Source organism: uncultured Methanobrevibacter sp. (genome assembly GCF_902769175.1).
In the GTDB taxonomy this organism is placed as follows: domain Archaea; phylum Methanobacteriota; class Methanobacteria; order Methanobacteriales; family Methanobacteriaceae; genus Methanobrevibacter.
In genome coordinates this window covers 57,672-102,302 of the sequence record NZ_CACXNW010000013.1, presented here as the reverse complement: position 1 = coordinate 102,302, position 44,631 = coordinate 57,672, and the positions used below count along the sequence as shown (strand labels likewise).

Genomic DNA, 44,631 nt, shown 5'->3' with positions numbered 1-44,631 from the left:
TTAAATTTGTGACACCCTCTCAAAAAAAAATATTTTAAAATAAAATAATTATTCTATTTAAAAAATCTATTTAAATATAAAATCTGTTTAATATAAAAAAGTATTCTATAAAAAAATCTATTTTAAAATAAAAAATAGAATTGAAAAAATAAAAAAATCTAATCAAATTTCTTTAATGTATCAACAATGGAATCCAAATTATCATTATTAAGACAGGAAATGTCCAAGTTTTTTATTTCCAAAGCAACTGCTTTTGTTTTTAATCTATTGTAATTTGGACATTTGGTTACCATTCCATGACTATCCAATATAAATTCATGACGCAATTTATAAGACAATCCCTTATGATCATCTGTTTTTAGAATTACATTAATTCCCCTTTTATCTGGATGGAAGACTTCAAAATTGGTTTCAGACTCTATTTTTTTCTTTAGATACAATGTAGCTTCAATTGTCCTATTTAATGTATCGTTTGCAAAATCCAATTCCGTATTTATTCCACAGGCAGTTATATTGCTTGCCTTAACTGTTTTTAAAATAACTGAAGAATTTTTGAAAAATGAATTGTCATTGGCTGTAATAAATCCGCCATTTTCTACATTCACTATCTTTGGAGAGCCAGTTGATCCAATAATGATATCTGAGTAATTTCCATTTGCTAATTTTCCTTCTGAATCAGTGATAGAGCCAGAAGCATCTTCAACTAAAAGAATATTATGCTCATGAAGATAACTGCTTATTTCCTTGATATTCTGTTCAGCAGTGTATCCCGCAAAACTTGTTAAGAATAGTGCAGATTTACTGCTTTCATCATTTAAATTTAAAGAAGGCCTTTCAAAAGGTGAGTGAATTATTTCATCCACATGTTCCAAATCAATCAAACCATGATTTGTTTTTACAAGCTTTAAATCCTTATTTAAAAAATGAGCAAACTGCTTGAATCCACTCCATCCACCTTCATCAGGAATGAGAATTAAACCATCTATTGCATTCATAATTGCTAAAATAGCTGCATTTCCACTATTGACCAATTTGGCATAATCATGATTTGTAATGCTTGACAGCTTATCTTCTGCCAAACTGTGATAATCTTCATTATCTTCACCAATTGCCACTTTTGACATAGCCATTTGTGTTTCCTTAGATGGTTTTTTAAATTTAAGATTCATATTTTTAACCTAATTAAATATTTTTTATAAAACTGATAAATATCAATAATTATTTAAAATTAATTAAAAATTAATTAAAAGTAATTAAAAAGTAATTATAATTTAATTCCTATTTCAAAAAGAAATAATCTTAAGAGATTAGTGTAAATCAGAATATTCTTCAGAAATAATCTTAAGAGATTAGTGTAAATCAGAATATTCTTCAGAAATAATCTTGACATTATTGCAAATCTGGAGATTTCTTAAAGAAATTATCCAAAGTAGTCTGTTTGGAATGTAACAATTCCTTTAATAAATTGCTTTGCCTTACATATTTGCTGATTGGAATCTGCAATTTTGTTCCACAGTAAGCAAGAGAATCCTTTAATGATTCAAACTCCTTATAATCACCATCCATAGCAAATTTAATGTTTTCTCGTACATTAAACACTCCCAATGGAATATAGCCAGAATAAGCTTCTCTAAGAATAATTACACCTGACTGAAGCTTAAGCTTAGCCAACTTATCAAGAACAGCCATTTTAGCTGAATAATAGCATCCTCCAACACAGGAATATTCTGTTTTGTTGGTGTTAGTTTCATAGTCTGAAAACATCATTTCCTCTCCACCTAAGACCTTAATGAATGCCTCAAACCATTCATACTGCCATTCTGTAGGTGTTAAGATGATTGCATAATAATTGTTCAGGCTTGAAAACTCATAAACCCTGTGTGTATCCATAATAGGATAATGTCTCACTTCCTTAAGCAGGCTATCTGCAATTGTGCTGTCACATGCTGTAATGGACCATCTTGTTGGAACCAATTTTCGATTCTTCTTAAGACCAAATGCACCTACAGAGAAAGCCTTTTGCATTGCTGTGAAAGGAACATCCTTATTGTGAAGATTCATCACTGCTTCCCTTGCCTTTAGGTCAGTGTCATAAAAGCTCTTTTCAAGCTGCTTATCCCATCTCACTGCATCAATATCGAACTTTTCAATAATTGCACTTGGACCATGAGGTGTGATTTCCTCGTTGAAGCTTGCACCAACAGGCTTGGATCCAAAAGTTGCTTCACTGTCAATTGACTTTGATGCAAGGGAAATGTCCTGAAGCTTTTCAACAAAGGGATTCTCAACATCCTTAATGTCTATCAATTGCTTTCCTCGAACAAGATTCATACGATATGTGATGATATCCTCTTGGGTCTTGTCATTAGCTATCCACTGCTCTGGAGAGTCCATAATATAAGTGTCTCCAAGCTGAGGAACCATCATAGGTCCAGCATATACCTTAGGATAACTCCAGAGACCTATAAAAACTGAAGGAGGTGTACTCCCATCTAAGTCCTTTCCTACTTCGACTGAATTCATCTTTACCTTTTCAGTCAGCTTTTCCAAATAAGCGTTTTTAGTAGCCTTAGATGTTCTCATAATAATACCTTAAAATAATTAGCCTTAAATGTCTTCATAATAATACTAAAACAATTAGTCTAAAGTTTTCATAATTTTACTAAAACAAATGTCCACAATGTTTTCATAAAAATGCTAAAATAATTAGACACAATGTTTTCATGATAATGCTAAAACATTAGCCTATAAGTTCTCATGTAATCTAAATAATAAAACAATTTAATGATGATGGTTTAATATAGTGTTTAAAAATGAAAATAGTTAAAATTAGTTTAAATAAACTAATTTAACCTTAATTAACAGAATTCAATGGTACTAGGTGGTTTATCACTAATGGATAAAGCAACATGAGTAACTTCAGAAACTTCAGAAGTGATTCTGCGGGAAATGGTTCTTATTACATCCCATGGCATTTCAGGAACAGTTGCAGTCATAGCATCAATGGAACTGATCAATCTGATTACAACCAAATAGCCAAAGTCTCTTTCATCACCTTTGACACCAGTAACCTTAGTGTCAGTAAGTACAGCGAAATATTGCCATAAATCCTTATCTAAACCAGCTTTTTCTACTTCTTCCCTTACAATAGCATCTGCAGCTCTACAAACAGCTAAGTTTTCTCTTGTTAAAGCTCCAACAACTCTTACACCAAGACCTGGACCTGGGAAAGGTTGTCTTTGGACAATGCTATCTGGAAGACCTAATTCAGTACCGACTTCTCTTACTTCATCCTTATATAAGTCTCTAACTGGTTCAACTACCTTTAAAACCATACCGCTTGGCAATGCCATATTGTGGTGAGTCTTGATTTCACCTTCGGTTTCAATCCAATCAGGAGCAATAGTACCTTGAACCAAGTATTTAGCATCAACTGCTTGTGCTTCTCTTTCAAAGACTTCAATGAACACTCTTCCAATGATTTTCCTTTTTTCTTCAGGATCATCAACACCTTCAAGTTCAGACAAGAACTCATCGGAAGCATCAACATATTTAAAGTTTAATCTTTCTTCAAAGACTGCACAGACTTGTTCTGCTTCTCCTTCCCTTAATAAACCATGGTTAACAAATATTGCAGTTAAGTTATCTTCAATAGCTTCTTGAGTGAGAACAGAACATACAGAACTATCAACTCCACCAGATAAAGCTATGATTGTTTTTTCATCACCAATTTCATCTTTGATTTTGCGTGTAGCATCTTCAATAAATTCTTTTGGGCTTAACATAAAAATACCTTTAATAATTATTTAAAAAATAATCAAAATCATTCATAGAATTGTCTAAATTGTCTTTTAAGAATAATTCATCATCAAGATGGTTAAAAATTATCTAAAAAATATTTTAGAACTTGATAGATCAATCCATTGAATCTAAAAATACAATTTTAGACTCTACAAACAGCCAATCTATTCTAAATCTAAAAAATACAAGTTTAGACAATCCACTAACAGTCAATCTATTCGAAATCTTCGATGAATTCCATAATGATAGCTTCTAAGCCTTCGTCTTTGCCGTCCATTACAGCATCCATCATATCTTCATATTTTACGTATTTTTCAATTTTAATAGCTTTTTCACCAATACCAGTGATTCTGAAATCTTGTTCGCCGTCACCGATAGGAATGCTAATGGTTTTGAATTTTAAGTTAGCTTTGTTGTCTACTGCTTTCTTTTTGAAGTCATCCACATTATCAAACATATTTAATCAACCCTTTTTTGAAGTTAAAATTAAAAAATAAATATTATTTCTTAAATTCTTTTTAATTCATTCTTTTAAATTTATTCACAATAATTCTGACCACTTAGTTAATTGAAAAATTATTCCTCATTGAACTTTTGACAAATCTCATAAAAATTCTTAAAGATAAATTCACCTTTTGGAGTATGATGAACCTCTGGATGGAACTGAATTCCATAAATCTCCTTTTCCTTATGCTTCATTGCTTCAATGTCACATAGAGAGGATGTTGCAATTATGTCAAATCCTTCTGGAAGAGTATGAACTTCATCCTTATGGGAGCTCCAAACATCAAGAGGAGATTCAAGCCCCTTAAAAAGGTTTTCAGTATCTAAAAGATCTATTTTTACTTGAGCGTAACTTTCAGTATCTGAAGTTGAAACCTCTCCACCAAATGTCTTAGCTATTAATTGATGACCTAAACAAATTCCAAGAATAGGAATATCAAAGTGCTTAATATACTCTGCAGCATTACCTACACCATCAATTGAAGGACCACCTCCTAAAATTAAACCGATAGGTTCTTTTGCTTCAATTTCTTCAATAGTCAGTTCATTGCTAACCAACTGAGAAGGAATTTTAAGATATTGTAAGCTTCTTTGAATTCGGTGATTGTATTGGCCTTTGTTGTTAATAACTAAAATTGTCATATAATCGCTCAAAATTATTTATTGAATAAACATACCCTATAATATTTATATTATAAAACTAAATATTTGTTTTTATATAATTATTATAATAATTTATATTATATTTAATATTATATATAAGTTTATTAGATTTGAAAGTGAAAAATGAGAAAATGAAAAAAAATTCAATATATTGATTTTCAATACAAAAAAAATTGCAAAACTCGATAAGAATGAAATCTTAAAATTAAAAAAAACCACCAAATAAACAAAATTTTAAATAGTATTAAATGAAAAATAAATAATATGGAAACCGATGAATTAATTACATACTTAATAATAATTATTGTATTGGCAGTGCTAATCAAATTATTCGCATGGCTATTACCGGTTCTTGTTGTTTTAGCAATAGCTTATGTCTTTTATCTTTACATAACTGAAAAACAATAGAATCATAACTATTTTATTTTTTAGCTATTTCATATAGCCATTATATTTTTATTTAATTTTTAAGCTTTTTTTAAACTTTCTATTTTTTAAATTACTAATTATTTTTTAAACAATTTTTAAGAATTTTTATTATTCTAAACAGCACTTTTTTTAAACAGTTTATAAAAAAAATATAATCCTTTATAAAGCCATACCCCCACTTAAAAATATTATAAAAAAATCATAACCATTTATAAACCCATACCCTATCTTAAACATTAAAAAAAAAAAAATCATAACCATTTATAAACCCATACCCTATCTTANCATTAAAAAAAAAAAAAATCATAACCATTTATAAACCCATACCCTATCTTAAACATTTAAAAAAAAAAAATCATAACCATTTATAAACCCATACCCTATCTTAAACATTTAAAAAAAAAATCATAACCATTTATAAACCCATACCCTATCTTAAACATTTTATAAAAATTTTCTATTTTTATTATACTTTTTTTAAAAAATATTTATTTTTATATGATTTTGTAAAACACTCTCAAAATCTAAATCAATAAATTTATATTAAATAGATTAAAAAAATATAGTATAAGTATTGTTTTAAAAAAAAACTCCAAAAAGGAGGGATGATAATGGATAAAAGAATATTCAGAATTTTTTATGTTTTACTAATCTTTTTAGTAATCATAAATATCAACATGATATCTGCTGGAGAAATAGAACAGACAACAGATTCATTTTCTCAAGATGTTTTAAGTGACAGCACAGAAATTGATCAATTGAATTCAACTGATGATGCTGCCATAAGCGATTTAAAAACTAATGATGAAGACTCAAATTTAAAAGCTGATGCAAATGCTCAAGAGGTATCTGAAACAATTGAGGCTGGAGACAGTTCTCAAATCAATGAAGATACTGTTTTAGACACTCCGAAACCTGCATTGAAGAAAGCATACTTAACTGCTAAAGTTTTTGTAATCAAAGGAGATTATTTGGAAGTTAATCTAAAAGACAGTTCAAATAAAGGCATTGCAAATGAAAAGGTAGCTCTTAGACTCAATGGAAAAACTCATTCTGCTATTACAAACAGCAAGGGAATTGCTAAATTTAAAATTAATGAAGCTGGAAAAACCTATAAGACCATCATGAAATTTTATGGCAATTCCATATACAAAACAACAAATAAAACCTTTAATCTAAGAGTGATTGGCAAGCCAATCTACGCTAAAATAACTCTTGCTTCACATGGAGTCATAGTGAATAAAACCTTAAAGATCTATTTGAAAACCAAAGCAGGAAAAGCAATATCCAAACATAGCATTTTAGTTAGCTTTGATGGAAGAACATATAACAAAACCACAAATAAGAATGGTTTGGCAACATTAAAAATAAACAGAAAATCAAAGTTATATGATTTGGTAGTTAAATATTATGGAAAAGGCAATTATGTTCCAACTGGAATAACAACCAAAATAAATGTCTTTAATAGCAAGCTCATTGGAAAAAACAGCAATGGAAAAGTATATTTCCAAGGAATAATAGGAAACCGCAGCTCTAAAATAAAAATAGCATATGTTGTAGGTCTCCATCCTCCAGAGCATAAGGCACATGAATATGTTTACAAGGTCTTGACAAACAAGATCAATATGAGATATAAGTATTACATATATAAGATTGATGTTACTAAAAAGTCAGGAGAATACTCCACTGACAGAATGAGAGGACAAATCCTTGCTAAAAACTACATTGTTCCTCATGCAAAGAAACAAAACTTCAAATTGGTTATCGACATTCACTCAACAAGTGGAAAAACCTATGCTAAGACATACTTTATTCATGTTCCTAAAAATAAGCATGCTCCTTCTATGAAATTAGCTAAAAAGACTATTGCAACCATTAAAAAAATAGAACCGAATTCCAAGATGCTATATTGGTCACCTCCAACTCAAACAAGTCCTCCATATATACACTTGCCTCTTATTAAAGCAGGTGTTCCAACATTTGTATTTGAAACCTGGACTTATGAGAAAAAATCAGTGACCAATAAAAGGGCAAAAATCTTAACAATAGCTGTTGACAAGATATTTGGTTAAATAGCCGAATATCTTAATTTTTCTTTTTTTTTTTTGGAATCATAAAATAGTTCGTATTTATACAAATAAATAAGATAGACAAAAAATCAAATGAAATAATAAATTTGATTAAAAAATATAGAAAAAAAACATACTAAATAATAAATTTAATATAAAAAATAGAAAATAAAAAAATCAAACAAAATAATAGTTTGATTATAAATTTAAATCTTCATAAGCAGATATGGCAGCTACCGCACCTTCACCACATGCTACAATCCACTGTTTTACTCCACCTGTAATATCACCTGCAGAATAAACTCCTTTAACATTGGTAGCCTGTTTTTTATCAGTTATGATATATCCTCCTTCATCAAGGGCAACACCTAAATCCTTTGCCAAATCATTGGAAGGATCATCACCGATTGCAACAAATACTGCATCTGTTTTATAGTCCTCTTCAACTCCATCCCTTAAAAGAGTAACTGAATTAACCATCATTTCTCCCTTAATCTCTTCAATAGTGGAATTCCAAAGAACTTCAATTCCATTTTCCTCTAATGCCTTTTGAAGGTGGTGTTCACATCTAAGCTCATCACGTCTGTGAACCAATTTGACATTGCATCCAAGGTTTTTAAGGTATAATGACTCTGCAGCAGCACTATTGCCGCCGCCACCCATAAGAACATCCTTTCCTATGAAAAACATTCCATCACATGTTGCACAGTATGCCACTCCACGACCTAAAAACTCTTCCTCTCCAGGTATGTTCAAATGTCTGTGAGATGCTCCAGTAGCTAAGATAATGGATTTGGCAATGAATTCCTTAGCTCCATCATCATCTTCAGTCATTAATAAAGGAGAATATTTAGTTTTCAAATGAAATCCATCTTCTGTTTTTTCAATTGAATCAATTACTGTGTTTTCCAATATTTCACAATAATTTTCGCTTTGAGCCTTCATCTTTTGAATCAATTCCATTCCGGAAATAGATTCAAAACCAGGATAATTCTGCATCATAGGCACTTCCAATCCTAATCCACCAGCACTTGACTTATCAATAACTAAAGTCTTAGAGTTTTGTCTGCCGGCATATATTCCTGCAGTCAATCCAGCAGGACCTGCTCCAATAATTATAATATCGTACTCTTCCATAATAACACCAAATTAGAATTTGACTAAAAAATACTTAAATCATTTAATAATTAATAATATTCAATAATTTATAAATTAAAAGAAAATTATAAAATTGTTTTCTTAATTAACTAATTATTCTTACTTATTTATATATTTTAATATAAAAATAATTAAATAAGACTATTTCGAAACGGATATTAAAAAATCAAAAAGAGTTCAAATATTTTAAAATAATATTATAAGACTTCAAATATTCTAAAATAACATTTTAAGAATTCAAATATTTTAAAATAATATTATTAAACTCCAAATATTTTAAAATAATATTATAAGAGTTCAAATATTTTAAAATTATATTAAAAATAAATGAAAAACCTTAATCGAGCTAAAAAAATGAAAGTGGCAGTTATACCTGATGCAGCAATGATTATCATACCTCTAATTGAAAAAAATGGACACGAATATATCTCCCCTACAAATTTTTCAAAATACAACAATAATGAAAATGAGGATCCAGAGGATAAACTAGACAGAAGCAGGGCTCCATTCACATTATATGGTGATAGGATATTAATTGGAAATAAGTATACAACCAATGAAGTCCCATCAGGAGTCAGAGGAAGATTATCACTAATGGATGTAATTATACAGAATGCTGATGCTGCAATTATCTTAGGACATAGGCCAAAGGATTATAAGCCTATGTATGACGTGTTGAATGAACTGATCCTATTTGGAGGAACCGGATGCATCAATGAACACAGTCTTGTCATAAACATAATGAAAAATAGGGATATTCCTATTTTAGAGTTAGCTCATCCAAAGAATCAAGATGAAATCATAAAACTTATAGATAGAGTAAATGATTTTTTAAGGAATTTAGATAATTATAAAGGTAAAAAAATCATCTTTAATGATGATAACTTGAATATTGATTTAAAAGAAAGGGAAAGTGAAAAAATAGACTTAAAAGAATTCAATAAAATCTTAAAAAAGTACAAATAAAATCAATAAAATAATATTACTAGATAAAAATAAAAAAAAGAAAAGAAAAAAGAGGAAGATTAATTCATTAAATTCTGAATCTCTTCTCTTACAATCTTATTCACTAAACTACCATCTGCTTTTCCTTTAAGTTTTTTCATGCTCATTCCCATTAAAGGACCCATAGCACCCATTTGACGTTCCTTAATCATAGACTCATTTTGAGTGGCTATTTCATGAATAATGTCCCTAACTGCATCTTCACTTAAAAGAGTTAAATTAGCTTCTTCTGCAATGACACCAACGTCTTCATCTGGTTTTTTACTGACTTCAACCATTAAGTCCTTCAATGCATCCTTAGAGATTTTTCCTTCTTCAAGAAGTGAGAATATTTCAGCTAATTTATCTTCATCAAAAATTGAAACATCAATTCCTTCTCTTCTTAAGTCCCTTAAATCAGAAACAAGTACAGAAGCAACAGTAGTAGGATCTACCTTAACCTTAGATAATAATGATTCGAAAGTGTCTCCAAGCAATCTTCTTACAATCTGATTTGCTAAATCTTCAGAGAGCTTGTACTCTGCCTTGATTCTTTCCTTCTTCTCATCAGGAAGTTCAGGAAGGTTGTTTTTAATAGGCTCAATCATATCATCAGTAATTTGGAACAATGGAATGTCTGTTTCAAGATACATTCTGTTTGCAGTTGGAAGAGGTCTCATATATTCAGTGTTTCCATCATCCAATGCTTTTCTTGTCTCTTCTACAACACCATCAAATGCCATGTTAGCTCTTCTTATTACTTCATTTAGAGCATTTACAGCAACATCCTCATCGTGAGCAACAATGATGATGGCGTCTTGAGGACCTATCTTCAAGAACTCCTTCATAGCATTTACTTCATCTTCCTGAATACCATATGCAGGTAATTCATCTGTGTGGAAAAGACCGGAAACTCCCATCTTTTTAGCATAGCTGGACAATTCAGTACCAAATCTTCTACCTGGCTGAATCTCTTTTCCAATCAATCCATCAAAGCCTCTTAATATGATACACTTAATGCATGCTGCAGAGGATAAGATCTTAGAGGAAGTGTCCTTAAACACTTCATCAAGGTCATAGATGGTCTCTTCAACACTTGCATTTCTTTCAATCAATTCATCCTTGATGTCAGCAAGTGCCAATTGTCTTTGAACCTCTCTTTCCACAATTTCAGGCATTAGGTCAAGGTCCTGCACACCTTTGATCTCCACTCTTGCACCTCTTGTAATAGAGATGTTTACGTCTTGTCTGATTGTTCCAAGACCTCTTTTTACATTAGTGCTTCTTAAGACCTGACCAATCATATATGCAACTTCCTTGATTTGCTCTGGATGGTGCATGGAAGGGTCTGTAGTGATTTCTGCAAGAGGAATTCCTAATCTGTCAAGTCTGAATTCAGTGAATTCATCATCTGAATCAATTCTTCTTGCTGCATCCTCTTCAAGCCCTAAGGATTCAATGGCAACTCTTCCATAAGGAGTGTCTAAGTAACCGTCAGTTGCTGCAAGACCGGTTCTTTGGAAACCTCCAGTGTTACTTCCATCGATTACCTGTTTTCTCATTGTATGGAATTCATCAACCATTTTCATGTTTAAAAGTGAAGCTATTGTAATACAAATATCTAAATCTTCCCTATTCAATGCGTGAGGCGGTTCATCATCAGTTTCAACAAGGCATGTGTGATTGTTAAAGGATTCATACTTAAATGTCATATCCCTTAAGGATTCCTGTAATGCAGCTCTGTCTATTTGACCTAATTCACTTTGGGTTGGCCTTAGGTTTCTAATGATTCCATCATCAAACTCATCATCAGTAAGCTCAGTTGAACATGGACAGAAGAGCTTATGGTTTGTATTCAATTGCTGGTGGATTTCCAAACCCATCATAAGTCCAAGCTCTTCCCAATTTCTTTCTATTTTAGGAGTTTTAGACTTTTCATTCTTGTTTCCTTTGTTTCCTTTTTTAGATTTGTTTTTAGCCATTCTTTTTCCTCCCTAATTCAAGAAATATTTAAGTGAAGAACTTTCATTTAATTCTCCAGCAATATTGGTTTGAATAATATTCTTAACTTCATCCATATTTTCAGTTTGTCCTAAAGCCCATGCCAATTTTACAAAGGCAGTTTCAGGAGTCATGTCCATACCGGAAATTACACCTGCATCAAGTAATAGTCTTCCAGTACTGTAAACGTTCATATTGATTGTTCCATATAAGCATTGGGAAGTCATTACAACTGGGATTCCTTCATCATTTGCACGCTTTAATGTGTCAATCATATAATCTGGCACATGTCCAAGTCCAGTTCCTTCAATAAGCAATCCTTTGTATCCCTTATCAATGTGATAATCAATTATGTCAGAGCTTATTCCTGGGAATGATTTGATAAGTGCAACCTTGCTTTCAATAGCTGTGTTCAATTCAAGCTCATTTTCTCCACGCTTAATGTATGGCAAGTTTACGGATTTGACTTTTCCATCCCTTAAAAGAGCTATTGGCTCTGAATCAATGCTTCTAAATGTGTCTCTTCTGCTTGTGTGCATCTTGCGCACCTTAGTACCCTTATGAAGTGCACAGTCACCATCATTCAATGTATTGTGCATAAGGACTGTAACTTCTGCAATGTCTGACAATGCAGCTCCACAGGAGTTGTAAATATTAAGGAATGCATCTGTTGATGGCCTGTCTGAACTTCTTTGAGCACCTGTAATCACAATAGGAACCGGAGTCTTGATCATAAAACTCAATGCAGCTGAAGTGTAATGCATAGTGTCTGTACCATGAGCAATGACAATACCATCAGCCCCATCATTGATGTCATCTGAAATTGATTCTGCAGCTTTAGTCCAATATTCAGGCTGCATATTTTCAGATAAAATATTGTATAAAGCCTTTACATCATAATTTGCAAGGTCTAATAATTCAGGGTTTGCTCTAAGCAAATCCTCTGCAGTGAATTTAGGATGTACAGCACCAGTCTTGTAGTCGATAATGGAAGATACTGTACCACCAGTTGATATGATGGAGATGTTTTTCTTATTTGGGTCTTTTTCTATTTTATCTCCTTCAAAACCAATCTTAGGCTTGTCTCCCTTTTCAATAAGTTCAATAGCAGCAGATTCAATGTTTACTCCAACATTGTAACCGCTGTCAAGTTTAATTACTATATAAGCATCTTTTGCATCTTCAGATCTGTCAAGCAATATTCCCTCATAGGAAATATCTTCCTTTGTTACCTTGTTACCTTTATTGTATCACCAATGGTAACATTGGCCTTATCTAAAAACTCTTTGGAAATTTCTTTATAAGTCATTTAATTCCTCTTAATCTTTTTGAATAATATTTAATTAGTATAATTAAAATAGATTTGTAATCATTTAAAAATCTATATTATATTAATTATATTTATTAAAGTATATAATATTTAGTTAAATATTAGAAATGAGTTTACAAAGATTGTAATAAAAAGTATGAGAAGAAAATAACAAAGAAAAAAGAAAAATAGAAAAATGAAAAAAAGAATTAAAGAAATATAAAATAAATCATGAAAAATAATGAAAATCAAAAAAAAGAGAAAATCAAAAAAAAGAATTAAAGAAATATAAAATAAATCATGAAAAATAATGAAAATCAAAAAAAAGAATTAAAGAAATATAAAATAAATCATGATAAATAGTGAAAATTAAAAAAAAAGAATTAAAGAATTAAGTTTTTAAAAAACTTAATTAAAAAACAAAATAAATAATAGTTACATCTATTATTATATTGATACAATCCGCAAATGTGAATGTAAAGTATCATTACATATAGCTCATATGTAATCGAGGACTACATCTACCTCGTTTAGGAAAACTAATAATCCTAAAAATACTAAGAAACTAAAAAATACAGTCATGAACATTTAGCAACTCCATTTTTAAAGTTCTATATTTTTATAGAACATGAATTAATATGATCTTTTTTTACTTAAAAAAATCATACTTACTAATAGTATTTAGGAACTAGTATATAAATACATATTATTTCCTTTTTTAACTGTTCGTATTTTCCAGTATAAACTACGAACAATCTTTATTTTTGAAAATAAATCGTGTTAAATCATTATAAATAATTACAAATCATGATAAATAATAAAAATAGCGAAAATATTGGAATTTAGTAATACCATTATTTCATATTATTAAAACAAATAAGACCAAATAATTTAAAAATAAATAATAATGGAAAAAAAAGAATTAAAAAATAGCAAAGACATAATTGGAATGAAAATTTCAATACTTCTTGTCCTCAGAGGTTATTCGAGTGTATAGGACTTCAAGTGTCTCATCACGCTTGTCATTCTTCAATTCACACTCCCAAACGGTGAGAACATTCCATCCCATTTCCTTAAGCTCTTTCTGATTATGCTTATCACGTTCCCTATTGCCATAGAGCTTTTTCTCCCAATAATCAACATTGGACTTTGGCATTTTAGCATACTTGCATCCATCATGAAGATGCCAGAAACAGCCATGACCAAAGACAGCAGTCTTGTATTTAGGAAGCACAATATCAGGACGTCCAGGATATCTCTTATCATTCTTGCGGAATCTGAGACCTCTTGAAAACAAGTACTTTCGAACAAGAATTTCAGGCTTGGTGTCCTTGCCTCTAATCCTTGACATGACATAGCTTCGTGTCTCTTTGCTAAATTTATCAGCCATAAAATCACTTCTAAAAAAAAATCAAATAAAGATAATTTTAAAAATATAACTTTAAGTGAACTCATTTATATTCAAAACTTGGCATAAGCTCCAGCTTAAACCTATTAAGTTCATGAAGGTAATCTATTCTATCTTTTGTCTTTTTATCGCTAATTTCACCAGTTCGTATATACTTGTCCAATACATCATAAGTAAATCCAAGCTTCTCTTCATCAGATTGATTAGAGAGTCCATCAATTGGTACTTTATCTACTAACTCTATCGGTAAATTAAGTGTCCTTCCTATTTCCTTAACTTCAGTTACTGTTAGGTTTGAGAGTGGTGAAAAGTCTCCAGCACCATCACCATAACGGGTTGCATATCCTACCCAATCTTCAGATAGGTTGCAGGTGTTTGCCACCCTTCCATTATTAGATTGGGACACTGCATATAGAACAGACATTCGAATTCTTGGAGGAAGATTTATTATAGTTTGCTCAGAGATTTCAATTCTAGATAATGACAATTGATCAAGCACTCCATTAACTGAATCCTTAACATTGATTATGAAATGCTTTATGCCTAAATGACTAATAAGCAGTTTGGCACAATCAATATCTGATTGGACATCATTAGGCATTAATACTCCAATGACCCTATCTTTTCCAAGGGCTTCAACACATAATGCTGCAACTACAGAGCTATCCTTACCTCCTGAGATTCCTACAACTGCATTGCAATCCTTTCCGTTTTCTTCAAAAAAATCTTGAATCCATTTAACACATTGGTCTTTAGCTTCCAATGCATTAAAGTTGTAATCATTAGTGATAATATCTCCTCTATTTAGTTTTAAAAATAAGATTCTTTCAAATAATTATTTCAATTTTTTATATAATAAATCTTTTTAAAATAATAAAATTAGTTTGAAATAGTAAAAAAAGTAATAATGAGAAGGTGTCACAAACACAAATTTAATTTAATAAACTAAATTATAAAAGAATAATAAAATATGAAAACCAGAAATAAGTAAAATCAATGAAAAATGAAAAACAATAGAAAAGGAACATAAAATTAAATGAAAAAATAATAAAAAAGATAAAATAAATGAAAAGAAAAAACCTAATGGTTTTCTCTTAACCATTTAGCTCCAGCTTCTAAAACCTTTAAGTTTATGTCGATAAGCTTAGGTTTAGCTGCAAAGGTTTCCTTGATTCCTTCTGCAAAGGCATTTTGAGATAGGATTGGACTGTCTTTTCCAAGTTCCATCAAAGCGCCTAAAATAGCTGTGTTCATAGCTTTTGCATTACCTATTTCAGTTGCTATTTCCCTTGCAGGAATGGAAATGATTTCAACATCTTCTTTAATATCAAGATTGTCTTTGCTGTAGTTTCCGGCTCTGGAATCATAGAGAATTGTTCCACCAGCTTTCACATCAATGGAATACTTTTTAAGGGATGGCTTGTTCATTGCAATCAAAACATCACATTCTTCCACTACAGGAGATCCGATTGTATTTGCAGAAATGGTTACAGAACAATTGGAGGTTCCTCCTCTTTGTTCAGGACCATAACTTGGATACCATGACACTTCCTTACCTTCAGAACATGCTGCTTGAGCAAGTGTAAGACCTGTGGATAAAACTCCTTGACCTCCAAATCCTACGATTTTTACTTTGCAGTCTTCAAAGTCTTCTGAAACTTCACCAAACTCTTTGGTTCTGTCTACACCAAATACCTTATCAAGAGATTCGATTGAAAAGTCACTGACAGGTCTTTCTTTAGGTTCCCTTTCTTTGGATAAATCTCTGAATCTTTTTACTGGGAATTCCTTACCCATTTCATTAATCAGGAAGTCTTCAACACCTTTGACATCTCTTCTGATGTTGGTTGGACAAGGTGATAAAACTTCAACGAAGGAATAACCTTTACCTTCCTTTTGAATCATCAATGCCTTTTTAATAGCTATTTTAGCTTTTCTGATAAGTTTTGGATTAGCTAAAGATACCCTTTCAATAAATACAGGTGCCTTGAGATTGTCAACAAGCTCACACATGTGTAAAGGATAACCTGCATAATGAGGATCCCTACCGTTTTGACAAGTGACGGTTTTTTCACCAACAAGAGTGGTTGGTGCCATTTGACCACCAGTCATACCATAAACTGTATTGTTTACAAAGAATACTGCGATTTTTTCTCCACGGTTAGCTGCCTGTAATGTTTCATTCAATCCAATAGATGCTAAATCTCCATCTCCTTGATAGCTCATTACAATAGCATCGTCTTCAGCTCTTGAGATACCAGTAGCTACTGCAGGAGCCCTTCCGTGAGCAGTCTGAACATTACCACAGTCAAAGTAGTAATAAGCAAATACGGAACAGCCTACAGGTGAAATCATAACGGACCTGTCTTGAATGTCCAATTCATCCATCACTTCAGCTATAAGCTTATGCAATATTCCATGACCACAGCCTGCACAGTAGTGAGTGTTATAAATGTCATTTCCTTTTCTAGGGTAGCTGTCATTTAAGGAATCTGGATTTTTTAGAACTTTTTCTTCAATTTCAGTTTTTTGAACTTTTTCAGTGTTGTTTTCAGTTACTTTAACGTTAGTCATTTTTCCACCTCCTTAATCTACAACCCTATGATTATAATAGTTATCATTGTCTAATTCTTCTTGATAATCTTTATCGGATAAATAGGATGCATCAAAGTCCTTATCTTCACTTTCAACCTTGTAACGTTCATCACTGCCTACCATCCTATAGATTTCATTGAGAATATCCTTAAGTTCAATTAGCTTACCACCCATTCTGTTTACCAAATGGACTTCATCATAGCCTGCAGCCATTTTAACATCTTCTCTCATTTGGCCGTTACTCATTTCAACAGATACAAATTCCACACCTTTGTCTGCTAATTCTCTGATTCTGGCTTCTGGGAATGGGAATAATGTAATTGGTCTTAAGAGTCCTAATTTAATTCCTTTTTCTCTTGCAATATCAACAGCAGTTCTTGATAATCTGCTGCTTGTTCCATAGGATACAAGTACTATTTCAGCATCTTCAACCTTATATTCTTCATAAAGCACTTCATTTTCTCTGATTTGACAGTATTTTTCCTGAAGCTCAAAGTTGAAATCTTCCAATTGATTGAAATCAAGGAAAATTGAAGTTACAAGATTTTCTCTGGTTTCCTTATTACCTCTTACAGACCAGGAATTATCGATGGTTGGTTCGATTGCTTCAGTTGGGAAACTTAAAGGTTCTGCCATTTGACCAAGCACTGCATCAGCAAGAACAACTACAGGGTTTCTGTATTTGTTTGCAAGTTCAAATGCCTTAATTGTAAAGTCACACATTTCCTGAACACTGTTAGGTGCCAATACAATATTTCTGTAGTTTCCGTGACCTCCACCTTTAACTATCTGATTGTAGTCTCCCTGTTCAGGACCTATATTACCTAAACCAGGACCTGCTCTCATTACATCAACAATTACTGCAGGCAATTCTGCACCAGCTAAATAGGTGAATCCTTCCTGCATTAAGCTGATACCAGGTCCAGAAGATGCGCTCATAACTCTGTGACCAGTGGAAGCTCCTCCATAGATCATGTTTACAGAAGCCTCTTCACTTTCAGCCTGTACAAATTTTTTACCTAACATTGGGAAATATTTAGATGCCTCATGGAGAATTTCACTTGCAGGAGTGATTGGATAACCAAAGAAACAATCACAGCCAGCATATAATGCTCCAATAATTACTGCAGTATTTCCTTTTACAATTTGATTACTCATTTAAGCATCTCCTTTAGGTTTTTTAGTCCTTTTAGGAATATGAACTTCAATAGCTAATGGTTCTGGACAGGTATAATAACAATCTCCACAACCAGTGCAACCTTCACCGGTATATTCTGCATATTGATATCCGCTATCATTAATCGCTTCACTTAATTTAAGGCATTCCTGTTTACATGCACTTATGCATCTTAAGCATGCCTTACAATTATTTTTGCTAATGATAGGATATGGTTTAATATTATTTATATCCATTTACATACACTTATCCTAAATAAATTAATTAATTTGTAATTATAAAAAACTGTAAAAATTAATATTAGTAATTGTTTAGATTCATGGATACTCTCTTTTAATCATAATCCATACTACTTTCTTACTATTATCAATCTATTAATTCATACTAGTATTAATTTATACATTTATATATTTAAATGATAAACTATATAAAATTAAAGGTTAAATTAAGGGGTTTTGTTAATTTTTTTTAAAGATTTGATTAAAAATTAAAAATCAATTAAAATCATAAAAAATTAAAAATAAAAAAATTAAGAAAAAAATTAAATAATGAAAAGATCTTCTAAAAATTATTATTAAGCTCCAGGTATAGGAAAATAAAAATAATTATTAACTCCAATATAAGAAAAATAAAATAATTAATAGAATCAAAAGAGTGAAAAAATTATTAAAAATAATTAATGAATTTTCTTTTCATAATCTGTTCTGATTACTTTTCTTTAGATTTAATGAATTTTCTTTTCATCATCTGTTCTGATTACTTTTCTTTAGATTTAATGAATTTTCTTTTCATCATCTGTTCTGATTACTTTTCTTTGGATTTTACCACTGATTGTCTTAGGCAATTCATCAACGAATTCAATCATTCTTGGATATTTATAAGGAGCTGTTTTATGCTTTACATGATTTTGAATTTCCTTTTTAAGCTCTTCGCTTGGCTCGTATCCTTTTGCAAGAACGATAGTTGCCTTTACAATCTGGCCTCTTAACTCATCAGGTACACCTGTAATTGCACATTCCAATACAGATGGATGTGAAATAACTGCATTTTCCACTTCATATGGCCCAATACGGTATCCTGAAGACTTGATAATATCGTCATTTCTACCAACAAATGTGTAATAACCGTCTTCATCCACATATGCAGTGTCACCACAGTGATAATAGCCACTATGACATACTTCATCAGTTTTTTCCTGGTTTCTATAATATTCCTTAAATAAACCTACAGATCTTTCTCCAGTAATGTCAAAACAGATTTCTCCTTCAGAACCGATATCTACATTATTATGATCAGCATCTAAAAGAGTTACCTTAAATGCAGGTGATGGCTTTCCTACACAGCCTACGTGAGAATCCAACCAAATAAATGTAGCCAATGAAAGAGTGGTTTCTGTTTGGCCAAATCCTTCCTTGATTTCAAGACCAGTGAATTCCTTAAATCTTTTAAATACTTCAGGAGGCAATGGCTCTCCTGCTGTAGTTGCATATTGAATATGGGAAAAGTCAAATTGTGATAAATCTTCCTTAATCAAAAATCTGTAGATTGTTGGAGGTGCACAGAATGTGTTAACCTTATTTTCAATGATCTTTTCCATTAAGTCCAAACCATTGAATCTGACATAATCATAAACAAATACTGCAGAACCAGCAATCCATTGACCATATAGATTACCCCATACTGCCTTACCCCAACCAGTGTCAGCAGAAGTATGGTGTACACCATCTTCAACAACATTATGCCAATATTTTGCAGTAATCAAGTGTCCAATAGCATAAGTGTGGGCATGTGAAACCATTTTAGGGTTTCCAGTAGTTCCGCTTGAGAAGTAAATAAGGAATGTTTCATCCTCATGAGTTGCATCTTCACCAGTAGGCCTTTCAAACTCATCACTCATCTTATCCAATTCTTCATGAAAATTAAACCAGCCCTCTTTGTCAATATTTCCTACAAGAGCTTTTTTAAGTTCAATACCTAATTCCTTTTCACAAGCTTCATAATCTGGAATCAATTTGTCCTCTTCTACAGACACTACCATTTTAATGCTTGCATTTTCCACACGGTAAACAATATCATGAAGCTTTACCATATGAGTGGTTGGAATGGCGATTGCACCAATCTTGTGAAGTGCAACCATGCAGATCCAGAATTCATATCTGTTCTTTAGTGTAAGCAATACTGCATCTCCCTTATTGATTCCTTGAGACTTAAAGAAGTTTGCAGCTTTGTTGGATAACTTTTTCATATCCAAGAAGGCGAATACCTTTTTCTCGTTATCATCACACCAAATTAAAGCGAGCTTTTCAGGATCTATCCTTGCATACTCGTCCACTACATCAAAACCAAAGTTAAAGTCCTTTGGCACATTAAATTCAAAATTATCATAAAAATCATTATACGATTTAAAATCAACTCTGTTTACAAAGTTTCCTATTAAAGATGTCATTATATCACTCTATCTAATCTTAACTATACTCCCCTTGAATATAGCAGTGAATCCTTCTTAAACTTTCATATTTATATTAATACTTATCAATTACATAATTACAGCTAAAAATTTAGCAGGCTTATCATTTAATGCAACCATAGCATGTCCACAAGTTGCATCAAAGAATATTGAATCTCCTTCATTTAAAATGATTTCATTATCCTTGATGAAAATCTTTACGCTTCCTTCAAGAATATAACTGAATTCCTGTCCTGCATGTGCATTTAAAGAAGGAATAGCATTTTCTTTAGGATCAACAGTTACAATAAACATTTCAGCTTTCTTATGAATGAATTTCTTGCATAAGTTTTCATACTTATACTCTTTTCTTCTGTGTACAGTGAATCCTTTTCCTGCTCTTGTTACATCAAAATAAGTCATACGAGTTTCTTCACCAGTAAGAATCAATGCTAAATCAACATTAAACATCTGTGCAATTTGGTATAAGAAACTAGCTGGAATATCTACAATACCTTCTTCATAGCGAATATAAGTTTCTTCATCTACATCAAGTTCATTAGCAATTTCTTCTGTTGTAATATCGGATAATTCTCTTAATTCCTTAATTCTCATACCGATATCTTTTTTTAGTTCACTCATTTTAACCACTTTCGATTTGTTTTAATTTTTAAACACATTTTTTTGTTAATTAATTAAATTAGTTCATTTGACATAATTAATTAAATTTAATTATTTAATGTTTCTTTAATTAATTAAATTTAATTATTAAATCAATTTTCCAAAATACTATCAGCAAGCAAGAATCTCATTAATTTCAATGAAATAATGCTTATCTGAATTTAGAGTATGCATATATATTTCATATAATACATAGCATTGTGTAGATTTGTAATTAAAGTAATATAAATATTTTGGTAAAACTTATTAAAAATGGATAAAATTATAAGAAAAATAAGAAAATACACTTTAAATAACTAAATTAAGAATTAACATAGGTAAAAGTAAAAAAACAATACTTAAATTAGTTAAATATGCCAAAATATGAAATGGGAAAGGAATTTTTTATTGAAGATTATAGGATTTATAAAAAAGTTTATATTATATAAAACAAAAATATAATGTAGATATAAACAAATTGAAATTATTTTTGGATTTACAATTGCTATTTAAGAAATATATTAATATTATTTGAGGAACTATACTTTTAGAAAAATTAATATTAATTAAAATTTTTAAAAAAGCTAATGGAGGGACTAGTATGGTAAATAGAGAAGACTGTGTAATATTTAAGCAAGAATATGGAAACGAATTATTAGTAGAGCAATCATATGTAAGAATCAGATCTAAAGAAGACAATATGATGTCTTTTAACCTTAGAGTTCCTAAAGAACAAATCAACGATATTGAAACTTACTTTAAAGGATTTAAAATCCCAGAACCAATACTTATTGATATTGCATGCACTGGAAATATACACTGCTACTTTAAAGGAATTTCACCAATTATTAATAAGCCTGATTATTCCTTTATTTCAGTAACTGTTCAAGAATTAAAGCAAGAGATTGTTGATGAAGAACAGGAAATTGGTGTAACTGCACACGAATGTGTGGGATGTGGATTACACTAAAAAAAAAACTTTTTTTGGTCAATTTGACCTATTTTCTTATTTTTTATTTTTCTAACATTTAATATATTATTTAAAAAAAAATCTATTTTTTAAAAATTCTTTAACCTAAGATTTTAATAAGCTTTCTACTTCTTTTCTGAATTTCTCCTCAAAGATTACAATACATATGAAACCAATGAAACATCCTAAAATCATTCTGACAATCGCACCGAAATAAATGCCGAATATTCTCCATCTGAAAACAATTGCAAATAAGTAAGCAAGACCTACACTTAATATTATTTCACGAAGTAATGTAAGAGACATTGACTTGAATCCAGAACCTACAGCTTGATAGACATAAACAGCCGTAGCACCAAATGAAACAAAGAGATTATAGAAAACCATAATCCTTAAAACTTCAGCAGTTCTAGTTATCATTGCAGGATTTCCAGAAATGAAATTAAATGCATGAGATATCGGATAAGCGAATACAAAGAATATTGCACAAACGATTGCTGTGATTATCAAGCTGAGCAAAGTGGAATAATTTAAGGAAATTCTAAAATTCTGAATATTTCTAGCTCCATATGCCACACCAGAAACAGTTACTGTAGAGATTCCAATTCCCATACATGGCAGAAATGCAATTGATACAAATCTCCATACAACTGTAAAGATAGCCACTTCAGTAGTTCCTGCAGTCATCATAATCAGATAATTAAAGCAAATACCTACAATGGAATAAATCACTTCTTCACAGCTTGCTGGCAATCCAACCCATAGAATATCCTTATAAATCTGGAAATTTCTGCGATAATTATTAAAGTTTAATTTTAGGAAGGTATCTTTTTTAATCAAACCAATATAGCATCACCAAAAGATTTGCAAGTGAGGACAATACTGTAGCAAGGGCTGCTCCCTTAATGCCCCAATTAAAATAATAAATGAATATAGGGTCAATTATCAGATTTATTACTGCATTCAAAACCAAAGGCCATGTTGCCCTTTTAATGTCTCCTTCAGCTCTATAAAGACTTGAAACAATAGCTGGAAAAAGAATGATGCTGCTTGATAGAAATATTATGGTTCCATAATCCATTGCGTAATCAATTACAGATTCTGCACCAAAGAGCAAAAGCATATCCTTTAAAAATAAAACTCCTATAACCATTAGAAGAATTGAAACTATTATTCCAAGTATCATGCTGTGCATTGCTGCATTGTTTGAATCATCATATCTTTCAGAACCAATATACCTTGATATTAATGAATTGGAACCGGCTCCAATTCCAACTCCAAATCCCATGATTACAAGAAACAATGGAGACATAAATCCTAAAGCTGCAAGAGGGCCTGCTCCAAGACCGGCAACCCACATACTGTCAATAAGATTATTTAGATACATTAAAAGCATAGATAAAATTGTAGGATAAGCCAATCTCCTTATGGCTTTCTTTGGATCTCCAATTATTGCTTCAATGTTTTCATTCAATTGCATAATAAACACTTTTGATAATTTTAAAAAGTAAAATAAACACTTGCTTATTATAAAAAGTAAAAGTATAAGTAATTAAAATAGATTTTATTTAAAAATTTATTTAAAGTTTATTAATATTTTTTTGGTATTAGGAAATATTAAAAAAAAAATTGAAAAAATAAAAATTATTATCAATTTAGTTATATTAAAAAAAGAAATTGAAAAAATAAAATCAGATTATGATTAATAATAAATTAAAAAATAAATTGAAAAAAATATTATAATAATTATTAATTTTAATTGAAAAATAAAAATCGATAAGGCAAACTAATTTTTAACTAAAAAGTAAAAAATAGACAAGGCAATCTAATCAAATATAGTTTACCATATATGAACCAAATATCATTTAATGAATTTTAGCTATCACAGAAATGATACGAGTCAAGCTCCTATGCATTTTAATCTCATACCTTTCTAATAATATGAAACCTACATCCTTAAGCAATGAATCGATGTCTAATGTGTGTGGACTAGCCATGACTAAAAGTGCATCTTTCTTCATACTGTGTTCAATTGACTGCAAAAATTCACTGAAAATTCCAGATGCCCCTTCACCACAGATAGTGGTTGAAATTCCATAAGGTGGATCAGTGACTACTGCATCAACCTCTTCATACATTTCAAGTTCACGGACATCAACAACATGTGTTTGATAATCTGTAATGCCTACATAATCCAAATTGGTTGCAGTTCCTTTCTTCATTCTCCAATCGATATCACAGCCAACGACCTTGCATCCAATAAGACCTGCTTCAATAAGGATTCCTCCAGTACCGCAGAATGGATCCAATACCAAATCCCCTTCCTTTACCCGAGCTAAATTAGTCATGCAACGTGCAAGCTTAGGACTCATGCATCCTGGATGGAAAAATGGCCTTTTATGAGGCTTCATTTCTTCAAAATATTTCTTGTTGAGCTGGTATCTGCCATAGCATAAATAAACATTATCATGATGGGCTACAACACGAACAAATGACTTTGGATCAGATAGGTTTACTGAAATATTTTCAGTATTTGTTAAAATCAAGTGGCCTACTCTTCTTTCAGTAGCTACAGTATCTATTTCAGTATTGAAACGCTTCACTCTAACAGCAAAGTTTTCATCAATAAAATTAGACCAATCAATAGCCTTTACAGCATCATCCAAGTCTTCATAGCCACATTCATCTATCAAATGATGAACTTCATGAGTATAACCTAATCTCCTAACAAGTATTCTATAATAGTCATCAAAGACATCTTCTTCAAGATTTCTTAAAATAACTAATTCTGGACAAACCACTTCCAATTCTGTTTCTATATTTTCCACTTCTAAAACAGCTCTTAATTCAGCTAAAGGCAGTTTATCGTGTTCTTGTGATAAGATTAATAATAAATCCATGTTTTATCTCCACATTTTTATGAATAAATATTCCTTTGTAATCATTAGTAATTGTAAATAAATATAAGTAAGTTAAACTCAAATAATACTTCTTTTGAGAAATATTCTATCAAATCTCAAATAAAAAATTCTTTTGAGTACAATTTTGATTATTAACAAATAATCAGAATCAAAGCAGCCAAATCTTAGCTAACTCCTTTTTATGAATTGATGGCAACAATGACAAAATCAATCCTCTTTTTAAGAACTCCTTAACCAGAATTGACTGATTATCCATATCACCATACTTAGATATCAATTTATCTGCTTCTTTTTCTTTTAATTTTTTAAAGAAATAATCCAAATCATCATCAGACAATGTGCACAAGGTTTCTTGAACCTTGAATTGAATAGACATTTCCTTCAGGAATCTTTTTTCAAAATCCTTTTGATAATCCTTGAAAGCATTCTGTAATATCTCTTTGTCATTTTCAACAATCCTTTCCAAGTTTGAATCATTTTTTGAATTCAATTCATCATTAGAATTGAAAACATTAGATTTTAAGGCAGTTAGAATTGATTTTTTTGCTATTTGAATAGTTTCAAAACCTATTAAGAGACCTCCACCAGTAGTTGGCTTAACTTGTGCAGCGGCATCTCCAATAACAATTGCCCTATTTTTATATAATCTATTGTTCTTATTATAAACAGGTATTCGTCCTTTGTATTTCTCAATGACTTCATAATCATCATATTTGAAATCATTTCTTAAGAAATCATCTAAAATTTCTGCTTGCCTCTTATAATCATGATTTGAGAACAATCCAATTCTGAAAATGTTTTTATAAACTGGAATTACCCATATGAATCCAGGAAATAGGTCTTCAAAAGCACATAAGTCTACAAATTCCATTTCCTCAATTTCATCAACCTTAACCAAATACTGGCTTGCACAAAAATAATCAAATTCATTTCCAAAGCTTGATGAAACCATAGACATAGGTCCATCTGCACCAACAATGACTTTAGACATTATGGTTTTCCTTTTAGAGTCATGCTGAAATTCCACTTCACCAGAAACATCATCAATAGCTAAAGCTTTAGATGACAAATAGGAATCAACACCACTTTCAATGGCTCTGTTGTATAAATATTGATCCAATGCAACCCTATCAATTATCAATGCTTGATATTCATCTTTTGAAACAGTTAAAGAATGATTTTTAGTATGCAAATAAGCTCCTCTTGCCTTATTTAATATGAATTCATTTGGGATTTGATTTAAATCCAATACTCTTTTATTGATTATCCCTGCACATTGCAAAGGCAAACCTATCACTTTCTTTTTATCAATAAGACATACTTTGAGATTTTCCTTAGACAATTCATAAGCTAAGGAAGAGCCCATAGGTCCTGCACCAACAATTGTTACATCATAATCAAAATTCATAGTTTTCCCACATAAATAAAAAGATAAAAAATAAAAAGAGTTATGGCAAAAAGGCCATACTAAAATCAAAAAAATTTAAAATAATAAAGAATTATTATCTAAAGCAAAAAACCTCCAATATCTATCTTCTGAATTTTCTTGAATGTTTTTGAAGAAGGTCCTCAGGAGTTTTTTCCTTATTGTCCTTTCCATTGGAAGGAGCTTCATCATAAGCGCCTTTATTTTCATAATGCCGTCTTTGATTGGATCTTTCATAGTTTTTAGACGGTTTATGATTTCTGGATTGATTTTGATTCCTTGACCTATTATAATCATCATATCCATAATCTACCTGTCTGGAACCATAATTAGAGTCTCTTCTATCAGATTTTCTGGAATAGCTCTCTGAGTAGTCATCATAGAGATTATCATGATATTTAGGGCTTCTTTCTCTTGAATCATAACGTCTATAGTCATCATGAGAATCATGTTGCCTATAGTCATCACGAGAATCATAACGTCTATAATCATCTCTTGAATCATGTTGCCTATAGTCATCACGAGAATCATAACGTCCATGGTCATCTCGAGAATCATAATAGTCATAATCATCCCTTACAGGTCTTGATCTGTTTGAATTAGACCTATATCCATTGTCTTGATAGGAATTGTCATAAGACCTGCCATAATCATCATCATATTCCCTTTTGTCATATTGGCGACTGGAACGATAACCTGCATTGAAATTTTGATTATGAGATTGATTATGTCCTCTATTAGAAGAATTGTAATTATTATGATCTCTATTATGATTTACCTGATTATTGGAAGGTTCAAATTTAATATTGCTATCCATTTCATGCATAGCCTGATTTATTGTAGTGTCAAATTCCTCATCAGAGATGTTTTCATAAGGCTCCTCATTCCTGCTATTTGAGAAAGGATTAAATCTGGATAAACCGGATTTTTTAGTTTCTTCCCTATTTTGATTATTATCCCTATAGGATGGAGCATCCCTTCCTTCATAATAATCTCTTTGAGCATCTAAATTATTCTGATGGAATTCCTCATAATTGTTTGCAAAATACTTATCAGGATTTCTTTCATATGATTCCTTGATTGCACCAGAATATTGGTGATGGTGAGAATCTGGGTAATTTCTGCGATTATCATATTGGCTGTTTCTATAATTGGACCTATTGTCTGCTGGTCCGTTTATATAATAATCGTCTTCCGGATAATATTCATCATCATAATAGGAATCATAGTTAGGCTTAGATTGATTATAATTGTTTCTGGAATTTCGGGCCTTGCACCTACTATCTCTAAGTTGTCTTTTGCGCTCTTTAGCATCTACCAATTCCAAATCATCCAAATCTTCCATACGTCTGTAATGGCTTTCTTCATTAGGTCTGATTGGATTGAAGCCAGTGTTATCATCATAAATATTACGATATCTTAAATGAGTTCCTCTCATATTTTCAAATATGATATCTTCAATCTTATTTGGATTGGAAACATCTTTTAGTTCTAACTCCTTTCCATCATAAGCACTGTATAAAGTGATTGTCCCTACTGAAAAGATTTTTCCCAAAAGATTTTGTGATCGGCTGACATCTTGAATGGTATTGAAAGGCATGTAATTATTCCTTTGCATAAGAATACCTTTTTCAGTAATCACTCTGCTTTCTGTAATTGTATATTTAATTGAAGTCCAAATCAAAATCTTTATTATGATATAGGCAAATACTGCCATTATCAATATAAATATAGCTATTGCAAAATAGCGGGTCATAGGAACTTTAGTTGTTTCAATCAAATAAACATTCATATTCCCAATGTAACTGATTCCTGCAGAATATAAGAAAAATAAAAAACCAAGCACAAACATGGAAATTAAAATTCCCTTTGAATAGACAAATATGTTAGGTTGTGCCTCATATAATACTTTTTCATGATATTCTTCTTTTTTATCTTTGCCAAACATTAGTTTATATTTATTATTTTTATTTTAAATATATTTTATGTATATTATATATAAAAAGTAGAAATTTTTTAAAAATAGTTAAAGAAAAAAGTGCAAATAAATGAAAATAATCAGAAAAAAAATAGATTATTATAATAAAATAATTGTAAAAAAATTATAAAAAACAAAGTAAATAAGAAAAAAGATAAAAACTAATAAAATTAAAAAAAAATAAGAACAATAATCATAAGCTAATAAAATTAGAAAAAAATAAGAACAATAATCATAAGCTAATAAAATTAGATAAAAATAAGAACAAAAAACATAAACTAATAAAATTAGAAAAAAATAAGATAACTAATATAAAAATAGAAAAAATTTAAAAAAAAAGAAAAAAGAGAATAATTAGAGTTCAGTTGGTTCTGCTTCGAAAACATCGATTGCAAGATCGCCAGCAACTAAATCAGCAATATTTTCTCCAAATTTGATGAAATGTTCGGTTTGTAAGTGTGCGCCTAAAATTTCTATTGATTCCCATTGTTCTACAAACATCAAGGATTGATCGCCAGAATTAACGTACAAATTGTAATCTACATTTCCTTCTTCTTTTCTTGAATTTTCAATTAAGTCTTGTGCAAATCCAACAATTTTCACAAGGGCTTCTTCGTCTTTAGGTACTGCTTTTGCTAAAACTATAATCATTTTATCACCTAGTAATTATTATAAATACTATGTTTCTTTTTAGATAAAAATCTATCTAAAATTTAAAAAGTAAATAATCATTTTTAAAGTTAAATAGATAGAAAATTACGTTTGAGAGGTGACACAACTTCCTAAATATTTAACTTTGGTTGAGAAAATAGACTAATTTATAGTTATATATTCAGTTGATTTATTAAAAATGATTTAATAGTTATTATCGAATTTTGGAATTCCAGTAATTCTTAATCCACCATAATGGGATCTGTATTTGATGTTCAATCCAATTAAGAGTGGAGTAATCTTTTCAATAACTCTTGATTTTTCTAAAATTCCAGTATCAATTGTTCTAACTCCAGGTAATTTGTTGATTAATTCTGTAGCAATTTCTTTTGCTTCATTATCGTCTCCTGCAATTAAACAGTCACAATCAATATCATTTGGAATATTGGATAAGTGAGAGTTACTAATATTACAGAATGCACAAATAACTTTTGCACCTGTTCCATCTAAAATTTTTGCAGTTCTTTCAGCTGCTGAACCTTCCATTAAGTCAATGAAACGGAATGGTTTTCCACCAATTGCTGTTTCAAGAGGTACAGTAGCATCAAGAAGGATTTTGTCTGCACAGAATTCTTTAATACCTTCAAGAGTAGGTTTTTGAGCTGCAAGAGGTACTGTAAGAATTAAAATATCTCCAGCTTTTGCTGCATCTTCATTTGCCATACCTACGATATTTAAATCATAGTCCTTAAGTTCTTCAATAGTTTCTTCAACAACGGTTAAAGCCTTTTCTTCTTTACGGGAACCGACAATAACTTCTACGCCTTCAATTGCAAATCTTTTTGCAATTCCTAAACCTTGTGGGCCAGTTCCACCAATAACTGCAACTTTCATTTTATCCACCACAAATATAAAAATTAAATTCTAAAATAGAATATTTAAAAAATAAAATTATCCCATAAATTGTTTTAAAATAATTAAAAAAATAAAACAAACTATTAGAAATGTTTTAAAAAAAAAGTAATGGAAATGAATCCATTACTTTTTGAGTTTCAATTTCGACAATTAATGAACTTAGTCAAGATCTAACATTACAACAGGTTTGATTAAGTCTTTAGGTTTTTCTTTCATTAAGAGTAAAGCATCTTCGATTTTTTCGAGACCTTTGAATTTGTGGGTAACTAATAATTCAGGGTCTTGTCTACCGTATAATGCTAAGTCAGCAAGTCTTTCCATTCTTACTGCTCCACCAGGACATAATCCGTTTTTAATGTTGATGTTGGACATACCGCAACCCCAGAGTTCACGTGGGATTAATACGTTATCAGCACCACTTAAGTAGTTTACGTTAGATACAGTTCCTCCTGCTTTTGCTGCACCGATAGCTTCTTTCCATGTGTTTTCTAAGTTACCACCAGCAATAACTACAGAGTCTACACCAGCACCGTCAGTTAATTCTCTGACTTGGTCATCAATTGCACCATTTTTATAGTTAATAATGTCGGTTGCACCGTATTTTTTAGCAACTTCAACAGAAATTGGACGGGTACCAGCTGCGAATAATCTACCTGCACCTAAAAGTTTTAAACCAGCAACAGCAGAAAGACCTACTGCACCAATACCAATAACGAGTGCGCTTCCACCTAATGGAATGTCAGCGTTTTCTGAACCCATCATACCGGTAGACCACATGTCTGTTAACATTACAGCAGCTTCTTCTGACATTCCATCAGGAATGAGTGTCAAGTTTGCGTCTGCCATGTTTACATGGAATCTTTCACCGAATACACCGTCTTTGAAGTTGGAGAATTTCCAACCACCGAGAGGTTCGGTTGTTTGTGAAGGGAATCCTCTTTGTGCTGCTTCGTCATCCCAGTCAGGGGTAATAGCAGGTACAATTACACGGTCTCCTGGTTTAAATTTGGTAACGTGGCTACCTACTTCAACAACTTCACCAACAGCTTCGTGACCTAAGATCATGTCTCTTCTGTCACCGATAGCACCTTCCCATACAGTGTGGATATCTGAAGTACATGGAGATACACAAGTTGGTTTAACGATTGCGTCTAATGGTCCACATTCAGGTACTTCTTTTTCTACCCAACCGATTTCATTGAGTCTTTTCATTGCAAATCCTTTAAAAGTTGCCATTTTTTCACCTCGATTATTAAAAAATATTTATACCAGTCTATTTTTCTCAAAAGAAAATAAATCCAATCTTGAAACTTTAAAAAAACAGTTAAAATAGTAAAATCTTTAATTAGAATACTGATTATAACTCTTATTTTAATGAATAACAAAACTAAACTAAATTAATTTTGATATAACAAGATTAAATACAAATATTTTTCAAATAAAAGTTTATAAAATTTTATATATAAAATTTACTATTTTTTCGTAGTATAAATTCAAATTAATGGTAATATATAGTTTTAATAAGAAAAATAAGACCAAATGATTATTTTTCAATTTAATGATAAGAAAAACACTTCACATCGAAAAAATGAGGATAAAAGTAAAAATTTTTATTACTCAACAAATTTTAAGATAAAAATTAAAAAATAAAAAAAAAAAAAAAAAAAAAAAAAAAAAAAAAAAAAAAAAAAAAAAAAAAAAAAATATAATCCTAGAAAAAAATTTAGATAGACCAAAAAATTTGATGATGAAAATTAAAATTTTAAGTGATGATAAAAAAACAAGTTGATGAAAAAAATTAATATTGATGATAAGAATTATTAAAATATTGACATTTAAAAAAAAAAAACTATTTAAGTTAGATATTAAAATAATGGATTAAAAAATAGGAAAATCTAAAACAAGATCATATAAAGAAAAAAGAAGAAAACAGTTCAAAATCTTAAAAAAACAATAAAAAAAAGAATTCAATGAATTCAAAAAATAGAAAACAATTAAAAAACTTAAAAAAAAGAATTAAAAAGAATAGAAAGAAAATAGAAAATAAATAAAAATCCTAAAATTCAAAAAGAATAGAAAAAAACAATTAATAAACATTAATTATATGATTTCTTTCTTGAAATACCTATAGAATCTATAAGCATCATTTAGATTTGAATCTTCTCCTAATAAAAGCATTTCAGAATTATCAAAAACAACATCATCAAAGAAAAGGAATAATGAAGCGAAAACATCTGAAACAGTAAAGAAGATATTTGGCAAATCATCTACAATATAAAAATTAATTTTTTTATCCCTTAGCAATGCCTTAACAATATGTTCTGAATCTGATTTGGCAACCAAGTCATAAATATTCTTAGTGGTTATAACATCCAAGTACCCATCATGTTTAATTAAGGCTTCTCCAATGGCATCCATAAAGATCTTAGAGAAGACAGGTAATATAATGCAGATATATGAGGAATTTTTAATGTTTTCCAAATATACATTAATAGGCTTTGCAAATTCTGTAATGATTGATTTAACTAGTGAAGCTTCATTAAAAATGGATAATTCCTTTAAAAACTTATTAGGAATAGATTTTATAGAGTGATTTTCCCAGAATTCCCCATTAGAATCTATAGCTTCCATAGTATCCATTAAATTTTCTAAATTCTTTGCAAGCAAAAATCCAATAGAAGATACTGCATACAATTTATTTGAAAACTTTTGAATTAACTTGCAGGATTTCAATTCATTTAAAGCTCTGGAAATATTACCTGGTTTTCTATTAAACTCAGATTTCAATTCATTTATTGTTTTGCTGGACTCATATAAGCTTAACAATAATTTCAACCTTAATTCAGAGGTAACAACAAATTTTAATAAATTGAAATCATCCAAATCATTTATTCCATTAAAGTAATCAGAATTAATAGTTATCCCCCCTTCCGTTAGGATAGATAAGGTCTTCTAGTGAAACATAATCACCACATAAACTTTCATATTCTTCAAAAAGCTTCAAACCGAAGGTTATAGCTTCTTCATTGGTGGAAACCAAGACTGAATTTTGATTAAACTGATGATTCTTAGTATAAAATGCTGCAACAAAACATTTATCTGAAACTGTAAAAGCGAATTCAATGTTATGATCATTAGGTTTTAATTTGACAAATCTATTTTTAACTCCAGGACTTTTAGGCACATAATCTATTATAAAGTTTTTTATAGCTTCAGATACTTCATCTGGAAGTATCAATTCTACAGTGCAATCATTGTCTACCCAATAGCTAATGATATCATCATGGTTTGGATGGAAATAAGGAAAAATACCCTTTAAAAATTTAAAGCCCATTAAAGAACGTTGAAAAGTCTCAGTAGCTTTGAATAAATCCACATTGTTGGATTCAATTACTTTTGAACCTTCAAGGGCGGACAAATCCTTAATTGCATCAATATGAATATCTAAAAGAGAGTGATTGAGAAAATCAGATTTTTCTCTTAAAAACTTAGCAGATTTATTAAAATAAAGAATATTAGTTAATTTAAGTCTAGTTTTATTATATAAATAAAACTTGTCTTCTATATTATAAATAAACTTCTTTTGCTCTAGCTTATTGACATTATCAATAATGGAACTGTAACTGTAATTTGTTTTCTCTTCAATCTGCTTTATTGAAGCGCCTGAATTATATAAACATCCTAAAATTTTTAAACGAATCTCTGAATTAATTAAAAATTTGATGTCATCCTGAAATTCAAGAAAATTTTTTTCCTCATAAAGATTTGACAAATTCCTACCTCCTTTAATTCCTTACTAATTATATATATAAGAAAATATATTTAAACTTTTTAATTGTTCAATATTATTGAAAGTATATACTTAATCAAGGAAAGAATTGAAGGCAATATATGAAAATTAAATTAGGGAATGGATAATAAGCAAAAAACGGAACGAAAAGAAAAAAATAAATTGATAAAAAAATATAAAAAATGGTTTTGTTGAAATCCATAAATTTGTATAAAAATTTTTAAAAATAGCTGTTAAATAGATTTAAAATAAACTTTAAAAAAAGGTTTCCAACGGCCCTTAAAAAATAAGAATAAAATGGCCTCAGATCGCCCATCATTCATCACGTATCAGAGCTCATAGGGTTCATCACAGGCCATTTAAGAGATTTAAACAAGTTATAAAAAATAATAAATGAATAAGGATTTTAAAAAAAAAACCAGAAATGAATGAAAAATAAAAAGTAAGTTGGAAAATTATCCGAACATTACTCCACCATTGTCATCCAATTGACCAGTTTTATTTTTACCTAAAATCTTATTAATTGCATCTTCAAAGTCTGCTTTAATGATATGATCTCTTTCCTCACGGATAGCAAACATACCTGCTTCAGTACAAATAGCTTTTAAATCTGCACCAGCTAATCCTTCAGTAAGGTCAACTATATCATAAAGATTGATTTCAGGATCTAAATTCATTTTCTTGGTGTGGATTTTAAGAATCTCAAGTCTTCCCTCTTCATTTGGAGCTGGAACTTCAATGAATCTGTCAAATCTTCCAGATCTAAGCAAAGCAGGGTCCAAAATATCTGGTCTGTTGGTTGCACCTATGATACCTATATCACCACGAGATTCGAAACCGTCTAACTCTGCAAGCAATTGCATAAGAGTTCTTTGAACTTCTCTGTCACCACTGGTGGAACTTTTAAGCCTTTGTGCAGCAACTGCATCAAGCTCATCAATGAAAATGATACTTGGTGCCTTTTCTTTTGCAAGCTCAAATACTTCCCTTACCATTCTTGCACCTTCACCAATGTATTTTTTAACAAACTCAGATGCAACAACCTTAATGAAAGTTGCATTGGTTTCATTAGCTACAGCTTTAGCAAGCAAGGTCTTACCGGTTCCAGGTGGTCCATATAATAGGATACCTTTAGGTGGATCAATACCAACCTTTTCAAATAATTCAGGATGTTTTAAAGGTAACTCTACTGTTTCCTTTACTTCAATGATTTGCTCATCCAATCCACCAATAATGTCATAGCTTACATCAGGTTTGGTTTCAATTTCCATACCAGAAACATTTGCATCCTTTTCAGAAGGCAATACTTCCACTACACTAAAGGTTTGTTGGTTTAAAGCAACTCTTGAACCTGGTTTCAATAAGTTTTCATCTAAGAATTTTGAATAGTTAATAAGGAAACTTGGTCCAGTACTGCTTTTAACAGTCATTCTGCTATCATCAATAATTTCTGTGATGGTAGCCAATATAAGTGGTGGTTGTCTGAATCTTTCAACTTCACCTCTTAATGATTTTAACTCTCTTTCTAAACGTATTTTTTCATTTTCAGTAAGAATCTTATCTTTTTCAAGCTTTCTAACTTTCCACATAAGGTTACGTTTAGTTTTTGTATTCTCTGCCTTAAGCAAATCTACTTCTTTTTGAAGTTCTTCAACAGTTTTAGGTTCTCCCACTTCTTCAATATTAGTAGGATTATTGATATTTGGAACTTCATTTGGAGAATCTTCCATATTATACTCCTCCTTTATATTAGTATATATTCTAATTTTCGAATATTCATTTTATAAAATTAATTTATCTTAAAACTAAGTACATATTACAATAGAATTAAATAATCCATAAATATTTTTAATTCTATAAATATTAAATTAAAATATCCATTAAATAATATTATTATAATTCTATATAAATCTAATTATTTCGTAGATTATAAAATAATTTATACATAGTAATATATAAAGTTTTTCTTAATTTTAGTAAGAAAAATAATTAAAAAATTTTCAAATAGTTTAAAATTATAAAAATAGCTTAAAAAATCTAATAAATATTTAATGATTTTAATTGATTTTAAATAACTAAATTTTAAAAACATAAAAAACCATTGAAAAATAATCTAAATCAGATGGATATCAAAATAAAAGTGAAAAAATATCCAAAAGACACGAATATTCTAAATAAAAGTGAAAAATAAGATAATTGAAAATTATCTTCTCTTGATCTTCACTATGCTTCCTAATGTATTAGGACCAGATGCTGCACTTTTAAATGATTCCAATCTACATCATCATATTTTTCAATCAAAGTTATGTTTAATGTTTTCTCTAGCTTTTTAGCTAATTTTATATCCGGTTCCATCTTTCCAGATTCAATTCTGTTTATGACAGAAACCTTTTCGTAAATCTTTGCACCTAATTCTTCTCTAGTCCAACCTCTTGATTCACGAGCTTTTCTGACAATGGTGTTAAAGTCTTCCACAAGTTCTTCCATTGGCTCGTCGCTTCTTCTTTGAACAGCCTTAGGTCTTGCTGGAGGTCTGTTCTTTTTTTGAGGATTTCCTTTTTTATTCCTTGAAACAAATTTTCTCTCAAGAGGAGTATCCCTTTGAACTCTACCAAATTTAGAACATTCTTTACATACTTCTAAAACTGATCCATCGATTTTAGTTCTTATAGGTTTTCCTTCTATAGGTTTACCGCATATTTCACAATTCATATAAATATATATGAAATTAGAATTATTTAAGATTTTTTAAATAAATTTGATTTCTTATTAAGTAAGTAAACAATATGTCCACCAACTGATTCTGATGCTCTTCCATTAAAAAATATAAAAAATATTTAAAAAAGAATCAAAATAATATGACAAAATTAAAAAAAAAAGATAAATCTAATAAAAGTAAAAAAATGGATAAATCTAATAAAAGTAAAAGAAAAGGACAAATCTAATAAAAGTGAAAGAACAGGACAAATCTAATAAAAGTGAAAAAAATAAGATAATAAAAAATTACCTTTTTTGATTTTCACTATGCTCCTTGATATATTGGAGCTATGTTGCACTTTTATTCAAATGAATCCGCTAAGTTATATAACTCTTGGTCATAATTTTGATAATAATTTGATGGACCAATTTCTTCAAATCTCTCCATAGATGTATCTAGAATATTTACTGCTTGTTGAGTGTCAGCTCTTGTATTAGTTGCTCCTTCACTAATTATATTTTCATCTACATTATTAATTAACTCTTTACCTGCACCTTCTTCAGAAGCCACTTCTTGACCAGCAATTTCAGAACTTCCTGCGGAACGGGCATATGCTCCTAAGTAACCTCCAACAATTCCACCAATTACACCTGCTGCAATTGATCCTCCGATTAATATTAAAGCATGTTTTAATCTATTGAAGTTAACATCATAATGATTATTGAGTACCACTGCAGTACAAATACTACCTGCAACAGCTCCTACAACACCACCTACAATAGCACCTATAACGGGATTAGCAGTTATTACTCCAGCAACAAAACCTACAACGAAGCTTCCAGCAATACATAATCCTTCTATAACAGTAGTGGCTGTAACTGACATACTTTTAGCAAAGGTAATATGATTTGCACTACTGGTTAAATTTTTCCCATTAAGGATTACCATTCCATTATCACCAACACAGACATCACTGCCTTCTCCACTAGCTTTGTTGTTTACAAATGAACAATTTGCCAAGTCCAAATATCCTTGGTTAAATATTGCACCACAATTCTTTGCAATATTATTCTCAAAATGACAGTTATAGTACATTGCAGCACCTAAGTTAAGCATTGCAGCACCCCAATCCCTATCAACAATATAAGACATGCAATTATCTTTAAAGGTCATATCTTTAAAAATACAATTTCCTCTTAAGTTATTCACAGCACAGTTGAATCCAGAGACAGTCAAATTGCTTGCAGAGAACATACCCCAACAATCCATGTTTAGCCATTTATTTTCATCCCTATTACTAGAACTAACCTTTATGATTGCACCGTTACCTCTTACATTAACCACATCAAAATCGAGAGATGCTGGGTTGATTGTATCCTTGCAATCAATAGTTATTCCTTCTTTAAGAATAATATTCAAAGCTTGGCTCTTAACATTATATATACCATCAGATTCCATATAATTCTTTTTTAAAGAATCGAAACAGCTAACAAAAGTTTTAATTGCAGACCTATAACTGTTGACATCATTAACATACATGTTTTTTACAAGGCTAATTTCTAATGAATAATTGTTTTTAAGCACATTAGGAAATACTTCCACTACATCTTTAACATTGCTAAAATGATATCCTTTTGAATAAAGGATTCCATTATCAGTGAAGTTTCTAAACATAGTAAATACTAAGTCAGCTGACTCATTGAAATATTCAGAATAAAACCAAGTGTTAGCATCCAAATAATGTATCTGGCCATCTGCTATGGAAGAGTATAATAAAGGAATTAAATCAATTTCCTTATCTGCAACACGAGTCATGTGAGAATAATGGAAAATTTCAGGATCAAAATCTGATGACTTTGAATCAAATATACGACCAGATTTTTCACATAAACAATCTTTAAGAGAAACTTTTTTACGTTCAGATCCTAAAAAGACGAAATCTTTAGTGCATTCAGTAGTACAATTTATAAATGTTGAACCTTTGATTGAATTATGGTATCCGTCCATATAAATTGCTCCACCTATAGCTTTTGCAAAACAATTTACAAATTGACAGGAATTAATTTTACCCATGCTTCCAACCCAAAAGATTGCTCCACCATTTACAGCTTTAGTTCCAAAGAAACGACAGCCAGAGATTTCAGCATAATCTCCGCTAACTGTAATAGGACTGTAAGCACAATTAAATCCAGAAACGTAACGTCCACAATTAGAAAATGACTGGGTGTTATTGAGAGTGAATTCCACGTTAACAAAAGTCACATTATTAATCAATACACCATCAGCAGTCACGTTAAATATTCTAGGGCCATTTTTGTTCCCATATATTACATGTCCGTTACCGTTAATGGTAAGATCTTCAACATCTAAAACAAGTGGTTTGTAATTAGCAGAAGAGAAATTATAATTTCTATTTAATTCAACTACTGCACCAGAACTTAATTCGCCAATGTCATTAATAAAATCTTCATAAGTTCCTGGGGAATTATTTTTTGGTGTAGAATCATCCGCACCAGAAAATAATTCTCCAGAAGCATTGTTGCTATTTTAAACATTTTTATTTTTTTCGACAGTGTTATGATAATCAGCATTTAATTCGCCAATTATATTTTCGTTATTAATAGTCATTTCATTATCGAATGTGATTGCTTCATTGTCAATGTCACTTGCTGCAAATGCAGAAGAGATTCCTACAAAAAAACAAAAACATACCATAAGTAAAATGATAGATTTTAAAAAGTATTATTTTTCTTCATATTAGATTCATCCTTTCGATTATTCAATTTAGATATAATATTATTATATTTGAATAAGTATATAAAGGTTTTCGAGTGCAAGTGCTTACTTACATCAAAATAAAGGAATAATTACATCTTATTTTAAATTTAAAAGAAATTATAAAGTTAATTATAAAAATAAACCAATTATTATCTTTTAAATAATAAAAAAAGAAAAATAAGAAGAATAAAAAAATAAGATTTTTGAAGAAAATTTTTTCTCTTGAAAAATATTTAATTTTTTGAATTTAAAAATTTCAAAAGATAAAAAAAAAAATTATAAAAATTATAAAAAATTATATAATTTAGGACTTTAAGTCATGAATAAATAATGAAAAATAAAAAAATAGAATACAAAAAATAAAAATAAAGAAAAATAAAAACCAATAGAAAAAAAATAGAATACAAAAAAATAAAAATAAAGAAAAATAAAAACTAATAGAAAAAAAATAGAATACAGAAAATAAAAATAAAAAAATTATATCAAAAAATTGAGTATAGAAAAATAAATAAAAAAAAGTTTTACCAAAAAATAAAGGAAATAAGAAAAGGATTAATTATAATCACTTACAACATTGTTTCTTCCTTTTTTATTTGATTTATAATCTTTCATTTCAGTAAATTGCTTTTTGCCAGAGTAATATCCTCTGAATACTGCTGCATTATCCACCATTTTATTCAATTCCTTATAATCATCATAATCATTGCTGATAACGACAATATGAGCTGGAGGATGAATCTTTTTTACTTGTACAATTGCTGTTGCTGTGTCCTCTTTAATACGAAATGCTGTAGCTACTTTTGATTTTGTTCTTAAAGGAGCATTCAATATCTTTTCAACAATCTTATCTGCATAATTTGCATCAATCCTTTTTGGTTTTGTAGTTAAATTTAATTTAGCATGCCTTTCAACATCTGCAATTGCATTGAGAATCTTTGCATTATTTTCTCCTCTTATTAATACTAACGCCATATTATCCCTATAAATATCATAATTATAATAAAAAAACTGATTTTAAATGAACTATCTAACTATTTAAAATCATAAGAAGTAAATTTTAAATTTTTAAAAAATATGAAAAATTGAATTTTCAAATAAAAACAAAATAAATCATAAATAAATGATTTATATTAAGTAATAGTCTATATAGTATTTTATATTTTTTTATTTAAATAGATTACTATTAAAAACTTATTAAAATTGATAAAAAAGAATTTTCATTTAAATATTAAATAAAAACAAATAAATAATTAAAAGAATTGAATAAAAGATAATTTAAATTCAATAAATAAAAAAATAAATCATAAAATTTAAAAAAGATTGAATGAATAAATAAAAAAATTAAAGTTTTTTGAATAAAAAAAGAACTAATTAAAAAGAATAATAAAAAATTAAAAAAGAAAAAGATTAATTGCTAAAAGCAATTAGGAAACACGATCCCTAAATGACTTAAGCAATCTTGTTCTAAATATCACCAGAACAATTAAAACAAAACCAATAGCTGTTTGAATTGAACCTAAGATAGTAAGGAATATAGAGTTAATAGGCAAGTTCCATGCAGGAGAAGTTCTGCCATTTGGCAATGGATTATAATAAACACCTACAGCACGAATGTTAGGTTTTACATTTAAATCACTTGGCTCTACATAATCTACTCCAACAATGAGACCGTTATTGATACCCCTATTAATCGAACCTGCTATAGACGATGCATTGTAACCATACTTCTTAACCGATGCCTTAACAACTTCACGGGTAATATCTCCCAGTCCTGCCTTTTCACTTCCATAAACAGAGACAGAAACAGAATCTTTAGATACTGTAATCTCATTGATTAAAACATCTGTAGCAGTACGAACCTCCAATTCATGATTACAAATCGGACATACATTATAGTTTTCTGCATCAGGATAAGCGGTTGCCCAACCACAGTCTAAACATACTTTGGAATAGTTTTCATCCATTGGATAACCTGTGGTGTTTACTCTATCCGGTACAAACATGTCTCCAGTGCTGATTAATGAAACAAGGTTTACTGCACCCCCACCGTATTTCTCACCAGAATCTTCAGCTATTTCCTCCATAGCTTTTCCAACGATATAGGTAGCAGGATAACCATCCCTAATCATTTTTCCTATGTTTACTGCAGTTTCTCTACGTACACGGTCTGCAGTACCGGCCATAGGGTTACCTACACTGTTTCTCAAGTGAATAATAGCTCCTTTTGAACCTTGAGGTAATTGAACAACACCACCAGTGTGGTGAGTGACTCTAATGGTTCCGGAATCATCCACTACAACAAGATATGCATTATAGTCCCCTCCAATAGCTGCTCCCATTGTAGGTCCACCAATAAGTAAACGAATACCTTTAAAACCAGTGGATAAAGCTGCAGCAGCAGCTGGACTTGAACCATGTTGCATAGCACCAAGTGAATCAATAATCGCATAGTTCCTTTCTGTACCGTTACCTTCCCCCCCGGAAAGCACTGCATAACCATCATTCTTAGACATGATGAATGAAGATTGGAACATGTTGTTAGCAAAGGACATACTTCCTGCAGCAGCACCATTCGGATCTTCACAAGATGGGTCAGTAATAACGATTACGTTACAAGTAGCTGAAACAGCGGATAATACTGAAAAGAGCATCAAAACTAAAAATACTAAACCAATGATTTTATTGAATTTCTTACTCAAATTATAACCTCCTATCCAGCAATACTATAATTATAAACACTTGTTGATGACTGAGGATTATTATTGTCAGTAGCAGTTGTACTATTTGCAATAATATTGATTGTTGAGAAATCCTCAATAACAGTTACTGTAACAATACCGGTATCCCTATTTACACTTACATCAGCTCCAGCAATAGGAGCAATGGTAGTACCTGGAATTGTTGATTGCCGTACAAAACTTTCTGCATTGGCCTCGGCCTCCGTCACAGGCAGCTCCCGTATGGATGTCTTAAGAATATCACCATCGATATAACTGCCTTCTCTTAAACCAGAATTCTGAACATTGTATCTAATACTGTCAATAGGTACAATATCATTTCCTTTTACGATAATACCTGCAATAGGTACTCCTTGAACATCTTCAGCAGAGGACGCATATGCTACATAGATTATTAATCTACCACAAACAATTAAGATAAAAGCCAATAATAAAATTATTAAAGTATCTCTCCTAATTTTAATATACATAAGATGCCTCGATAAATATAAATTTCTATTATTAAATCATTTATTATATTAATGCAATCTGTTATTGCAAATAAAATATAATATAACTATTTATTTAATTTACATATTATTAATAGTTATCTATGATATTTATATATAAAAAAAGAATTTAAAGAAAAAAAGGAATAGAAATTAAAAAAACATTTGCAGTAAATAAGTAAAATATTCAGATAGCAAATAGCAAAAATGAGAATTTTCCAAACTTTAAAAGTTTAATCAAAATAATTTTCCTAAGGCTTCCACTAAAAACCCATGAAAAATATTTTGGTCAAGGTTTTTGAGCCGCAGGCTCAAAAAGCTTGGGCCAAAAGCTTGGGCAGCTTGGGCCAAAAGCTTGGGCCAAAAGCTTGGGCCAAAAGCTTGGGCCAAAAGCTTGGGCCAAAAGCTTGGGCCAAAAGCTTGGGCCAAAAGCTTGGGTCAAAAGCTTGGTTATAATTTTGTCATCAAATCCATAATGGAAAATGGGTCTCCTTCATTTCTAACTCTTGGAGCGCCACCAAATGCAGCCATAGCATTTTTCTTAAAGTCTTCATTCGCTCTTCTGGAAACCTCTCCAAATATCATCTTGTAAGCTTCACATTGAGGATCAACAGCTTTTGGAGACTGGGTGGCAACAATACCATTATAAGGGCATCCGCCTCTGCAGAACTTAATGAACTTACAGTCTGCACAGTCCTCATCAACAAAATTCTTGAATTCCATCAACTTTTCCCATGCCTCAGACTTCTCAAGGTCTTCCATTGAAGGCTCATCATAAACATTGCCCATAATGTATTCATCCATTCCAACAAAACGATAGCAAGGATAAATTGAACCGTCATGACCTACAGCAAGGGTAGTTCCCATACAATCATTGAAAGTGCATAATGTTCCAACTCTTCTAAGGCTGCTTTTTGCAATATGGTCCAAGTCCATAATTACAAACTTGTCCAAATCATAAAGGTATTTATCTAGCCAATCAATCAATAATTTTCCATGTTCATCCTGATGAAGTGCCCATGGGTCTGCATTATCTCCACGTAATGATGGCAAAGCAGCATGTATCTTTAAATTCAATCCATTTTCCTTAAAGAAATCATAGATTTCATCTGAAAAATCCTTAGAGTATGAAGTGAATGTACATACAAAATTGATTTGGATGCCTTTATCAGTAGCTAATTTAACTGATTTCATGGTTTTATCAAAATAGCCTTCTCCTCTTTGATAATCATTGATTTCCTTAGGACCATCAATGCTTGTACTGATAGCTATATTATAGTTTGAGAATAAGTCAGCCATTTCTTCATCCAACAGCCATAAGTTGCTCTGTAATGAAAAACCTTCAGTTTCATGGGTTGTAGCATCATTAAGCAAAGGGAGGGCCTTTTCATAGAATTCATAACCTGCAAGCAAAGGTTCTCCACCATGGAATGTGAAATGTACAGGCTCATCTCTAAAATTAGCTAACCATTTAACAATTTGATTGATTACATCAATATCCATCAATTCTGCATTTTCTTCAGAACCCCAACAATAGGAACAATTAGATGGACATCCTAAAGTAGATATAATCATTACATGAAAAGTCATTTAATCCCTCTAAAATAAATTTATGCACTTAAAATTAAGAAATAAAAAAATTATCTTTTTTGAATCAAATATAAATTATAATTTCTTATTTAATTCCGTGATAAGTTCTTTTTTAATTGTTTCATCTTCAGATTTTTCCTTATCCCTTCCAGTTTCAAAAACATATCCGCAATTATCACATTTGAACTCTTTTAATTCAGCATGTGCATGATGATTATCAATAAATCTCCTATGAGCAGTTTTATCAGTAGATCCACATTTTGGACATTTTGCAATAAGGTCTTCAAATTTCATTATATCTCTCCTTAAATTTTAAAATTATTTTATTAATATAATATTGTTTGTCATTATTAATATAATTTAATTTTGAATAGATGATTGAGATGAAAATTTTCAATTATAAACTAACTTCAATAGCTAGAATGATGACGGATATATAAAAAATAGTATTGAAAAATAGAAGAATAAAATGATGATGAAAATA

The 44,631-nt window shown here is 30.3% G+C and carries 35 protein-coding genes and 2 pseudogenes; 3 read left to right on the top strand and 34 right to left on the bottom strand.

Going from position 1 to position 44,631, the window contains the following annotated elements; translation table 11 throughout:
* Positions 1-158 precede the first annotated feature (158 nt).
* The 5 genes from QZV12_RS05985 to QZV12_RS05965 form a co-directional block, all read right to left on the bottom strand.
* Positions 159-1,169, bottom strand: a complete 1,011-nt coding sequence (locus QZV12_RS05985) for a DegT/DnrJ/EryC1/StrS aminotransferase family protein (RefSeq protein WP_295618752.1) — start codon at positions 1,167-1,169, stop codon at positions 159-161.
* 220 nt (positions 1,170-1,389) lie between these two features.
* Entirely contained in the window at positions 1,390-2,583 is a 1,194-nt protein-coding gene (locus QZV12_RS05980; protein ID WP_295618750.1) for a hypothetical protein, read from the bottom strand.
* Positions 2,584-2,858: 275 nt separating this feature from the next.
* Positions 2,859-3,785, bottom strand: coding sequence for a glutamine-hydrolyzing GMP synthase (gene guaA, locus QZV12_RS05975; protein ID WP_295618747.1), 927 nt, complete (start codon positions 3,783-3,785; stop codon positions 2,859-2,861).
* Between the two features lie 230 nt (positions 3,786-4,015).
* On the bottom strand, positions 4,016-4,258 hold the full coding sequence (locus tag QZV12_RS05970) for a hypothetical protein (protein ID WP_295618744.1): 243 nt from the start codon (positions 4,256-4,258) through the stop codon (positions 4,016-4,018).
* A 119-nt stretch (positions 4,259-4,377) separates the two neighbouring features.
* Entirely contained in the window at positions 4,378-4,947 is a 570-nt protein-coding gene (locus QZV12_RS05965) for a GMP synthase subunit A (RefSeq protein WP_295618741.1), read from the bottom strand.
* Positions 4,948-6,008: 1,061 nt separating this feature from the next.
* Here QZV12_RS05965 and QZV12_RS05960 point away from each other — a divergent pair.
* Complete coding sequence (locus tag QZV12_RS05960; RefSeq protein ID WP_295618738.1) at positions 6,009-7,469, top strand: hypothetical protein; 1,461 nt, start codon at positions 6,009-6,011, stop codon at positions 7,467-7,469.
* Between the two features lie 195 nt (positions 7,470-7,664).
* Here the strand turns inward: QZV12_RS05960 and QZV12_RS05955 are convergent, their stop codons facing one another.
* Positions 7,665-8,603 (bottom strand): NAD(P)/FAD-dependent oxidoreductase, encoded by a 939-nt coding sequence (locus QZV12_RS05955; protein ID WP_295618735.1) that lies wholly within the window; start codon positions 8,601-8,603, stop codon positions 7,665-7,667.
* Positions 8,604-8,978: 375 nt separating this feature from the next.
* Here QZV12_RS05955 and QZV12_RS05950 point away from each other — a divergent pair, with 375 nt between their 5' ends.
* Positions 8,979-9,590 carry a DUF2112 family protein gene (locus QZV12_RS05950; protein WP_295618732.1) on the top strand — a complete coding sequence of 204 codons (612 nt, stop codon included), beginning with the start codon at positions 8,979-8,981 and terminating at the stop codon, positions 9,588-9,590.
* 59 nt (positions 9,591-9,649) lie between these two features.
* Here QZV12_RS05950 and gatE read toward each other — a convergent pair whose 3' ends face one another.
* From gatE to QZV12_RS05905, 9 genes and pseudogenes are all read right to left on the bottom strand, one after another.
* Positions 9,650-11,590, bottom strand: coding sequence for a Glu-tRNA(Gln) amidotransferase subunit GatE (gene gatE / locus QZV12_RS05945; RefSeq protein WP_295618729.1), 1,941 nt, complete (start codon positions 11,588-11,590; stop codon positions 9,650-9,652).
* 12 nt (positions 11,591-11,602) lie between these two features.
* Positions 11,603-12,918 (bottom strand): annotated as a pseudogene (gene gatD, locus QZV12_RS05940) (Glu-tRNA(Gln) amidotransferase subunit GatD).
* A gap of 958 nt (positions 12,919-13,876) precedes the next feature.
* Positions 13,877-14,308 carry a very short patch repair endonuclease gene (locus tag QZV12_RS05935; protein WP_295618726.1) on the bottom strand — a complete coding sequence of 144 codons (432 nt, stop codon included), beginning with the start codon at positions 14,306-14,308 and terminating at the stop codon, positions 13,877-13,879.
* Between the two features lie 61 nt (positions 14,309-14,369).
* On the bottom strand, positions 14,370-15,089 hold the full coding sequence (nadE, locus tag QZV12_RS05930; RefSeq protein WP_295618723.1) for an NAD(+) synthase: 720 nt from the start codon (positions 15,087-15,089) through the stop codon (positions 14,370-14,372).
* Between the two features lie 317 nt (positions 15,090-15,406).
* Positions 15,407-16,900 carry a 2-oxoacid:acceptor oxidoreductase family protein gene (locus tag QZV12_RS05925; RefSeq protein ID WP_295618720.1) on the bottom strand — a complete coding sequence of 498 codons (1,494 nt, stop codon included), beginning with the start codon at positions 16,898-16,900 and terminating at the stop codon, positions 15,407-15,409.
* 12 nt (positions 16,901-16,912) lie between these two features.
* Entirely contained in the window at positions 16,913-18,079 is a 1,167-nt protein-coding gene (locus QZV12_RS05920) for a 3-methyl-2-oxobutanoate dehydrogenase subunit VorB (protein WP_295618717.1), read from the bottom strand.
* Positions 18,080-18,334 (bottom strand): ferredoxin family protein, encoded by a 255-nt coding sequence (locus QZV12_RS05915; RefSeq protein WP_295618714.1) that lies wholly within the window; start codon positions 18,332-18,334, stop codon positions 18,080-18,082.
* Between the two features lie 536 nt (positions 18,335-18,870).
* Positions 18,871-20,544, bottom strand: coding sequence for an AMP-binding protein (locus QZV12_RS05910; RefSeq protein WP_295618713.1), 1,674 nt, complete (start codon positions 20,542-20,544; stop codon positions 18,871-18,873).
* A gap of 90 nt (positions 20,545-20,634) precedes the next feature.
* Entirely contained in the window at positions 20,635-21,186 is a 552-nt protein-coding gene (locus tag QZV12_RS05905; RefSeq protein ID WP_394350724.1) for a helix-turn-helix domain-containing protein, read from the bottom strand.
* A gap of 619 nt (positions 21,187-21,805) precedes the next feature.
* Here QZV12_RS05905 and QZV12_RS05900 point away from each other — a divergent pair.
* Positions 21,806-22,174 (top strand): hypothetical protein, encoded by a 369-nt coding sequence (locus QZV12_RS05900; protein ID WP_295618707.1) that lies wholly within the window; start codon positions 21,806-21,808, stop codon positions 22,172-22,174.
* Between the two features lie 105 nt (positions 22,175-22,279).
* Here the strand turns inward: QZV12_RS05900 and QZV12_RS05895 are convergent, their stop codons facing one another.
* From QZV12_RS05895 to QZV12_RS05805, 19 genes and pseudogenes are all read right to left on the bottom strand, one after another.
* Positions 22,280-23,014 carry an MATE family efflux transporter gene (locus tag QZV12_RS05895; protein WP_295618705.1) on the bottom strand — a complete coding sequence of 245 codons (735 nt, stop codon included), beginning with the start codon at positions 23,012-23,014 and terminating at the stop codon, positions 22,280-22,282.
* Positions 23,007-23,654: an MATE family efflux transporter gene (locus tag QZV12_RS05890; RefSeq protein WP_295618702.1), complete on the bottom strand. Its 648-nt coding sequence runs from the start codon at positions 23,652-23,654 to the stop codon at positions 23,007-23,009. The genes QZV12_RS05895 and QZV12_RS05890 overlap by 8 nt, the downstream gene beginning before the upstream one ends.
* Positions 23,655-24,039: 385 nt before the next feature.
* The gene (locus tag QZV12_RS05885) at positions 24,040-25,074 is read right to left on the bottom strand and encodes a TIGR01177 family methyltransferase (protein WP_295618699.1); all 1,035 of its coding nucleotides are present in this window, start codon (positions 25,072-25,074) and stop codon (positions 24,040-24,042) included.
* A 169-nt stretch (positions 25,075-25,243) separates the two neighbouring features.
* Positions 25,244-26,503: an NAD(P)/FAD-dependent oxidoreductase gene (locus QZV12_RS05880; RefSeq protein ID WP_295618697.1), complete on the bottom strand. Its 1,260-nt coding sequence runs from the start codon at positions 26,501-26,503 to the stop codon at positions 25,244-25,246.
* 121 nt (positions 26,504-26,624) lie between these two features.
* Positions 26,625-28,469: a PH domain-containing protein gene (locus QZV12_RS05875; protein ID WP_295618694.1), complete on the bottom strand. Its 1,845-nt coding sequence runs from the start codon at positions 28,467-28,469 to the stop codon at positions 26,625-26,627.
* 384 nt (positions 28,470-28,853) lie between these two features.
* On the bottom strand, positions 28,854-29,150 hold the full coding sequence (locus QZV12_RS05870) for a putative quinol monooxygenase (protein WP_295618691.1): 297 nt from the start codon (positions 29,148-29,150) through the stop codon (positions 28,854-28,856).
* A 204-nt stretch (positions 29,151-29,354) separates the two neighbouring features.
* Positions 29,355-30,044, bottom strand: coding sequence for an NADPH-dependent F420 reductase (gene npdG / locus QZV12_RS05865; RefSeq protein WP_295618688.1), 690 nt, complete (start codon positions 30,042-30,044; stop codon positions 29,355-29,357).
* A 180-nt stretch (positions 30,045-30,224) separates the two neighbouring features.
* Complete coding sequence (locus QZV12_RS05860) at positions 30,225-31,301, bottom strand: NAD(P)-dependent alcohol dehydrogenase (protein WP_295618684.1); 1,077 nt, start codon at positions 31,299-31,301, stop codon at positions 30,225-30,227.
* An 864-nt stretch (positions 31,302-32,165) separates the two neighbouring features.
* Positions 32,166-32,948, bottom strand: a complete 783-nt coding sequence (locus QZV12_RS05855; protein ID WP_295618682.1) for a winged helix-turn-helix domain-containing protein — start codon at positions 32,946-32,948, stop codon at positions 32,166-32,168.
* A 28-nt stretch (positions 32,949-32,976) separates the two neighbouring features.
* Positions 32,977-33,837, bottom strand: coding sequence for a winged helix-turn-helix domain-containing protein (locus QZV12_RS05850; protein WP_295618679.1), 861 nt, complete (start codon positions 33,835-33,837; stop codon positions 32,977-32,979).
* 473 nt (positions 33,838-34,310) lie between these two features.
* Positions 34,311-35,585 carry a proteasome-activating nucleotidase gene (pan, locus tag QZV12_RS05845; protein ID WP_295618676.1) on the bottom strand — a complete coding sequence of 425 codons (1,275 nt, stop codon included), beginning with the start codon at positions 35,583-35,585 and terminating at the stop codon, positions 34,311-34,313.
* Between the two features lie 473 nt (positions 35,586-36,058).
* Positions 36,059-36,567 (bottom strand): annotated as a pseudogene (locus QZV12_RS05840) (multiprotein bridging factor aMBF1).
* A 346-nt stretch (positions 36,568-36,913) separates the two neighbouring features.
* Positions 36,914-38,845, bottom strand: a complete 1,932-nt coding sequence (locus QZV12_RS05835; RefSeq protein WP_295618670.1) for a hypothetical protein — start codon at positions 38,843-38,845, stop codon at positions 36,914-36,916.
* Positions 38,846-39,100: 255 nt separating this feature from the next.
* On the bottom strand, positions 39,101-39,268 hold the full coding sequence (locus tag QZV12_RS05830) for a hypothetical protein (protein WP_295618667.1): 168 nt from the start codon (positions 39,266-39,268) through the stop codon (positions 39,101-39,103).
* Positions 39,269-39,883: 615 nt separating this feature from the next.
* Positions 39,884-40,303 (bottom strand): DUF356 domain-containing protein, encoded by a 420-nt coding sequence (locus tag QZV12_RS05825; RefSeq protein ID WP_295618664.1) that lies wholly within the window; start codon positions 40,301-40,303, stop codon positions 39,884-39,886.
* A 452-nt stretch (positions 40,304-40,755) separates the two neighbouring features.
* The gene (locus QZV12_RS05820) at positions 40,756-41,982 is read right to left on the bottom strand and encodes a hypothetical protein (protein ID WP_295618755.1); all 1,227 of its coding nucleotides are present in this window, start codon (positions 41,980-41,982) and stop codon (positions 40,756-40,758) included.
* A gap of 59 nt (positions 41,983-42,041) precedes the next feature.
* Positions 42,042-42,539, bottom strand: a complete 498-nt coding sequence (locus tag QZV12_RS05815; RefSeq protein ID WP_295618661.1) for a hypothetical protein — start codon at positions 42,537-42,539, stop codon at positions 42,042-42,044.
* 468 nt (positions 42,540-43,007) lie between these two features.
* Positions 43,008-44,147: a TIGR04083 family peptide-modifying radical SAM enzyme gene (locus QZV12_RS05810; protein WP_295618658.1), complete on the bottom strand. Its 1,140-nt coding sequence runs from the start codon at positions 44,145-44,147 to the stop codon at positions 43,008-43,010.
* 75 nt (positions 44,148-44,222) lie between these two features.
* The gene (locus QZV12_RS05805; RefSeq protein ID WP_295618655.1) at positions 44,223-44,441 is read right to left on the bottom strand and encodes a TIGR04165 family Cys-rich peptide; all 219 of its coding nucleotides are present in this window, start codon (positions 44,439-44,441) and stop codon (positions 44,223-44,225) included.
* Positions 44,442-44,631: the final 190 nt, after the last annotated feature.

Excerpts from the sequence above, each read along its gene's own strand:
- QZV12_RS05985 (WP_295618752.1), bottom strand. The coding sequence starts at position 1,169 with ATGAATCTTAAATTTAAAAAACCATCTAAGGAAACACAAATGGCTATG.
- QZV12_RS05980 (WP_295618750.1), bottom strand. The coding sequence starts at position 2,583 with ATGAGAACATCTAAGGCTACTAAAAACGCTTATTTGGAAAAGCTGACT.
- guaA (WP_295618747.1), bottom strand. The coding sequence starts at position 3,785 with ATGTTAAGCCCAAAAGAATTTATTGAAGATGCTACACGCAAAATCAAA.
- QZV12_RS05970 (WP_295618744.1), bottom strand. The coding sequence starts at position 4,258 with ATGTTTGATAATGTGGATGACTTCAAAAAGAAAGCAGTAGACAACAAA.
- QZV12_RS05965 (WP_295618741.1), bottom strand. The coding sequence starts at position 4,947 with ATGACAATTTTAGTTATTAACAACAAAGGCCAATACAATCACCGAATT.
- QZV12_RS05960 (WP_295618738.1), top strand. The coding sequence starts at position 6,009 with ATGGATAAAAGAATATTCAGAATTTTTTATGTTTTACTAATCTTTTTA.
- QZV12_RS05955 (WP_295618735.1), bottom strand. The coding sequence starts at position 8,603 with ATGGAAGAGTACGATATTATAATTATTGGAGCAGGTCCTGCTGGATTG.
- QZV12_RS05950 (WP_295618732.1), top strand. The coding sequence starts at position 8,979 with ATGAAAGTGGCAGTTATACCTGATGCAGCAATGATTATCATACCTCTA.
- gatE (WP_295618729.1), bottom strand. The coding sequence starts at position 11,590 with ATGGCTAAAAACAAATCTAAAAAAGGAAACAAAGGAAACAAGAATGAA.
- QZV12_RS05935 (WP_295618726.1), bottom strand. The coding sequence starts at position 14,308 with ATGGCTGATAAATTTAGCAAAGAGACACGAAGCTATGTCATGTCAAGG.
- QZV12_RS05925 (WP_295618720.1), bottom strand. The coding sequence starts at position 16,900 with ATGACTAACGTTAAAGTAACTGAAAACAACACTGAAAAAGTTCAAAAA.
- QZV12_RS05920 (WP_295618717.1), bottom strand. The coding sequence starts at position 18,079 with ATGAGTAATCAAATTGTAAAAGGAAATACTGCAGTAATTATTGGAGCA.
- QZV12_RS05915 (WP_295618714.1), bottom strand. The coding sequence starts at position 18,334 with ATGGATATAAATAATATTAAACCATATCCTATCATTAGCAAAAATAAT.
- QZV12_RS05910 (WP_295618713.1), bottom strand. The coding sequence starts at position 20,544 with ATGACATCTTTAATAGGAAACTTTGTAAACAGAGTTGATTTTAAATCG.
- QZV12_RS05905 (WP_394350724.1), bottom strand. The coding sequence starts at position 21,186 with ATGAGTGAACTAAAAAAAGATATCGGTATGAGAATTAAGGAATTAAGA.
- QZV12_RS05900 (WP_295618707.1), top strand. The coding sequence starts at position 21,806 with ATGGTAAATAGAGAAGACTGTGTAATATTTAAGCAAGAATATGGAAAC.
- QZV12_RS05890 (WP_295618702.1), bottom strand. The coding sequence starts at position 23,654 with ATGCAATTGAATGAAAACATTGAAGCAATAATTGGAGATCCAAAGAAA.
- QZV12_RS05885 (WP_295618699.1), bottom strand. The coding sequence starts at position 25,074 with ATGGATTTATTATTAATCTTATCACAAGAACACGATAAACTGCCTTTA.
- QZV12_RS05880 (WP_295618697.1), bottom strand. The coding sequence starts at position 26,503 with ATGAATTTTGATTATGATGTAACAATTGTTGGTGCAGGACCTATGGGC.
- QZV12_RS05875 (WP_295618694.1), bottom strand. The coding sequence starts at position 28,469 with ATGTTTGGCAAAGATAAAAAAGAAGAATATCATGAAAAAGTATTATAT.
- QZV12_RS05870 (WP_295618691.1), bottom strand. The coding sequence starts at position 29,150 with ATGATTATAGTTTTAGCAAAAGCAGTACCTAAAGACGAAGAAGCCCTT.
- npdG (WP_295618688.1), bottom strand. The coding sequence starts at position 30,044 with ATGAAAGTTGCAGTTATTGGTGGAACTGGCCCACAAGGTTTAGGAATT.
- QZV12_RS05860 (WP_295618684.1), bottom strand. The coding sequence starts at position 31,301 with ATGGCAACTTTTAAAGGATTTGCAATGAAAAGACTCAATGAAATCGGT.
- pan (WP_295618676.1), bottom strand. The coding sequence starts at position 35,585 with ATGGAAGATTCTCCAAATGAAGTTCCAAATATCAATAATCCTACTAAT.
- QZV12_RS05830 (WP_295618667.1), bottom strand. The coding sequence starts at position 39,268 with ATGGTATGTTTTTGTTTTTTTGTAGGAATCTCTTCTGCATTTGCAGCA.
- QZV12_RS05825 (WP_295618664.1), bottom strand. The coding sequence starts at position 40,303 with ATGGCGTTAGTATTAATAAGAGGAGAAAATAATGCAAAGATTCTCAAT.
- QZV12_RS05820 (WP_295618755.1), bottom strand. The coding sequence starts at position 41,982 with ATGCTCTTTTCAGTATTATCCGCTGTTTCAGCTACTTGTAACGTAATC.
- QZV12_RS05815 (WP_295618661.1), bottom strand. The coding sequence starts at position 42,539 with ATGTATATTAAAATTAGGAGAGATACTTTAATAATTTTATTATTGGCT.
- QZV12_RS05810 (WP_295618658.1), bottom strand. The coding sequence starts at position 44,147 with ATGACTTTTCATGTAATGATTATATCTACTTTAGGATGTCCATCTAAT.
- QZV12_RS05805 (WP_295618655.1), bottom strand. The coding sequence starts at position 44,441 with ATGAAATTTGAAGACCTTATTGCAAAATGTCCAAAATGTGGATCTACT.